The organism is Paracoccaceae bacterium Fryx2 (genome assembly GCA_032334235.1).
Lineage (GTDB): Bacteria > Pseudomonadota > Alphaproteobacteria > Rhodobacterales > Rhodobacteraceae > JAVSGI01.
The window spans coordinates 1-51,491 of record JAVSGI010000002.1 but is presented as its reverse complement, the minus strand read 5'-3'; the positions used below and the strand labels follow the sequence as shown (position 1 = coordinate 51,491).

The window sequence follows — 51,491 nt, the reverse complement described above, 5'->3', positions numbered from 1 at the left end:
GTCGCTGCCTGTTGATTCTGCCGTTCCTTGCTGCACCCGGATTCGCGCAGGTGCTGGATGACCGCCACCTGCCGGTCATACCGCGCACCGAGGCCGAGGTCGCCCGGGTGGCGGCCATTCTGGCACCCCCCACCGATTTTTCGGCCCCCGAGCCCTACGAGGCCGGGTCCGCCGGGGCCGCCACGGTGCGCGCCCGCAGCAATGCCGATGCGTTCAGCCAGTTTTCGGCCAACATGCCGTTCAAGGACGAAATGGCCTTCAAGCTGGGCAATGCGCTGTTTCGCAAGACCTGGGTGGCGGCGCCTGCCTCCACCCTAGCGTCAGACGGGCTGGGGCCGCTATACAACGCCCGCGGCTGTCAGGATTGCCACCTGAAGGACGGGCGCGGCCATCCGCCCGAGGGGGCGGCGGACGGGCGGGTTTCGATGTTCCTGCGGCTGTCGGTGCCGGGCGGGCCTTCGCCCGAAGGGATCGAGGACTGGCTGGCAACCCAGCCCGACCCGACCTATGGCGGCCAGTTGCAGGATATGGCCGCGCCGGGCCACACCGCCGAGGGCCGGATGGAGGTTGCCTATACCGAACAGCCGGTGACCCTTGCCGACGGGCTGGTGGTGTCGCTGCGTGCGCCGGCATATGCTTTTTCAAACCCCGGCCACGGCGCGCCGCACCCGGACCTGATGCTGTCGCCGCGCGTCGCGCCGCAGATGATCGGGCTTGGCCTGCTGGAGGCGATTCCGGCGGCCGACATCCTCGCCCGGCAAGACCCGGATGATGCGGACGGCGACGGCATCTCGGGTCGCGCGTCCATCGTGCCCTCGGTCGAGTTCGGCGTGCCGATGCTGGGCCGCTTTGGCTTCAAGGGCGGGGCGCCCACGGTCAGGGAACAGTCGGCCGGGGCCTTTGCGGGCGACATGGGGCTTTCCAGCCCGCTGCACCCCGACCCATGGGGCGATTGCACCGCAGCGCAGGCCGATTGCCGCAGCGCGCAGCATGGGCAGGAAGCCGATCTCCGCGACGGGCTGGAGGTTGACGGAGAAAGCCTTGATCTGGTGGCGTTCTATTCCCGCAACCTCGGCGTGCCGAAACGGCGCGGGGTCGATGACCCCCGGGTGCTGCGCGGCAAGGCGGTGTTTCACGACCTGAACTGCACCGGCTGCCACACGCCCAAGCACGTCACGCACCGGCTTGACGGCCAGCCCGAGCAAAGCTTCCAGCTGATCTGGCCCTATACCGACCTGTTGCTGCACGACATGGGCGAAGGGTTGGCCGACCACCGACCCGAAGGCCGCGCCACGGGCACGGAATGGAAGACTCCGCCGCTGTGGGGCATCGGGCTGACGCGGCAGGTTTCCGGCCACAGCCAGTTCCTGCACGACGGCCGCGCCCGCAGCCTGCTGGAGGCGATCCTGTGGCACGGCGGCGAGGCCGAGGCCGCCCGCGACGGCGTCACCGCCCTGCCCGCCGCCGACCGCAACGCGCTGATTGCCTTTCTGGAGAGCCTGTGATGCGCCTTGCCCTTCTGCTGATCGTGCTGGCCACCCCGGCCCGGGCCGATTTCACCGAGACCGTGCGCGACCATATCCTGCCGGGCCAGGCCGCTTTCGCGGCGGCCACGGCAGTGCTTGCCGAAACCACGGCGCAAGGCTGCGATCCGGCGGAGGTGCAGCCCGCGTTCCATGCGGCCTATGACGCCTGGATGGCGGTGCAGCACCTGCGGTTCGGCCCGGTGGAAACCGATGGCCGCAGCCTGGCGATTGCCTTCTGGCCCGACCCGAAGGCGATCGGGGAACGGGCGCAACGCGCGCTGTTGCTGGCAGATCCCGCCGTGCTGGAGCCTGCCGCCTTTGCCGAACAATCGGTTGCCGCACGCGGCTTGCCCGCGCTGGAGCGGCTGCTTTATCCCGCCGAGCCGCTGGCGGCAGACCCCTGCCCGCTGATTCGCGCCACCGCCGCCGATCTGGCCCGCATTGCCGCCGAAGTGAACGAAGGCTGGACCGGCGGCTTTGCCGATCTGCTGCTGACGGCGGGCGAGCCGGGCAACACCACCTACCTGACCCGCCCCGAGGCGCGGCAGGCGCTGTTCACCCAGCTTGCCGCGGGGCTGGAGTTTCTGGACGATCAGCGCCTTGGCCGGCCGCTGGGCAGCTTCACGACGCCGCGCCCCGAACGCGCCGAGGCCCGCGCCTCGGGCCGGTCGCTGCGCAACATCCTTCTGGCCTTGCAGGCGATGCGCGGCATGGTGGAAACCCTGACGCCAGACGCGCCGTTGACCATCGCCGCCTTCGACCATGCCATTGCCGTGGCAACCGGGCTGGATGATCCTGTCCTGGTCGGGGTGGCAGACCCCGAAGGGCGCCTGAAGGTCGAGATCCTGCAACAGGCGGTGGTCGCGCTGCGCGGGGTCATCCTGGCCGAACTGGCCCCCGAAATGGATGTGGGCATCGGCTTCAACGCCCAGGACGGAGATTGACATGACCAGCCGCCGCGCCTTTCTGGCCGGGTTCGCGGCGCTTGCCCTGCCCTTCCCGACCTGGGCCGATGCGGGCAGCCCCGCCTTCCTTGCCGCCGCCAGGGAGGGCGACGGCTATCGGCTGCACGGGCTTTCGGCTGCGGGCGAAAGCCTGTTTTCCCTGCCCCTGCCCGCGCGCGGCCATGCGGCGGCGGCCCACCCCGACCGGCCGCTGGCCGTGGCCTTTGCCCGCCGACCCGGCACCTTCGCGCTTGTGATCGACTGTGCCGGCGGCACTGCGGGCCACCGCCTGACCCCGCCCGAAGGGCGCCAGTTCAACGGGCACGGCGTGTTTTCGGCCGGGGGAGAGGTGCTTTACACCTCGGAAGTGGTGGCCGAAACCTCGCAGGGGCGCATCGGCCTGTGGGAAACCGCGGGGTTCACCCGGATCGGTGAATGGGCCTCGGGCGGAATCGGGCCGCATGATCTGAAGCGGCTGGCGGATGGCAGCCTGATCGTCGCCAATGGCGGCATCGCCACCGATCCGGGCGACCGCAGCAAGCTGAACCTGCCCGACATGCGCCCGAACCTGACCCGGCTTTCCGCGACCGGCACGGTGCTGGATCAGGCCGAGCTGCCGCCCGGGCTGCACCGGAACTCGATCCGCCATCTGGCACTCGGGCCCGATGGCCGCATTGCCTTCGCCATGCAATGGGAGGGCGACCCCGCAGAGCCGGTGCCGCTGCTGGGCCTGTGGACGCCGGGGCACCCTGCCCTGCTGTGCCCGGCACGCCCGGCCGAGGCGTTGCGGATGCGGGGCTATGCCGGTTCGGTCGCGATGACGCCTGCGGGAGAGATGGCGATCACCTCGCCGCGCGGCGGGGTGGTGATGCTGTTCGGCAGGGATGGCGCGCCCCTTGCCACCCACAGCCGCGCCGACATCTGCGGTGTCGCCGCCGATGCCTCCGGGCAGCTCGTCGCCAGTGACGGGCTCGGCTCGCTGTGGCGGGTCGGGACCGAAGGGCTGACCCTGCTGACCAGCCGGGCCAGCGCCTGGGACAACCATCTGGTGCCGGTCTTTGCCGGCAGCGCGTAGCGTCCTAGACCAGACCCTCGATCCGAGCCCCGTCGAAGCCTTGCAGCGCGGCCTCGATGGTGGCCCGGTCCGGCATCAGGCAGGCGGCGGTGGACAGCGCATCGGCCACCGCAGCCGTTGGCGCGGAAACCGAAACCTGCCGCCACGGGTTCGGCGCGGGCAGGCCGCTGTGCGGCTCCAGGATGTGGCCCACCCTGCCGGCCTGATCGAACACCGTGCCAAGCGTGGCCGAGGTCGCCAGCGCCCGGCCGGACAGCGCCAGCCTGCCGCCGGTGGTCAGCGTCACCGGCCAGCCGCCACCCGCCGGCATTCCGCCAAGCGCGCGCAATTCGCCGGTGTCGATCAGGATGTCGGTCAACCCTTCGGCTGCCAGCAGGTCGGCCACACGGTCTGCCACGAAGCCCTGCGCCACGCCGTTCAGCGTCAGCGCCATGCCGGGGCGCAGGCGCACGGCGTCGCTTGCAAGGCTGACATCCGGCCAGCCGACCAGCGCGCGGGCGGCGGCAATCTCGGCCGCGCCGGGCTGCGTGCCTTCACTGTATCGCCGGGCATGAAGCGCCCAGAGCGGCTGCACCGTCGGGTCGAACCGCCCCGCCGTGGCGGCATGGACCCGGCCGCAAAGCGCCAGACATTCCAGCAGCTCGAACGGCGGTGCCAGAAGTTCACCGCTTTCGTTCAGACGCGCCAGTGCGGAATCGGCGCGGTAAAGGCTGAAGATCGCCTCAAGGCGCGCCATCTCGGCCACGGCGCGGGCGGTGATCGCCGCCGCATCGGGGTGTGCCAGGTGGATCGAGGCCGCCGCCCCAAGCGCCACGCCGCGCCATGCGAAAAGATCGGCATGCGCGGGAAGGGCCGCGAGCCCCGCCGCCGCCGCCGAAATCGCGATGAACCGCCGCCGGGTCAGCGTTGCCATGTCAGCCTCCTGTCTGCTGGCCCAGCCGTCGCAGGCGGGCCCTGAAATCCTCGTCTTCGCCGCCAAGGTCCGCCACTGTCGGCACCACATCGGCGTGGGGAATGTCGTCAAGCGCCAGCACCCGGCCGCCATGCGCCCCGGCAAAGGCTGCGGCCTTGGCGCTGTCGCGGAACGGCACCAGCTCGGCCACCCCCATGCCGCCCATCCGGTCGCTGCCGACCACGAAGACCACATCGGCCAGCGGCGCCCAGTTGCCGGGCCCCGGGTCTTCCCAACTGGCGGCTGCCCCCATGTCGTTGACATAGACCGCCGTCACCGCATGGCTTTGCTCGGGCATTCGCAGGTAGGCCACCACGTCGCGCACCTGGCTGTAGAACAGCGGCGCGCCGGGCAGGCCGTCAAGATGCACCTGACCTTTCGGGCCGGGATGTTCCAGCAGGTTCATCTGGCAGTAATAGCCCACCGTTTCCGGTGTCAGGTCAACGGGTTGCGGAAGGGCGGCGGTTTCCTCGCGACAGGCGGCCAACAGAAGTATCAGGGCAAGCGCGCGTTTCATGGTGTCACCTTTCGGAATGCCGCGATGGCAAGGGCAAGGGCCACGGGCGGCCAGAGCAGGATCGAGGTCAGCGACTGCCAGACCGGAATCGCGTTGGCCGCGCCAGAGATGCCCGCCGCCGCGGCGGTGGCCTGCGATGCGGCCAGATTGTAAAGCCGGAAGGCATCGGCCGGGTTGGCCAGCAGGGCATAGGGGAACACGGTGGTGGTGAAGGTGCCGCCGTCATCGGCCACCACGGCGGCCAGCAGGCCCAGATCGTAAAGCACGATCATCACCAGCCACAGCCCGATCGCCAGCCCCGCCGCCCCGGAGGGCCTGCGCGACAGCGCCGAGATCGCATAGCCCACCCCCAGAAAGGTCGCGCCCAGCAGCATCGACGACCACATCAGCCGCCACAGCGCGGGCAGGCCGCTGGCCGCCTCGGGGTCCACCGCGATGGCGGCCCCGGCGGCCACGCCATAGCCCGCCGCCACCGCCAGCGTCAGAATCGCCAGATGCGCCAGCAGCTTGCCCAGCAAAACCTCGGCCCGCGATACCGGATAGGTCAGCAGCAACGGCAGCGTGCCGCGCTCCACCTCGCCCGCCACCGCGTCGAACGACATCAAGAGCGCCACCAGCGGCACGAGATAGACCGCAAGGCTGGTCAGGCTGGCGACCGTGACCGACAGCCGGTCTGCCCCCAGCGCGCCGGAAGGGGCCGAACCCGCCGCCGAAAGCACCAGGGAAAACAGCACCATCATCACGACGGCGATACTGACCCAGCGGTTGCGCACCGCGATGCGGGTTTCGGCGGCGGCGGTGGCGAGGATGCGCCTCATTGACCGTCCCTCCGGCTGAAATGGCTGTAGATGTCTTCGAGACTGGGGGGCAGCACGTCGAGATCGGCCACCAGACCGCCCAACGCCGTGATGCGGGTCAGCACGGCCAGCTTGGCGTCTTGCGCGCAGGTCAGGGTCAGCGCGCCGCCCTGCGCCATCGCCTCGGGCAGCGCGGCCTGCACAGCCGCCAGCGCGCCGTCGCGGGGCGTGACGTGCAGCGTTACCGGCAGGGCGGCGCTGCGGCGCAGGTCGGCCAGGGTGCCGCCGGCCACCAGCGCGCCCTGCGACAGGATCACGATGCGGTCGGTGCGCGCCTCCACTTCCGTCAGCGCGTGCGATGACAGCAGGATTGCAGCGCCGTCAGCCGCCAACCCGTCGAGCAGCGCATAGAAATCGCGGCGCGAAACCGGGTCGAGGCCCGAGGTCGGCTCGTCCAGCACCAGCAGTTTCGGCTTGCCGATCAGCGCCTGCGCCAGCCCGACCCGCTGGCGCATCCCCTTGGAATAGGTGCCGATCCGCCGCCCTGCCGCCGCGTGCAGGCCGACGCGTTCCAGCAGCGCAAGTGCCTCGCGCGGGCTTTCGCCGCGCAGAGACAGGTAGAAGCGCATCTGTTCCAGCCCGGTCAGCGAGGGGTGGAACGCCACGTTTTCCGGCAGATAGGCGGTGGCTCCGCGCGCCTCTGCCGACCCCGGTGCAGCGCCCGTCACCCTCACCTCGCCGCCGTCATGCGGGATCAGGCCGAGGATGATCTTCATCATCGTCGATTTCCCGGCACCGTTGTGACCCAGCAGCGCCACCCGTTCGCCGGGCGCCACCGTCAGCGACACGTCGGACAGCACCGCCACCCCGGCATAGGTCTTAGTGAGTTGTTTCAGCATCAAGCTCTGCATCGTCCGTCGTTTCTTTCAGCCAGCGGCCGGCCACGTCGGTTGCCATCGCGGCAATCCCGGGGGGCAGCGGCATTTCGGTGGGTGCCATCAGCGGATGGCTGTCGACCACCCCGCCGGGCAGCGTTGCGGGAAAGCTGGATTGCGACCAGCGGATCAGCTGCACGGCGGGCGAGCCCAGCAGCAGGCTGGCGGCGGGCTGCGACCACAGGATGCTGTCCATCAGATCATTGGGGCGGAAGGGGCTGTCGGCCAGCCCGTCGCCGTTCAGATCGAAGGCCGGGTGGTCGGACCAGAAGTTGCCCCGCCCCTCCAGGCTCCATTCGATGTTGCGGGTGCCGACGTATTTCACCTGCTCGCGGTTGCCGACAAAGGCGTTGCCGGTCATTGCGTTCTTTTCCGAACCGGCGGTGAAGTGGATGCCGATGTCGCAGCCCTCGAACCGGTTGCCGACGATCAGGTTGCGGTTGGCGTTGTAGATGAAGGTGCATTTCTCGGCCCCCCGAACGAGGTTGCCCGAAATGTCGGACTTGTTGGCGAAGTTCAGCATCACGCCGTGGCTGCGGTCGCCCAGGCTTTTGTTGCCCGTGACCGACACCCGGTCGGAAAACATGATGGCATAGCCCAGATGGTTGCCGATGCTGATGTTGCCTGTCACCTCGGAATCGTGGGTGTACATGTAGTGGACGGCAAAGCGCAGGTCGCGGAACAGGTTGCGGCGGAAGGTGCCGCGCTTCGAGGCATTGGTGAAGATGCCATCGCGGCCCCAGCGCACAGAGTTGTCCTCGATCACCGTGCCGGGGGCGTTCCAGACGTAAAAGCCGTTGCCGCGTTCGTTCATGTGCAGGTTTCGGCGGCCCTCGATGGTATTGCCGCGCACCATCGTGTCGATGCCGCCATGCACATCGACGCCGTGCATGTTGTCGGTCAGGCGATTGTCTTCCACCAGCGCGCGCCGCACGCCCCGGACGACCTTGATCCCCGAGTCGATGTCCTCGTTCCGGCTGCCGGAGTTCTGCACCGTCAGCCCGCGCAACGTCACGTCATCGGCGGTGATGGTGACCACCGTGCCTTTGCCGCCGCCGTCGATCACCGCCACGCCACGGCCGTCGATCACCAGCGGGCGATCGACCACCACCGGGCCGGTGTGGACACCAGCCGACAGCAGCAGCACATCGCCGGGGGCAGCCCCGGCGATGGCGCGTTGCAGGGCGCCCGCCCCGGACGGCACGGCAATATCGGCCGCCCGTGCCACCGGCGCCAGCAGCAGACAGGCCGCGATGATCCGAAGCAGGCGCATGGCTCAGGCCTCCTTCGGTTCGACGAACATCCGGCCGCGCATTTCCATGTGCAGGGCGTGGCAGAACCACTGGCAGTAATACCAGTAGACCCCCGGATTGGCCGCGACGAAGGTCACCGACGCGGTGGCCTGCGGCGAGATTTCCATCGCGACCCCGTGGTTGCCCATGGTGAAGCCGTGGGTCAGGTCGTCGATGTCGTCAAGGTTGGTGACGATCACCGTCACCTCGTCGCCCTCGGTCACGGTAAAGCTTTCCAGCGCAAAGGTCGGTGCCTGCGAGGTCATGTAGACCCGCACCTTGTTGCCGTCGCGGATCACCGTATCCTGCCAGTCGTCCAGGTCGATGCCGTCGGCCTCGGCCTGCTTGCGGGTTGCGGCCCACATGCGGTCCTGCCTGTCCCATATCGACAGCGGGTTGATCTTCGAGGCATGGACGGCAATCGCGTCATGCGGTTCGGCAAAGTTGGGGCCGTCATGCAGGAGCACCATCTTGTCGCCGGAAATGTCGATCAGCTGGTCGTTCTCGGGTTTCAGGGGGCCGACGTTCAGGAAGCGGTCTTTCGAGAACTTGCACAGGCAGACCAGCCACTTGCCCTCTGCCTCCAGCGTTTCGCCCATCAGGGTCTTCAGGTGGCCGGGCTGGTAATGCACGTCGATCTTGTCCCTGATCGGATCGACCGCTTCCCCCGCATAGGCGCGCACTGCGTCTTCGATGTTCCACTTCACCACCTGGCTGTCGAGGAACAGCGAGGTGTAGGCGTTGCCCGACCCGTCGAACGCCGTGTGCAGCGGCCCCAGACCCAGTTCGGGTTCGGCCACCACCACCGAGCGCGGATCGGCGTCGGTGGCAAAGATCGTGTCCAGCTTCGTCACGTCGATCACCGTCACCGTGGGCGACAGCTTGCCGCCGATGCACAGGTGCTTCTTGTCGGGCGCCATGTTGCAGCCGTGGGGGTTGTTGGCGATCGGGATGTAGCGGGTATAGTTCTTGTTCTGGCCCTTGCGGCCGTCGATGATCCTGACGCCGTTCAGTTCCTGGAAATCGCCCGCCGCGATGCCCTTCTCGATTTCGGCGATGTTGAACACCACCACGTGATCCATCTCGGCGGCAGTCATGTCGGCCAGCGTCATGCCCATTTCCGAGTTGTACGAGGTCGAGAACGCCCATTTGCCCTCGTAATCGGCATCGGTGTTGTCGAGGTTGCCCGACACGATCACCTGCCACGCCACCGTCATCTCGTCGGCGTTGATCGCGGTGAAGATGTTCACATAGGTCGAGGGGTCGGTCATGGTCGAGCCGTCGTTGACCAGCGGCGCCTCGTCCTCGCCGTTGGCGAAGATATAGTTGGTGCGCGGCCATTTCTGCGGGCGCATCCCGTGGATGGCCTTGGCGTTCGGCACTTCCAGGATCTTGTCGCATTTCATCACGTCGACGCGCACCCGGGCAACGCGGGTGTTGGCCTTGTCGTTCATGAACAGGAAGCGGCCGTCATACTTGCCCTCGGTCATCGACATGTGAAGGTGATGCAGGTCGCCGTTGTCGTGCATCTTCTTGCCGTTGGCGGCCAGATGGCGGCGGGTCTTTTCGGTCAGCCCCTCGTTGAGGATGGCCAGCGATTCATTGGTCTGGCCCCAGCCGGTGGCCGAGCAGCGGTTGAAGACCGGCACCCGCATCAGCTCGCGCATCGACGGAATGCCGAGGATCCGCATCTCGCCCGATTGGCCCGAGGACCAGAAGCCGTAGTACTCGTCCAGTTGGCCCGGGGCAACCGACCCTGCCGCATCGGATGCAGCCCGGGCCGCCCCCGACGTCAGCGCGGCGATGCCGGCCGCTCCGCCACCCAGCGCCAGACGGCCGCCAAAGGCCCCGGCCAGTGCGGCCCCGCCCGCCGTGGCGCCCAGCAGGCCCCGGCGGCTGATCCCTGTCTTGGTTTCGTCAGTCATTTCATGCACCCATTCTGTTGGTGGTGGAAGGAACGGCCCCGACCGGGCTGGCCGAAACGGCGTCACGCCGCTTCAGCTGCTTGATCACGACGGGGCAGATGGTTTTCGAGCGGTAAAGCACCTGGCAATTCAGGCAGTTCAGGCATTCGTTGGGGTTTATTTCCCCAGTCGGATGAATGGCTTGCACCATGCATTCGTTGGCGCAGGTCTGGCAGGGGTTGCCACATTCGCGATAGCGCTTCAGCCAGTCGAACATGCGCAGCCGCGCGGGGATCGCCAGTGCCGCCCCCAGCGGGCACAGGTAGCGGCAATAGAACCGCTCGACGAACAGCCCCGCCACCAGCAGCGCCACGACATAGGCCACGAAGGGCCAGGCGCGTATGAACTTCATCACGATGGCGGTCTTGAAGGGTTCGACCTCGGCCAGATGCTCGGCCTGTTCGATGGACGCCAGCGACACGCCGAACAGGCCAAGGAAGATCATGTATTTCAGCGGCCACAGCCGTTCGTGCAGGCCCCAGGGCAATGTCCATTGCGGGATGCGCAGGGCCTTGGCAATGCGGTTGGTCAGCTCCTGCAAGGCGCCGAAGGGGCACAGCCAGCCGCAATAGGCGCCGCGCCCCCAGAACAGCAGGGCGGCGGCCAGCGCGAACCACAGGATGAAGGTCAGCGGGTCCAGGAGGAACGCCTGCCAGCTGAACCCGCTGACCAGCGCGCCGAACAGCGCCATCAGGTTGACCACCGAAAGCTGCGCGTTTGCATACCAGCCAAGGAACACCAGCGTGACGGTCAGAAAGCCGATGCGGAACCAGAAGAACACGCGGGCATTGCGGGTGAAGTAGTTCTGGAAGAAGAACACCGCGGTCAGCACCAGCAGCATCGCGCCAAGGCCCGCGATCTGGAACCGCTTGTCCCACCAGATGCGCTGCCACAGCGCCTGCTGGGCGGCCGCCTCATCGGCCGAGACGACAGGACCGGGGCTGGTAACGGCGGAAACGATCTTGCGCAGGTAACGCTCCGGCAACTGGTAGCCGAGGTCGAAGGTGGTGTAGGCCCGTTCCGTCGCCGCCACCGCGCGCTGCACCAGCAGTTGCAGCCGGAACGGCCGGGTCGGGTCGAACCCCACATCGGCGGGAATGCGGAACAGGTCGACTTCGGTGAACGCGGGCGCGCCGCTGGTGGTCAGCGCGACCAGCCGCTTGTGCTGGCGGTCGTGAAAGCGCACCGAGATGTCGTCCTGCACCAGGACGATCCGGTCGAAGATACCGCCGCGCACATAGCCCGACCCCTTGAACGAATAGCTGCCGCGCCCGGCCACCAGAATGGCATGTTCGCCCGGCTTGAGGGTGGCGACGAGGTTGGCATATTCGGCCTCGCCCAGCACGGCCTTGCCGATGGCGGGCACCGAAACCAGCGCCAGCTGCATCTCGGAGAACAGGTCGGTAGGGGCGCCCGGTTCGGGCCGGGAGGCGGCGCGCGAGTCGGGGCCTGCGGCAAAGGCCGTGTTGACCTGCGCCACATCCAGCGCCAGCCGCCGCACCGTGCCATCGCCCGCCAGCCCGACCCAGTCGGTCGGGGCCTGTGCTTCCGGGTCAAGCTCGACCGTCGGGCCCACCACGACATCGGGCTTCAGCCCGCCCAGCCCCAGCGCCCGCGCCACTTTCAGGCCCGAGCGCACGATGGAATCGTCGATCACCATCACCGTGACCGTCGCGCCAGAGATGATGTTCAGATCGTGGCCAGAGCCGTTGACCGCGGCCTCTGCCACCAGATCAAGCCCGATGTAGCCTGCGACCATCGCCTTGACCTTGGCATCGGGGATGCCGATCAGGACGATCGGTTCCGAATGCTTGACCAGCTGCACGCCGATCACCCTGGCATCCGGCCCCAGCGCGACCATGGTGTGAATGGGCTTGCCCGAATAGCCGGTGGTCGAAACGAAATCCGAAGTGACGAAAGCCCAGCCGATGGTCTGGCCGCCCTGCAGCACCGGCGCGGCCGCCACATCGCCGCGGATCGCGCCGAAAGCGTCAGCCCCCGCCACCAGATCGGCCGTGGCAACCTCGCCCAGGAATTGTTCCAGCACGCTGCCCTGCGCATGGGCCAGCGTCGGGGCGGCGATCGCCAGCACCAGCGCAACAAGAAGTCGAAGAACAGTCGGCAAGAGCATGGGTCAGACCTTGATCGGGGGCGCGCGGGCGCATTGGCGGATCGCCAGGGGCCTGACGGGCGAAGGGGTGGCGCACGGCGGGGCAAGCCGCCGGGCAGAAGGTGCCGCACGCTGCGGCCCTGCCGGTGCTGCCGCATCCAGCAGCGGGGCAGACAGGCAGGCCGGGCATCGGGTGCAATCCGTCTTCGGCAACGCAGGAACCGGCACGCCATCCTGACCGATCACCACCGTCTGCGGCCCCTCGCCGCCACACAGCACCATCGTCATTCCGAGGCCGGTCTGCGCCATGGCCACGCCCGACGCAGCCTGCGCCGCCCCTGCCACCGCAAGGGTGCAGGCAAGAACAAGGCACAGAAGGGACCGCAGGATGCTTCGCATGATGCTGCACCTTTACCGGTGATTCCGACCCTCGCCTTGATAAAGATCAAATATAATATCTTTTTTAGCGCGGGGCCGCCCCTGCCGGAAATCCATGATGCGGATCAAGGACAGCGCCCGGCGCGCGCCATACCGCAGCATCATCGGCCGTCCTTGCCAGGAGATTCAGGCGTGCGCTTGACCAAATTCACCGACTATTCGCTGCGCATCCTGATCTATGTCGCGGCCAGGGGCGGCGAGCGCACCACCATCGAGGACGCGGCGCTGCATTTCGGAATCTCGATGGCGCACCTGAAGAAGGTGGTGCTGCACCTCAGCCGCGCGGGTTTCCTGCATGGCAACCGCGGACGAACCGGCGGGTTCGAACTGGCCCGCGCGCCCGATCTGATCAACATCGGGGCCGTCATCCGCAGCACCGAGCCCGATTTCGGCCTGTTCGAATGCTTTCTGGAGGGCAACACCTGCGCGATAACCCGGCCCTGCCGCCTGCCCACCATCGGCCACGAGGCGCTGCACGCCTTTCTCGGGGTTTTCGACCGCTACACGCTGGCCGACGTTCTGTTGCGCCCCGACCTTTTCGTTACCCCGTCCAGCGGCGCACTTCAGCCGGTGCGCCGCTTCCCATGATCGCGGCCCTGCCCCGCCGTCCAGTCGCCCCGGGTCAGCGACCTGACCGGGCGCCCGCCTGTTTCACCCTCGGCACCGCCGCAAGCGGGCTGGACAAGCGGGGCGTATTGCGGGCACCTCTGGGGAAAACGGGGGTGAACATGCAGCTTTTCGGATTGACCGGCCGGAACGCCCTGGTCAGCGGGGCCAGCCGGGGCCTTGGCCGGGGCATGGCGCTGGCGCTGGCAGAGGCGGGGGCCGATGTGGTGGTGACCGGGCGCGATGTCGCGGCGCTGGAGGATACCGCCGCCGCGATCCGCGCGCTTGGGCGGCGGGCGCTGCCGCTGGCGCTGGACATGCGCGCGCCGGAAGGGTTTCAGGCGGCCATCGACGCCGCCGAGGCCGGTTTCGGCCCGATCGGCGTGCTGGTGAACAATGCCGGGATGGAACAGGTCTGCCCCTCGGAAGACCTGACGCCCGCAACATGGGATGCGATTCTCGACACCAACCTGCGCGGGGCCTTCTTCCTGACGCAGGCCGTGGCGCGGCACATGCTGGCACGGCGGGCGGGGTCGGTGATCAACCTGTGTTCGCTGACCTCATACGTCGGGGTGCCGACGGCGGTGCCTTACGGCGCGTCGAAATCGGGCCTGCTGGGCATGACGCGGGCGCTTTCTGCGGAATGGGCGCGGCGCGGCGTTCGGGTCAACGCGCTGGCGCCCGGCTATTTCCGCACCGCGATGACCGAAGGCTTCTATGCCGATCAGGGCTGGGCAGCCGGGATGCTGGCCAGGATCCCGCAAGGGCGCTTTGGCCTGCCCGACGATCTGGCGGGGGCGGTGGTGTTCTTTGCCTCGGATGCCTCGGGTTACGTCACCGGGCAGTGCCTTGGCATCGACGGCGGCTATCTGGCCGCGATCTGACCGGCCGGGGAGGGGGCAGGGGGCGTGGCAAACCGCCCCTTCCGGGCCGATCAAGTCTATACATGACGAATCCGCCGCGTTACGCTTGCCGGTGGCTGGCGCAGGTCTGTTGCGGGCCGTCCCTCGCCCTTTGAAATGGCCTGACGCATGTCCTCTGCCCCTGCCGCCTTGCCCGCAACCGACCGCCCGGCCGTCTCGGTGCGCGGGGTCTGCATGGATTTCGGCGGTGGCGCGCTGGCGGTGGCCGATGCCGGCTTCGATCTGGCGAAGGGCCGGTTTCTGACGATCCTCGGGCCGTCGGGGTCGGGCAAGACCACGCTTCTGCGGATGATCGCGGGCTTCCAGACCCCCACGCGCGGCGAGATCTTCATCGGCGGAGAGCCGGTCAGCAAGGTCGCCCCCCACAAGCGCGCCATCGGCATGGTGTTCCAGAAGCTGGCGCTCTTTCCGCACCTGACTGCGGCGCAGAACGTGGCCTTCCCGCTGAAGATGCGGCGCTGGGATGCGCGCGAGATCGACGCCCGAGTGGCGCAGTTTCTGGAACTGGTGCGGCTCGGCGGGCTGGGAACGCGGCGGATTCACGAGTTGTCGGGCGGCCAGCAGCAGCGCGTCGCCATCGCCCGCGCGCTGGTATTCCAGCCCGACCTCTTGTTGCTCGACGAACCGCTGGCCGCCCTTGACCGCAAGCTGCGCGAGGAGATGCAGCTTGAGTTTCGCCGCATCCAGAAGGAACTCGGCGTGACCACGATCAACGTGACGCATGACCAGCGCGAGGCGCTGGTGGTCTCGGACGAGGTCATCGTGATGGACGGCGGGCGCATCCAGCAGAACGCCCGGCCGGTTGATCTTTACCGCGACCCGGCCAACCTTTTCGTGGCGGGCTTCATCGGCGTGACCAGCTTCCTGTCGGGGCAGGCCACGGCGAACGGGCTTTCCGTGGCGGGGGTCGATTGTGCCGCCATCCATCGCGGCGCGGTGTCAGCGGGTGCGCCGGTGCGCGGCGCCATCCGGGCCGAACAGATCCGCATCGCGCCCGATGCCGCGGGGCTGCCGGTGCTGGATACCGTTCTTGCGGGCCGGGTGCGCGACGTGATCTTCGAAGGCGAGCGCCAGCTTTACGAGGTGGCCCTTCCCGCGCTTGGCGATCAGGTGGTGCAGATCTACCATCACGACGCGGTGCATTTCGGGCTGATCGGGCCGGGCCAGACGGTCGCGATCGGATGGAACCGCGCCGACATGATCCTGTTTCCGGCCCAAACCCAAATCCAACAAACCGCAACAAGGAGAGTCCCATGACCCACACCCCACGCCCCCTGTCGCGCCGCGCCATCCTGCGCGGCGGTGCCGCTTTCGGCGGGGCTGCCCTGATCTCGTCGCTGTCGGGGGGCCGCGCGCTGGCCGCCGAGCCGGAAAAGCCCGCCGAACTGATCGTCCGCGCCTGGGGCGGATCGTGGGTCGAGGCGCTGAAGGCCGGGGTGTCCGACCCCTTCACCGCCGCGACCGGCATCACCATCCGCCACGACCTGACCGAAGACAACGAGATTCAGCCGAAAGTCTGGGCCGCCGCCGCACAGGGCCGCGTGCCGCCGATCCACATCAACTGGGACACCACGACCAACGCCACCAAATCGGCGCTGCGCGGCGTGGCCGAAGACCTGTCTGACCTCAGCAATCTGGCGGGCACCACCGATCTGGCCAAGCCGGTCGGGGTAGAGGGCTACCCGATCGTCAACACCTACGGCTATGTCTACGTGCTGGCCTACCGCCCCGAGGCTTTCCCCGACGGCGCGCCGAAATCCTGGACCGAGCTTCTGGACCCGAAGTTCAAGGGCCGGATCGCGCTCTATAACGACGGCATCGGCTTCCACTTCCCGGCGCAGGTCGCGGGCGGCGGCACACTGGAGGATATTCCGGGCAACATGGATGCCTGCTGGGCTTTCGTCGAGAAGATGAAGGCGCAGGAACCGCTGCTGGGCGAAGACCCCGACTTCACCACCTGGTTCCAGAATGGTGAGATCGACGCCGCCTGCACCATTTCCACCAACGCCCGCGAGGCGCGCAAGAACGGCGTCAACATCGCCTGGACGGTCCCGGTCGAGGGCGCCAAGTTCGACACCGACGGGCTGTGGATTCCGGTCGGCCTGCCCGAGAACGAGCTTTACTGGGCCAAGCAATACATCAACTTCGCCCTGACCAAGGAGGCGCAGCAGGTCTGGCTCGACGGGTTGGGCCTGCCCGGGGTGGTGCCCGGCTTGACCCCCCCGGCCGATCTGGTGGGCGATGCCTCCTACCCGACGCAGCCCGCCGACTTCGAAAGGCTGATCCGCGTTTCGGCGCAGGTTCAGGTGGAAAACGAAAGCGACTGGTTCGGCAAGTTCAAGGCGATCATGCAGGGCTGAGCCTGCCTTCCGGGCCGCCGCGAGGCGGCCCCCCTACCCTACGGAACCCCCATGCCCAAACCCCGCGCCGCCTATCCGCTGCACTGGCGGCTGATGGATTTCACCGAGTCCGTGGCCGACCGGCTGTTCCCCCGGTCGCTGTCGCGCTTCACCGGCTGGCTGATGATCGCCCCGGCGCTGCTGCTGGTGGGGATATTGCTGGTCGGGCTGGTGCAGATCGCAGACGCCTCGCTGCACACGCTGGACCGCAAGACCTTCCGCACCTCGGAGGCGTTCAGCCTCGACAATTACCGCACGGTGCTGTCGCAGGGCGTCTATCTGACGGTGCTGTGGCGCAGCGTGCTGGGCGCCGTGCTGGTGACGCTGTTCACGCTGATCCTGGCCTTTCCCTACGCCTACGTCATGGTCCGCACCCGCCACGCCAGCCTGCGCAAGCTGCTGCTGATCGCGCTGTTCCTGCCGTTCTTCATCGGGCAGGTGGTGCGGGCCTATGGCTGGCTGATCATCCTGGGCAACGAGGGCATGGTGAACGACGCGCTGGCGCTGGTGGGCGTGCCGGTGCAGCGGCTGCTTTACAACTATCAGGCAGTGATTTTCGGGCTGGTGCAATACATGCTGCCCTTTGCCGTCCTGATGCTGGCCCCGGCACTGACCGCGATTCCGCAGGAAACCGAGGCCGCCGCCGGGTCGCTGGGTGCCAACTGGGGCCGCACGATGTGGCATGTCGTGCTGCCGATGGCGCGGCCCGGCCTGATCGGCGCCGGGCTGGTGGTGGTGACGCTGACCCTGACAGATTTCGCGATGCCCGCCATCCTTGGCGGCGGGCGGCAGGATTTCGTGGCCAACACGATCTACGACCAGTTCTTCCGCACCTCGGATCAGGGGGTGGGGGCGGCGCTGACGCTGATGCTGGTGGCGCTGGGGTCGCTGGTGGTGGGGGTGATCTTCACCCTGTTCGGCGCGGGCACGCTGGCGATGGGGCGGGCGCGGCAATGAACGTAAGCCGGTCGCAGATTCTGGTGATGTGGGGGCTGGTGGCGCTGGCGCTGGTGATGCTGTCGGCGCCGACCGTGGTGGTGATCGGCGCGTCGTTCACCTCGGGGCGGATGATCGCCTTTCCGCCCGAGGGTTTCTCGCTGGAATGGTATGCCCGCATCGCCGCCGCTGCCGACCTGCGGCAGGCGTTCGTGCGCTCGCTTTATGTGGCCGCAATCTGCACGGCGGTGGCGCTGCCGGTCGGCACGCTGGCGGGGCTGGCGCTGACCAAATACCGGCTGCGGTTCGAGGGCGCGATCCAGATCTACCTGCTTCTGCCCTTCACCGTGCCGCTGATCGGGTCGGGCATCGGCATGATGCTGGCCTTCGGCAAGGCGGGGATGCTGGGCCAGCTGTGGCCGCTGGGGGTGGCCTGCGCGGTGATCAACCTGCCCTTCATGATCTGGGCGGTGACCGGCAGCGCCGCCGCCCTTGACCCCGACCTTGAACTGGCGGCGGCCAATTGCGGCGCAGGAAGGGTGCAGACCTTCGTTTCCGTCACCCTGCCCGCGGTGATGCCCGGCATCATCACCGGCTCGCTTCTGATGTTCATCCTTGCGATGAACGAGTTTCTCGTCAGCCTGCTGCTGGTCGATGCCCGCATCGTCACCCTGCCGGTGCAGATCTACAACTCGATCCGCTCGATCATCACGCCGGACCTTGCGGCGATCTCGGTGGTGTTCATCGTGATGGCGGCGCTGGTGATTGCCCTGCTCGACTGGCTGGTGGGGCTCGACATCTTCCTGAAATCCAAGTGACCGAGGGCACCCCGATGAAACCCGTGAATTTCCATGTTCTTGCCGACCTGACCGCCGCGCAGCGCGCCGCCCTGCTGAAACGGTCCGAGGCCGACCTTGCGACCTATCTGGAACGCGCCGCCCCGATCATCGAGGCGGTGCGGACCGAAGGCGACGCCGCCCTTGTGCGCTTCGGCCAGACGCTCGACGGCGCCGCCAGCCTGACGCGCGAGACGCTGCAGGTGACCCCCGCCGAATTCGACGAGGCGTTCACGCTGGTCTCGCCCGAAATCGTCGAAGCGATCCGGTTCGGCATCGACAACATCCGCAGCTTCCATCAGGAACAGGCGCCCGAGCCGATGTGGATGAAGGAAATCCGTCCCGGCGCCTTTGCCGGCGACCGCTTCACCCCGATCCGGTCCGTCGCGCTGTATGTGCCGCGCGGCAAGGGGTCGTTTCCCTCGGTCACCATGATGACCTCGGTTCCGGCCGTGGTGGCGGGGGTGCCGCGCATCGCGATCTTCACCCCGCCCGCGCCCGATGGCCGGGTCGATGCCGCAACGCTCGTCGCGGCGCGGCTGGCGGGGGTGGAAACCGTCTACAAGGCCGGGGGCGCGCAGGCGGTGGCGGCGGCGGCCTACGGCACCGAAACCGTGCGCCCGGCGCTGAAGATCGTGGGGCCGGGCAGCCCCTGGGTGGTGGCCGCCAAGCGCCTCTTGGCCGACATCATCAACCCCGGCCTGCCCGCCGGCCCCTCCGAGGCGATCATCTTTGCCGATGACACCGTCCATGGCGGGCTGGCGGCGCTCGATCTGCTGATCGAGGCCGAACACGGGCCCGACAGCTCGGCCTGGCTCGTGACCCATTCGCGCCGCGTGGCCGCACAGGCGTTGGAGGCCCTGCCCGGCCACTGGGCCGCGATGACGCCGCAGCGGGTCGCGTTTTCCAACGCGGTGCTGGGCGGGGCCTCTGGCGGGATCATCCTGACCGGGTCGGTTGAGGAAAGCTACGACTTCATCAACGACTATGCCCCCGAACATCTGGAGATCCTCTCGACCGAACCCTTCGAGCATCTGGGCCGGATCACCGAGGCCGCCGAGGTGCTGCTGGGCATCCACACCCCGGTGTCGATCGCCAATTTCGGGCTGGGGCCGAACGCGGTGCTGCCAACCTCGCGCGGGGCGCGCACCTGGGGGCCGCTGTCGGTCAGCGATTTCGTCAAGCGTTCGTCGATCGGCCATGTCACCGCCACCGCCTACCCGGCCTTTGCCGATCAGGCGGGGAAGCTGGCGCTGTATGAGGGCTTCTCGTCCCATGCCAACGCGGTATCCGCGATGCGCGCGCCTTACCTCAAGCGCGGCTGACCCGGTGTCGCGCACCGCCGAAATCCGCGCCCTTGCGGCGACCGACAGCGCCGCCGCCATCGCCGCGCTGACCGCGCTGCTGCGCGACCTGTTCGCGCTGGTGCCTATAAATCTGACGATCAACCACGACCAGTATTCGCTGAACTCGCTGAACGGATTTTTCGACGCGGGCGGCAAGGGCTACTTCTTCAAGTTCCATCAGGAGGAAGGCGAGGCCGAGATGCCGGGCGAATACTATCGCGCCGACATCCTGGCGCGGGCGGGCCTGCCGGTCGACCTGCCGCTGCTGGCCTCCACCCTGCCGGGCGAGCAGATCCTGGTCTATGCCCGCCGCAGCGACCCGCGCTTTTCCGACGTGCTGCGCGCGCTGGATCTGGCGCCCGATGCCGCCGCCGCCACCCGGGCGCTGGAGGCCGAGGCCGCGCTGAACGACCACCTGCTTTCCGTGGCGCAGGCCAGCCTGACCGCCATCACCCCCGCGCAATCGGCCGCCGAGCCGATTCACCGCCTGTTCCACCAGCGCCTGACCGACCCGGCAACCGGCCACTGGCCCGGCGGCAGGCTGGCGTCGTTCTATCTGGGCCGGACGGTCGATCTGCCGGGCGCAAGCCTGACGTGGGACGCCTTCGCCACCGCCCGCCCGGTGCTGAACGGCATCGAATACCGCGACAGCATCGCCACCCTGTTCGCCGCCGCCCACGCCCGGCTGAACCCCGCCCGGCTGGCCGATGCGGGCGGCATCGTGGCCCATGGCGACGCGCACAATGCCAACGTCTGGTATGAACGGCGCGGGCCCGGCGATGCGCTGGTGCTGTTCGACCCGGCCTTTGCCGGGGCACGGGTGCCCTCGCTCATGGCCGAGATCAAGGCGACCTTCCACAACGCGCTGGCGCATCCGTTCTGGCTGTATGACAGCCCGCTTGCGACCGACCGCTTCCACTCCACCGCCCGCCACGACGGCACGCACCTGCACATCGACACCGACTTTGCCCCCAGCCGATTGCGCGACGACCTGCTGGCAGTCAAGGCCGACCGCTACTGGCGGCCGTGGCTGGCGACGCTGGCGCGGGCGGGGATGCTGCCGCCAGACTGGGAAAGCGTGATGCGGCTGGCGCTGTTCCTCTGCCCGACGCTGGTGATGAACCTGCGCGCAGGCGGCGGGGCGCACAGCCCGACCTCCAGCGCGATCGGTTTTGCCGTGGCGCTGGCGGCCGGGTCGCCCCCGCTGGCCGGCCAGGACCGCATGACCCGCTTTTTCGACCGCCTCCGCTCGCCGGCATGACGCAGCACGACCGCATCCTGAACGATGTGCGCGCCAACATCCTCACGGGGGTCTGGCAACCCGGCTTCCGCATCCCGTTCGAGACCGAGCTTGCCAGCCACTACGGCGTGTCGCGGATGACGGTCAACAAGGTGCTGACCCAGCTGACCCGCGCGGGCCTGCTGCAACGGCGGCGCAAGTCGGGCACCGTGGTCTGCCTGCCCCGCGTGCAGTCGGCGGTGATGGAGATCACCGACATCGAACGTGACATCACCCGGCTTGGCCGCCGCTATTCCTACCGGCTGCTGTCGCGCGAGGTGCGGCCCGCCACCCCCGACGACGGCCTTGGCGAGGCCCGGCTGCTGGCGCTGACCTGCCTGCACTGCGCCGACTCCCTGCCCTACTGCCACGAGGACCGGCTGATCAACCTTGCCGCCGTGCCCGAGGCCGAGGGCCGGGATTTCACCGCCGAAGGGGCAGGCGGCTGGCTGCTGCGCACCACGCCATGGAGCGGCGCCGAACACCGCGTCAGCGCGATCGGCGCCGGCCGGGCGCTGGCCGGGGCGTTGCAGATCACGCCGGGAACCGCCTGCCTCGTGGTTGATCGGCGCACCGAGTTTTCCGGCACCGGCGTCACCCGGGTGCAACTCTGCTATCCGGGCAACCTGCATCAGATGGTGGCGCGGTTCTCGCCGCAGTCCGACTAGCCCCGGCCAGCACGGCCCCCAGCGCCCGCACCGCCATCGCGGTGGTGACAAGCCCGGCATGGTCGGCGTAAAGCGCCCCGGTCGCTCCGGCGGCATCGGTGCAGTCGGGGTCGGTCACGCGCAGGGTGCGGCTGGGCGGCCAGCGGCCGTCGCTGCCCTGACAGGCCAGCAGGCCCGCCACCAGATCCCCGGCAGCGTCGGCCTGCCAGTGCAGCGCAATCTCCAGCGCAAGCGCCAGGTCCATGGCGGTATGGATCGGATGGGCCAGGGGCCGGGCCGGCGGCGGCAGGTCAAGCCCGCACGACGCCCCCAGCCGCAGCCAGGCGGCGGTGGCATAGAACGGGCCGGGCCACCAATAGGCAGGCCAGAAGCCATCATCGCCGCGCATCCGCCGGGCATATGGCGCAATCCCGCCCGGCAAGGGCTGCCCGCAGGCCCTGAGCGCCAGCGCCGCGACGGGGGTCACGCAGGCGTGGCCGCGCCCCCAGCCCAGCGGCCCATGAAAGGTCGCAACCCCGCCATCCGGCCGGACATGGGCCGCCAGAAAGCCCGGATCGGCCGGATGGGGCGGCCTTCCGAGCGCCGCCGCCAGCAGCAGCCCGGTCGCCGTGCTGTCGGCATCGGCGGCCACGGCACGGTTGAAGCCCAGCCCCGCCGGGCGGCAACGGCCGCCGGTCAACGCCGACTCTGCGGCGGCGGCGGCGGGCCGGGCCGACGGCTCCACCGCCGCAACCCCGGCCAGACACAGCCCGACCAGCGCCGTGACCCATTCATCCGACACCCCCACCGGCAGGTCATAGTCGCGCCACAGCCCGCCCGGAGCCTGATGGCGGCACAGCGCCCCGGCCCCGGCCCGCAGCGCCGCGGCGATCAGGTCGCGGTCCGGCGTCATGGCGGGGGGGCGGGCTTGAAATACAGGTTGAGCCGGGTCTGCCCGTCCGCCCCCCGCCCGATCCCGACATAGGAAAGCCGCGCAAAGCCCGAAAGCCGCGCCACCGACGTGTCGGGCCAGTTTACCCCCAGCGCGGCCGCCGCGGCGCGGCTGCGGTGAAGCGCGACCGCCGGCGGCCAAAGCTCCGGCATCGCAAGGTCAAGCTTGGCATCGCCCAGCAGTCCGGTTTCCGCATCGAAAGCCGCTTCGATCACGAAGCCATGCAGGCTCAGCCCCGGCCCGCCCTGCATCAGCGCCGCCACCGCCGACAGCAGCCGGGAGTCGGCCAGCATCGGCAGGGCCGCGGCCAGCGCACCCTGCGGCGGCGCGGCGCGCAGGCGGCAATGCAGCTTCAGCCGGCGCTGCCCGCCCCGCACCTCGATCCCGACCGAGGATGGCACCGCCACATCCGCCAGCGCCGCCAGCGTCGGGCCGATCTCGCCTTCGGCAGCGGCGCAGGCGCGAAACGCCGTGGCGGCCCGCGCCCAGCCTTCGGCAGCGGGCCGGGCCGCGGCATCGACATAGATCGCCCGCCCCGGCCCGCCGATCTCGGCACCGACCCAGAACGCGCCGTGCGCGAAATCCGCTGCGGGCAGGGCGGCATCCGGCCCGCAGTCCGCCAGAAGCCGGTCAAACTCCGGCCAGGCCCCGGCCGCCCCCTGCGCCGCCAGATCGCGGGCCAGCGCGCGGCGGGCGCGGTCATGGCGCAGTTGCGCGGGGCCGGGCCCCAACGCCGGATCGAGGATCACCCGCCACCCCGCCCTGTCGGCCCGCAGGCCCAGGCAAAGCTGCAACGGCGACCCGTCGTGATTCAGGCCCGAGACGCCGCACCCGCCATCCAGGGCATAGCGCGCCAGCACCGGGCCAAGGTGGCGCGCCAGCCACGGGTCGGCCGCAGCCGCCGCCGCCGCCGCGAAGGCGCGCCCCAGCGCCGGGCCACCCTGCCCCGGTTCAGCGCGGCTGGATAAGGGCATGTCGCACCATTGCCGCGATGGTCCGGCCCAGCGTGATCAGCGCCACCCCTGCCGCCGCCACGACATCGACGATGACCACCGCAGCCTTCACCTCGGGGTCCGCCATGCCATAGCGGGCAAAGCCGATCCACTCCGGCGCGGTGCTGGTGACGTTGGAAGACACCTTGAACCCGATGTCGACCGCATCGCCGATCTTCTGCGCCTGGCTCTTGGTGGTGTCGTTCACCAGCGCGATCAGCTCCAGCACATAGAGCGCCACGAACATCGAGGCATGGATGATCCCCCAGACCCCGACAATCCCGTTCTGTGCCGTGTTCACATAGGCCGCAGCCCCCGGCGGCTTCTTCACCGCAAGGCCCAGATCGCCGGCATCCATCGCGAAGGGCAGCCATTGCAGCGACCAGATCGAAACCTCCAGCGCCGCCGCCGAATTCGGCGGATAGCTGTCATGGATCGGATAGGACGCCAGTTGCGCCACGAACTCTCCCACCACGATCGGGGTCATCGAAACGGTGGAAAAGCCCGGGTCCAGCACCGAAACATTGGTCGAATCCTTGAAGGCCACGCCGCCGAACCACACTGCGACCGACACCGAGAAGATGAAGCCCTGCGCATAGGCCAGCTTGTCCTTCCAGTCGGGATCGTCGGTGCCTTCCAGCGCCGCAAACGCCTCGGCGCGGCGCGGCGTCAGGCCAGACCGGATCGCGCTCGGCAGGTGGTAGAACCCGTAGTCCTGCCACGTCTGCGTCATGAACTTCGTCTCGAACGCCGCCGAGAACGGGGCGCTGCCCTGGAACAGCTTGTTCAGGATCGTCAGCGGCACCGCCCCCGCCAGCGCGAACAGGTTGAGAAAGCTCAGCTTCGACCCGTCGCCCGCGCAGATGAATTCCTCGTAGAACCAGGTGAGGAGCGGCACATCCAGCCGGGTGTCCACCATGTCGGTGACAAGCTGATACGACGCGATCAGCAGATCCAGCACCGCATCTGTCACCGCCTTGGCCACGTCTATCGCCATGTCGAGCGAGGATTTCAGCACGGTCAGCAGCGTCGCCATGATCTCGTTCATGAAATCGTCCGAGGCCGAGGCATAGGCGGTGATCGCGGTCTGGTTGTTGGTCCTCAGGGTCGCCACATCGGCGCCTGCCCCGCCGACGATCCCGGTCGCCGCGGTATCCAGCACCGCGGCCGAGGGCGCGTTGGTCACGTTGCCCGGGGCCTGCATGTTTGATTCGGCGACGTTCTGGTTGACGTAATCCGCCTGAACCGAGGGCGGCTGGTTCAGCGCCGCCCCCTCGCCCTGATCGGCCGCCGTGCTGGCGCCAAGCCGGGCAATCGCCTGATCGAAATAGGTGTCGACCGTGGTCCGGGCATCGTCGAACATCGCGTCGGCGCTGGTCTTCATGTCGTTGAGGCAGGCGAGCCCGAAGGTGCTGGTTTCCTGCATGAACCTGTAAAGCACCCGGTGGGTGCGCAGGATGTCGGCCGGGTTGAACAGTGCCGACAGGAAGTCGATCACCTTTTCCAGCGCCACCCCGATGGCGCGGAACATGCCGACCACGAATTCCGCCGCCTCGACGACCGTGGCCACCACGAAGTCGAAGAACTTCGTCACCCCGTCGGCCACGTAGGCAATGACCACCCGGACCCCTTCGACGATGCTCTGGCCGATCGAAACCACCCAGTCCACCACGTTCAGCACGCCCGCCACGAACTGGTCCCAAAGATCCGAGATGCCGTCCAGCCGTTCCTCCGTTGCGCCATCGGCACCAAGGGCCGTCAGCATGTGCGGCGAGGCCATCCGGGACATGATCGCCGCCCCAGCCTGCGCCTGCGTCAGCGGCGTGAAGCTGCGGCTCTGCACGTCGAACCGGAAATGCGGCACCGGCATGAAGGTCGGAATCACCACCCGCTCCACCGCCACATCCTGCGCCAGATAGTGGCAGCGCAAGAGATCGCTCTGCGGCATCAGCAGCGGGTTTTCCATCTCGACGGGCAGGTAGTTCTCGCGCTCGGGCGCGCCCGGCGCATCGGCCCGCAGCACCACCCGGCGCGAGGTCAGCGACCTGCGGCGAAGCGGCGTGCCCGGCGCGCGATACATCTCGTCGGCGGGTTGCATGTCGTGCTGCACTGCCGCCGCCATCACGTTGCTGACCGTCGCCGCCACCGCGTCGGCCTGTGCTGCGGTAAAGACCGCCGGGGCCAGCAGCGGATCGTCCACGTCCTGCAGGTCGGCCCCGCTGACCTGCGACAGGGTGAAATGGATCTGGCGATCCAGCGGCACCAGGATGCTTTCCCCGGCCTCCATGAAATCGGCATGAACCTTCAGCAGCGGCGCCACCAGGCTGTCATCCTCCAGAAACAGCGCGACATTCAACTGGTTCAGGCTGTTGGTCTGCAGGGTGACCGGCGTTGCGGGCCCGATGGCGACCGACCGGCCCTGCGTATGGATCGTGGTCGCGACATCGGTGCTCAGCGTCAGCGCCGCCGCCTGTCGCTGCCCGTCCGAGGCGCGCGGCGACAGCGCCACCCGCAGCGCCTTGACCTCGGTCGGCGGGGCCGACGGGTTGGCGGCATCAAGGTGGAAATCCTGCATCAGCCTGACCTGCACCGCCATGAAAGGCTGCCCCTCGGGCACGAAGTAGAAGGCCGGGTCGGTGAACAGCACCGGCCCCTGAAAGCTCAGCGTGTTGCCCTTGCCGGAGCTGTCGGCGCCGGTCTTGTCGTCAAAGCCGTATAGCGCCACCAGATTTTCGCGGTCGATGGTGACGACGTGGTAGATGTTCTGGTCGATCTTCCACGTCTGCAGCGCCACGTTCCACAGGCGGAACTCGTCGATCGAACCGGCAAAGAACTGCCGCCCGGTCTGCGCGCCGACCAGCGTCGTCGCCCCGATGGTCAAGGGCAGGTTGCCGCTGACGTTCAGCGGCGGCACCCCGTTGATCTCCAGTTGCAGCACCTGCGGCACCCCGTCGAACAGGATCATCATGTCGACCCCGACCCGCACTGCCGCGATGTGGTGCCAGCTTCCGTCAAAGGTCGCGGGCGCAACCTGCGTCGTGGCCGTGACGCTGGAGCCTGCGTTGAACGTCACCAGCTCCAGCCGCCCGTCGGGCAGCACGAACAGGCCCCAGCCCGCCCCGGTGTTGACATCCGATCCCATCTGCGTCGCCACCGGCCCGCCCCCGGTGGTCAGCACCCAGGCCTCGATGGTGAAATCGCCGGTGCCGAAATCATAGGCCGAAACCCCGGGCGCCTGGGCATAGGCCGAGGTTCCGTCGAATTGCGCCGCGTAGGCGGTGACATCAGTCATGTCCGATGCTCCGGTTTGTTGATCGAACGGGCGGCGCTCCGGCAGCCCTTCCGCAAGGAAAGTCAGGGGTTGACGACGGTCACGACGCCCTTGGCTCCGGGTGGTCCCGCAAGCCCGGCGGCCGCCCCCGCGCCCGCCATGCCCGAGGTGCCGGGCGGCGTTCCCGCGCCCCCTGCCCCGCCCGCGCCACCGGCACCGCCCGGGCCCCCGTTGCCTCCGGCGCCGCCCGCCATGCCCTTGCCGCCCCCGGCCCCCGCTGCGGCGCCCGCAACCCCGGCCCCGCCCGCGCCACCGTTGCCGCCATTGCCCCCCGCACCGCCGTTGCCCCCGGCCCCGCCGCTGACCTTCAGCGAGAACGCCCCCTGGATGTCACCGAACCGCAGCACCGCGTCCTGTGACGGCATCCCCGGACCGCCGTTGTTGCCGGGCGTGCCCTGTTGCCCCGGCTGGCCCCCGCCGGGCGGCACCGCATCCCTGGTGACATTGCCGCGCCAGTCCTTTTCCGCGGGTTTTCCGGGCGGTCCGTCCGGCCCCGCGACGCCCGCGGCCCCGGCCGCGCCAACGACCCCGTCGGTGCCGCCGATGGTGATGCTGTAGACATTGTTGGGTTGGGAGACCGACATCAAACGCTCCTTTTCCAGAAGATGTGCGTGAGGGTGCGGCGGGGGCTTACCCCCGCCCCGGCATCCGACGCCCTGTGCCGGTTCATGCGAAGGTGATGGTGCCTTTCGTCCCCGGCATCCCAGGTGCGCCCGGCGGTCCGGCGCTGCCGCTGGCCCCGGCCTGGTAGCCTGATGCCCCCCCGGCCCCGCCCGCGCCGCCAAGGCCGCCGACCCCGCCGACCGACTGGTTCGCCACACCCTGAATCGCCGTCGGCGTCGTCGTGTAGATCGTGATCGTGGCCCCGTTGCCGCCGTTGCCGCCGGCCCCCCCGGCGCCACCGTTGCCGCCCTGGCCGCCCGCCCCCTGGTGCTGGCCGCCGTTGGCATTGCCCCCGGTGCCGCCCGCACCCCCGGCGCCGCCATTGCCGCCCATCCCGCCGGCCCCGCCGCCGACCTGCAGCAGCAGCGTGCCCTGGATCTCGCCCAGATGCAGCGTGGTGTCATTGGCCCCCGACCCGTTGCCACCCGCAACGCCCGCCACCCCGGGCTGGCCGGTGCCGCCGGTGCCGCCCGGTTGCTGCGATCGGGTCTCCGACCCCTTCCAGTCCTTTTCCTGGCTCTGGCCGTTCGGGCCCTGCCCCCCGGCCCCGCCCGCCCCCGAGGGCGGCGAATCCGGGCCGGTGGCGCCGCCGATGTTCATCTGCCGTGGCGTGTCGCTGACCATGCCCGCCCCCTAGTTCACGATGACGGTCTGAACCGTCATCGACAGGTTGACGAAGGATTCGATGTTGGCCCCCGGCCCCTCGAAGATCAGCTGATCGGCGGTCACGACCTTGGGCGTCGAGCCTTCGAACACCAGCGTCTGACCCGGCGCGATCTTGATCACCGAAGCGGCCACCAGATGCACCTCGAACGGACCGAGGTGCTTTTCGATCGCGGGCAGCAGATGCGCCGCCGCCGCGCTGTCGCCAAAGACATACTGCCGCGCCGCCGCCGAAAGCTGGTCGGGATCGGTCGTGTCGGCGGCGATCCGGGCAAGGTCCGCCGCGGCCACCAGCTTCACGCCATGTTGCTGCACGGTCGCATCCGGGTTGCCGATCCAGGTCTTGATCTGGGCCAGCGACGGGCTGGAAACCGTGCGGACCGGGAAGGGCCAGGTGGCAGGGTCGTCACCGATCACGATGCGCGTGCCATCGGATCTTGCGGCAAGATCGGGGGTGTCGATTTCGGCAGGAAGGCCGAACGAAGCAAGAACACCGCCGACAAAGTCGGACGCGGATGCAGCCATCTTCTTGATCTCCCTTTGGTGGAATGCAGCGTCGGAAATGGAATCACTCAGCTTGCAATTGAGTGTGCCAGACAAAACCGCCTCTGCCAATCGGCAGAAACGTGCGGTAGCAACTACCTGTCAAGTCCTTTTCCGGCAAAGCTTTTCCGATAAGAACCATCGCCGGGGGCCTTCAACCTGCGGCATATCAGGCCCTACCGGACCCGCCGGTGCGCCGCGCCGCGTGGCGGATGTCAGCCCCCGAAAGCCTGCCCGGCGCGCACCGTCACGCTGCGGATCGTGGCATCCTGCGCCTGCACGGCCGCAAGCACCTGCGCCAGATGATGGGTGGTCACGAACACCGCATGGAACCGCGTCGGGGCCAGCAGGTCGAACACGCCGTCCGCCTGCCCCGCCTCGACCAGCGGGCGGAACCACGCGGTGAACAGCGCCGGGTTTTCCGCCATCAGCCGCCGCTGCGCCCGACCCCACAGCGTGTCGCCCGGCTCTGCGTCGGGGGCGGCACCGGCCGGGCGGAACGGCACGACATTGCCCGCCGGTTCCGCCGCGGCCTCGGGGGTCATGCGCGAAACGAAGTCCGGCCCGACGGCAGGCCAGTCGTCCTGCGTCGCCCGCAGGATCGCCGCGATGTCCAGCCCGTGCACCGCCACCCGGCCGCGCACCGCCGCGTGCCGCTGCACCAGCCACCCCAGCGACCGCAACCGCGCGACATCGCGCTTGACGGTGCGTTCGTCCACCGCCCACAGCCGGGCCATCTCGCGCTGGCCGACCGCGATTTCGTCGGTCTGCCAGTTGTAGCGCGCGACGATCAGGGTGATCAGGCGCAGCACCAGGCGCTGTCTGTGCTTGTCGCCCTGGCAGGCATGGGTGCCAAGCGCGGTCAGCAGGTCGTATTTCGCGGCAGAGGCCGCCCGCCCGACGGGTTTGCGCTGTTTCATCGCCGCTCCTCTCGCCGGGGCGGACCCGCGGCTTGCCTCTGGTGGACTCTGTCGGTCCGTCCGGTTCGGGCTGTCGGGTGGCTGCAACTCGACGTTCTTTCACCGATTGAGTGTATTTGCGTCCGCTTGTTCGATTCTGTCAAGCGCCGTCTGTTCCCAGGCCATCGGATGCTGCCTTTATCCCCCGCATCTTCCGATTGAAAATGGTTCACTGGTATTGGGGGCCATGCAGGGTGTCCCCGCAAAACGTCCGGATGTCACCCCATCATGCCGTGGGCCGGCCCAAGTGTCCCCCCAAGATGCTGCCCGCTCCCCTTAGCTTATCCGAATCACCTGCCCCGTGCCGGGGCGGGAAAAACCTGTTCGCGGCGCAGCTTGCGACACCCGCCTTTCCCCGCGGGGAAGCGACCGGGCAAAGGATAAATGAAATTGCTTCAGACGCAAATCCGGCGTAGTTTCGCAAAAGGCAGGAATTAACAACGAGGCGAGCATGTATTCCTACAAAGACCTGCAAGAGCTGCGCGACAGCTCGCTGAAGATGCAGGGTTGGATCCGCAAGCAGACCTTCTCGCCCGGGATGGAAAAGACCCTTCGCCGGTTTTCCTCCTGGGAGGTGTCGGAGCTGATCTTCAAGGTCAACCAGTCCACCTTCCGCGGCCGCCTTGCCGCCGACCCCGGTCTGCCCGACGGCGCGGTCGAGGAAGACGGCCGTCAACGCTGGTTCTCGCTGGAAGAGATCAACGAGATGCGGCGCAAGATGAAGGTCAACCGCAAGACCCTGCAACCCTACCGTCCGGCGGGCAAGCGGGCGATCCGGGTGGCGGTCGCCAATTTCAAGGGCGGGGCCGGCAAGTCCACCGTGGCGCTGCACTTCGCCCATGCTGCGGCGCTGGACGGCTACCGCGTGCTTTGCGTCGATTTCGACCCGCAGGCGACGCTGTCGCATTCGATGGGCCTCAGCGACGTGAACGAGGAACACACCGTCTGGGGCATCATGGCGCGCGACCTGATCCGCGAGACCGACCGGATGAACCGCTCGGCCCGCGGCGCGGAAAGCGGCGCCGCCCTGCCCCAGCGCCGCCTGCCCGCCTCGATCACCGACATCGGCCTTGGCGACCTTCGCGTGACCGACTTCATCAAGCCGACCTGCTGGTCGACCATCGACATCGTGCCAAGCTGCGCCAACGCGGCCTTCGTCGAATTCGCCAGCGCCCAGTACCGCCACGTCAACCCCGACTGGTCGTTCTTTGCCGCCGTGTCGCGCTATCTCGATGCCCTGCCCGATGACAGTTACGACATGATCATCTTCGACTGCCCGCCCGCCATCGGTTACCAGTCGATGAACGCGGTCTTCGCGGCGGATGTGCTCTATGTGCCCTCGGGCCCCGGCTACTGGGAATACGACAGCACCACCTCCTTCATCGGCCAGCTTGCCGAGGCGCTGGAGGATCTGTCGGCCTTTCAGGGCGCTTTCCCCGCGGGGAAGATTCCGCTGCCGAAGGAGTTTCTGGATGTGCGCTTCCTGCTGACCCGGTTCGAGCCGGGCAACGAATTGCACCGCGCCATGTTCGAGGCGTTCCGCAAGGTGTTCGGCGAAAGGGTCACGCTGAACCCGATCGAACACACCCGCGCCGTCGAGCAGTCGGGCCGCTTCCTCAGTTCGGTTTACGAGATCGACTACCGCGACATGACGCGCGAAACATGGCGGCGGGCGCGGGCGACGTTCGACAACGCCTATGCCGAATTCCGCACCAACGTCTGCGCCGCATGGGACAAGCTGGAGGACCGGGCATGACCAAGAAGCGCCGGATGTTCGATGTCGATCTGCCCGAAGACCCGATGCCCGAGCTTGAGACCAAGTCGATGGGCGGCTTTCGTCGCGGCCCGATGGCCACCGCGATCGGCGAGAATGCCGAGGCGCTGCGGCACCGGCAGGATCAGGAAGCGGGCATCCGCGCCGAGAACGACGCGCTGGCGCATGAATTCGTGCGGCTGAAAAAACTGGGGCTGGTGATCGACGCGCTTCCGCTGGATCAGGTGCATGTCGGCAAGCTGCTGCGCGACCGCAGCCGACGGAGCGGCGACGATCTGGAGGAGCTGAAAGCCTCGATCCGCGCCGTTGGCCTGTCGAACCCGATCCGGGTCGAGCAGGTCGGGCCCGAGAGGTACGAGCTGGTGCAGGGCTGGCGGCGGCTGTCGGCTTACCGCGAACTGCTGGCCGAAACCGGCGACGAAAGCTTTGCCCGCATCCCGGCCGGGCTGATGGCGCGGGGCGAGACACTCGACACGCTCTACCGCCGGATGGTCGACGAGAACATGGTGCGCAAGGACATCTCGTTTGCAGAGATGGCCAATCTGGCGCGGGCCTATGCCGACGACCCGGCGACCGATTGCCCCGATCTGGATACGGCGGTGAACCGGCTGTTTGCCTCGGCCGCGGCGCAGAAGCGCAGCTACATCCGCCGCTTTGCCGGGCTGATGCGCGCGCTGGAAAAGGTGCTGGAGCATCCCGAGGCGATACCGCGCGCGCTGGGACTGGCATTGGCGCAGCGGATCGAGGCCGAGCCGGGGCTGGCCGCTGCGGTGGCGCGGGCCTTGCAGGGCGCGGGGCGGCGGAGTGTCGAGGCGGAACTGGCGATCCTGCGCGGCTTTGCCGAAGGGCAGGGGGCAAAGGTGCCGTCGGCGGCTGCCCCGTCCCCGGCATCACGGCCGCGCAGCAAGACCACGCTGCGCCTGCCGCGCCCGGAAGGCGAGGCGCGCTGCACCGCCTCTTACGGCAAGGTCGAACTGCGGCTGGACCGAGATTTCTCGGCGCTGGACCGGGCGCGGCTGGAGGCTGCGCTGGAAGCGTTCTTTGCCGCGCTGGACCGCCCGCCGGGCTTTCCCCGCGGGGAAAGATGACGCTCTTTCGGCGCTCGGGGATGGTGGGGGGTAATGCCCGTTATGGCGATATTTCGAGCATATGAGCAGGCAGCGCGTTAAGTGGCTGGCGTTGGGCGCGCTTCCGGGCGAACGGCACGGAATGTCCGGCCGACAACGGCCGGATTTTGCTGCTGGCACAGACCGAAGGCCGCCCATGAAAACCCGGCCGGCCCGTTGCCGGGCCGGCGCGCGGCCCTGTGCCGGGATCAGCGCCGACCCCCGGCCGAACTGGCCGCGCGCGGGGTTGAATCGGCGTCGCCCTGTGGCCGGACGGCAGCGAAACCGCGTGACGGGGTGGACAATGCCAGCTTGCGGCTTGCGGGTTGCGGCCGCCTTGACGCATCGGCGGCGAGGCGAGGCGCAGCTTCCTCCGGGGCGGCGGCCTCGGTGCGGAAATAGGCCATGGTCTCCTGCAACTGGCGCGCCTGGGCGGAAAGCTCGGTGGCGCTGGCGGCCAGTTGGTCCGAGGCGGCGCCGTTCTGCTGGGTGACGGTATCAAGCTGCTGGATCGCGCTGCTGATCTGCGCCGCGCCGGTCGAAAGCTCCCGCGAGGCGAGAGAGATTTCCGAGACCAGCGCCGTGGTGCGCTCGATGTCCGGCAGCAGCCGTTGCAGCATGTCGCCCGCCGCCGAGGCGGTGCGGACGGTGGTGCCCGACAGGGCGGAAATCTCGGTGGCGGCAACCTGGCTGCGTTCGGCCAGCTTGCGCACCTCGGAGGCAACGACGGCAAAGCCACGGCCATGTTCGCCCGCCCGCGCCGCCTCGACGGCCGCGTTCAGCGCCAGAAGGTCGGTCTGCCGCGCGATTTCCTGCACGACCATGATCCGCTCGGCGATCTGCTGCATGGCCTGCACCGCCTCGGCCACTGCCCGGCCCGAGAGGCGCGCATCGTCGGCCGATTGCAGCGCCATGCGTTCGGTCTGCGCGGCATTGTCTGCCGACTGTTCGATGTTGGCGGCCATCTGCTCGATCGAGGCGGAAACCTGTTCGGTGGCCGAGGCCTGTTCGGTCGCGCCCTGGCTGAGCTGTTCCGACGTGGCGGCGATCTGCGTGCTGCCGTCGGCAACCTGGCGCACGGCGGCGGAAACGTCGCCCACCACGTCGCGCAGCTTCAGGACCATGGCGTTGGCGGCGGTCAGCATCACGGCAATCTCGTCCTGGCCGCGCACGTCCTCGACAGCGACCAGATCACCGCCGGCCACCCGCCGCGTCAGGTTGGTGGCGCGGTTCAAGCCCCGGCCGATGGCGGCCAGAATCCAGCCGGCGGCGAGGCTGCCAAGCAGAGCTGCGGCGCCCGACAGGATCAGCAGGGTCCGGATCGATTCGGCCAGCACCGCATCGGCACGCGCGGCGGCACGTTCGGTCTGGAGCGTGTAATGCGCGCGGAAGTCGGACAGCACGGCCGCAAGGTCGGTCATTGCCGGGTTCGAACCGGTGACGAGCAGCCGCGACGCCTCGGCGGTCTGCCCGGAATCGGCCAGCCGGAACACCTGATCGTTGATGCCCGCCGCGATCTTGCGCAATGCGCTGTAGGATTCCAGCTGGCGCAGACCCTCGGCGTCGGCGGCTTCGGTCAGCCTTGCGATGCTGTCGGTCATGGCGGCGCGCAGGTCCATGATGCGGTCTTTCTGGACCTTGCGCGCCTCGGGCGTTTCGGCGGTCACGTAGTCGCGCAGCGTGACGCTGAAGGTCAGTTGCTGCGCGTCGAGCCGTTCCGACAGGTGGGTGCGGTGAAACTGCACCTGCACCAGATCGTCCACCGCGCGGTTCGCAAGCCGCAGGTCATGTATCGCAAGGGCGATTGCCATGCCGGCGAGGCAGAAGATCAGCAGAAAGGTGGCTGCGAGTTTCAGTTTGATCGTCAGTTTCATGCACGCTCGCTTTCCTGAGGTGGTGGCCCGTGTCCGGAGGGAAGCCGGATGTCACCGGCCGGGAGGACGACCCGGTCACATGCCGCTGCCCGAGAGTGGCATCAGGGAAATGAACAGCCGGATAACGCCCGGGCGATTCGTTGCGATCAGGCTGCGATCGGGCGGCGTGTCCGATGCGGGATCAGCCGGCTTGCGGTGGATCGGCGGGCGGTCGCAAGATCCTGACGGGTGGCCACGGGGCAGCAAGGCGCAGGGCAGGTGCCACCCTTCGCCCTTCGCGCCCCCGGGGCCGACCGTGCATGGGGCTTGAGTGCTGACCGTTTCTGCGCGAAAACGGGCTTATGCGCAAAAGAACCCTGTATGCCAAAGACCCGGGCGACGACGACCTGTCGCGCCCCGGCCCCTATGACCCCGAGCCGGATGCGGATGATCCGTGGTTCGAGCCGGAGCCCCAGGACATCCCCCTGCCGCGCGCCGACCGCAGGCCGCTGATCGAGCCGCGCGCCTGGGCGGCGGCGCAGGCGGACCTCGCGGCAGAGCTTGCGGCGGTGGCGGTGCTGTTCGGGGCGCTGGACGAACGGCTGCGCGCCGGGCCGGATGGCTGGCGGCACCGGCTGGCGCTGCTGGAGGCGGCCGAGCTGAGCTGGTGGGCAGGCGACCGCGTGCCGCTGGACCGGCTGGCGCTGTGGGAGGGGCTGCGGCTGGCGAATGCGCTGGACGACAGCCAGGCGCTGACCCGCGCCGCCTGGGCGCTGCGCCGTCTGGCCGGCGGGCCGGGGCCGGAGGCGGGGATGGCGGCCTTCCTCGGCCGTCACGGGCCGCAGGGCGCCGTGCCTGACGGGCTGGAAGACCTGGACGAGCTTGCCACCGGGCTTGACCACCTGCACCCGGTCACCCGGTCGGCGGCGCTGTTTCACGGCTGGCGGATGCAGGGGCAGGGCGGCCCGGCCCGCGACATCGAGGCCGCCGTGCTGGCGGCGCGGGTGGCGGCGCGGATGGGGCGGGGCGGGGCGGTGTTCGTGCCGCTGGCCCATGCGGGTTTTGCCGGCGGGCGGGGCGGCGGGGCGGTGCTGGACAAGCTGGCGCTCTGGCTCGGCGGGGCGGAACGGTCGGTGCTGGCCGCCTTGCTGCATCTGGACCGGGTGGCCGACTGGGCCGGGCGGGCCGGGGTTGCGCTGGCCGATCTTCAGGGCCGCACCCCGGCGCTGCTGGTGACGCAGTTCGCGGCCTGGCCGATGGTCAGCGCCCCGCTGGCCGAACAAGCCACCGGGGCGGGGCGCGCCACGGTGCAGCGCAATCTGACGCTGATGCAGGGGCGCGGGCTGATCCGCGAGGTGACGGGGCAGGGCCGCTACCGGGTCTGGACCGCGAAGCTGTGAACGCCGCAACCTTGCCTGTGGCGGCGGCAGGGCCTATTGCGGAACCTGCAACCCGCAGGAGGTAACCGGCGTGCCCGACCGCGTCTCTCCGCTCGCGCCATTCCGGCACGCGACGTTCCGCAACCTGTGGCTGGCCACGCTGGCGTCGAATCTCGGCGGGCTGATCCAGACCGTCGGGGCGGGCTGGCTGATGACCACGCTGACCACCTCGCCCGGGATGATCGCGCTGGTTCAGGCCTCGACCACGCTGCCCCTGATGCTGTTCTCGCTGCCGTCGGGCGCGCTGGCCGACAGTTTCAACCGGCGCAAGATCATGCTGACGGCGCAGCTTTTCCTGCTTTCGGTTTCGGCCGGGCTGGCGGCCTGCGCATATCTTGGCGTGCTTACGCCGGTGCTGCTGCTGTGCTTCACCTTCCTGATCGGGGTCGGGGGGGCGCTGAACAACCCGTCCTGGCAGGCCTCGATGGGCGACATCGTCCCGCGCGACGACCTGCCGTCGGCGGTGGCGCTGAACAGCATGGGGTTCAACCTGATGCGCAGCGTCGGCCCGGCGCTGGGGGGGGCCATCGTGGCCTGGGCCGGGGCGGCGGTGGCCTTTGCCGCCAATGCGGTCAGCTACATTCCGTTCATCTGGGTGCTGTGGCGCTGGAAATCCGCGCCAGTGCCGCGCAGCCTGCCGCGCGAGCCGTTCGGCAGCGCGATGGTGGCGGGGCTGCGCTATGTCGCGATGTCGCCGCAACTTCTGCGGGTGATGACGCGCGGCTTCCTGTTCGGGCTCGCGGCGATTGCCGTGCTGGCGCTGCTGCCGCTGGTGGCGCGCGATCTGGTGCAGGGCGAGGCACTGACCTATGGCGTCCTGCTGGGCTGCTTCGGGTTCGGGGCGATCGGCGGGGCGCTGCTGAACCCACGCATCCGCGAGCGCATGGGCAACGAGGGGATCGTGCGCGGCGCCTTCCTCGCCTTTGCCGTCGGGGCGACGGGGCTGGCGTTCAGCGGCGACCTGTGGCTGAGCGGCGCGCTGCTCTTGCCCTGCGGGGCGGCCTGGGTGCTGGCGCTTTCGCTGTTCAACGTGTCGGTGCAACTGTCCACCCCGCGCTGGGTGGTGGGCCGGGCGATGGCGATGTATCAGACGGCGACCTTCGGCGGAATGGCGCTGGGGGCCGCGATCTGGGGGCAGGCGGCCGAACGCTTCGGCGTGTCGGTGGCGCTGATGCTGTCGGCGGCGGTGATGGTGCTGGGGGCGGCGCTGGGGCTGCGGCTGGCGCTGCCGGCCTTTGCCACGCAGAACCTCGACCCGCTGAACCGGTTTCGCGAACCCGCGGTCAGGATCGACATGCGCGCCCGCAGCGGGCCGATCCTGGTGATGGTCGACTACCGGATCGCGCAGGAAAACGTGGAGCCGTTTCTGGCCGCGATGGCCGACCGCCGCCGCATCCGCATCCGCGACGGGGCGCGGCAATGGGCCCTGCTGCGCGATGTCGAGACGCCCGAGCAATGGACCGAAAGCTACCACGTCGCCACCTGGGCCGAGTATCTGCGCCACCACCAGCGCCGCACCCAGGCCGATGGCGGGGTGACCGACCGGCTGCTGGCGCTGCACCGCGGCCCGGAACCGCCGCGGGTGCACCGCATGATCGAACGCCAGACCGTCTCGCTGCACGACGACACGCCGCTGAAGCCGTTTCCCGACGTATCCTGACGGATGGAGCGGCCCCGCGGCCTGCGCCGTCACCAAGGGGGCAGGCGTGGCATATCGCGGGCGACGGCCGATCCCTGCGCGCCGGGCCGCGCGACGTTCGGGCAGGATGATCGGTTATCACCGATAAGGGTGGTGTATTGCCTATGGTCTATATTATACAGAAATAGTGGATAGCCTATATTGCCAGATTATCTGCCAAACGCTATATCAGGCCGTGACCTGCCTTTAAGGGGCCCGCAACCATGGGTATCGACACGTTCCAGAGCATCAGAAGCCTGCGTCAGGCCGGGTCTGCGCTGCGCGGGCGCCGCAAGGCTAGGGGGCTGACGCAACGCGATCTGGCATACAGGGCGGGAATGCCGCAGTCTTCGGTCTCGGACATCGAAACCGGCGTCGTGTCGGCCGGCATCGACACCTATCTGCGGTTGCTGGAGGCCATGGGGGCCGAGCTTCGGATCCATGACCGCGAGACTGGCGACGGGGTTTTCTGATGGCCCGCGGACGGGTTGCCCGCAGGCCGCGCCGCGCCACCCGGACCGGAGTCTGGTTCCAGCAGCGGCGCGTCGGCACCCTGACGCGCCAGCCCGATGGCGGGATGGCCTTTTCCTATGATCCGGCGTGGATGGAAGACGAGCGGGCTTTCCCCGTCGCGTCCTCGCTGCCCCTGAGCGTCAGGACGTGGCGCGGGGATGCGGTTTTCTCGGCCTTCGACAACCTGTTGCCGGATGCGGAGGGCGACCTGCGGGACAGGATCGCCGCGCGTGTCGGCACCGACGGCAAGGATGTCCATTCGCTGCTGTCGGTGCTGGGGCGGGACTGCGTCGGCGCGTTGCAGTTCCTGCCTGCCGACACCGAGCCTGTCGATGCCGGGATGGAGTTCAGACCGGTCACCGACGCCGAGATTGCCGCCGATCTGGCAAACCTGGCCGCGGCGCCGCTTGCCCTGGGCGAGGATGAGGATTTCCGCATCTCGATTGCCGGGGCGCAGGAAAAGACCGCCTACCTGCGGGTCAAGGATCAATGGGCAAAGCCGCGCGGCATCACGCCAACCAGCCACATCTTCAAGACATCCATGGGCGTGCTGCCCGGCCCAGACGAAATCGACATGACCGACAGCGTGGACAACGAGCTTTACTGCATGACGCTGGCCGACGAGATGGGCTTGCCGGTGGCGCGCGTGCAGAAGCTTGCCTTCGACGGCACGCCGGTGCTTGTGGTCGAGCGGTTCGACCGGCGGTGGGACGGCGACACCCTGCGCCGCCTGCCGCAGGAAGACCTGTGCCAGTGCCTCGGGATTCCCTCTGCGCGGAAATACCAGCGACTCGGCGGTCCGGGCGTGGCCGATGTGATGGCCGTGTTGCGCGAAGCCGATGATCCCGCAGCCGATCGCGGGATGTTCTTTCGCGCACAGGTCTTTTTCTACCTGATCGGCGCCCCGGACGGGCATGGCAAGAACTTCAGCCTGCACATGGGCGCAAGGGGCCGTTTCCGGCTGGCGCCGCTTTACGACATCCTCAGCGTGGCGCCGGTGATGCGGTCGGGGCGCCTGCAGCGAAAACGCTACCGGCTGGCAATGGCGATTGCCGGTCACTACGGCATCGACGAGATCGTGCCGCGGCATTACGAGCAGGAAGCCCGCGCGGCCGGCCTGCCGGAAGGGCAGGGCGCGCGGATTCTGGCCGAGATGGCAAGCAGGATCCGTGCGGGCGTTGCCGCGACCGCACGCCGGGTTGAAGCGGCGACGCTGAACGGCGTGGGCCGCATCATCGGCGCAGAGGCGACGGCGCGGGCCGACATGGTGCTGGCCCTGCTGGATGATCCCCGCACACCCGGTTAGGCCCGGCCCCCGCGCGGCAGGTCGGGTGGCAGGTCGGGTGGCGCGGCCGACCGCCCCCTCCGGCCTGCCGACCGCCGCGCCTACTGGAACACGGCGCCCGGGTTGTCGAGGCTGTCGGAGCCTTCGAAGCTGATCCTGTCAAGGCCGAGGGCGGTGACGGCGCGCTCGATCGAGGCGGTTTGAGTCACCAGCGCATTGACCGCGCCCATGATCAGCGCCTCGCCTTCCTTGTTGCCCGCGGCCAGCATCTGGTCATAGGCCAGGCCGCCCTCTGCCGCCGTCCTGATCGCCTGCAGGGCGGTGACGGTGGCGTCAAGCTCTGCCTTCAGCTGGGTATCCACCGCCGGGGCGGCAGCGGCCACCAGATCCGACAGCGACGGGCCGGAAACCACGCTGCCGTCGGTGCGGGCATAGCTGCCGAGGTAGACGTTCCGGATGCCGATGCCATCGAAATAGTGGCTGTTGTGGGTGTTGTCGGAAAAGCAGTCATGCTCTTCCTCGGGGTCGTTCAGCATCAGGCCCAGCTTCATCCGCTCGCCCGCCTGTTCGCCGTAGGAAAGGCTGCCCATCCCGGTCAGCATCGCCAGCAGGCCCGCGACGGGGTCGGCGGTCACTGCGGCGCGGCCTTCGCCACCGTCAGCCCAGGCGGCGGCCATGAAATCCAGATCGGCAACCAGCAGGTCGGTTGCGGCCTGCAGATAGGCCGCGCGGCGGTCGCAGTTGCCGCCGGTGCAGGCATCGCCCGCCGCGAAATCGGTGAAGGGGCGGTTGCCCGCGCCCGGCCCGGTGCCGTTCACATCCTGCCCCCAGAGCAGGAACTCGATGGCGTGATAGCCCGAGGCGACATTGGCCTCGATGCCGTCGGCCTCGTGCAGGGTGTCGGCAATCAGGGCGGGCGTGATGGCGGTGGCGTCGATCCCGATTCCCGACAGGGTGAATGTCGGCGTGGCGATCACGTTCAGGGTGGACAGCGCGTTTTCCTCGTTCTGGCCGGAGCCTGCGGCGACATAGTCGATCAGCCCTTCGTCCAGCGGCCAGGCGTTCACCCGGCCTTCCCAGTCATCCACGATCGGGTTGCCGAAGCGGAAGGCCTCGGTCTGCTGGTAGGGAACGCGGGCGGCAAGCCAGGCCGCTTTCGCCGCTGCCAGGGTTTCGGCCGACGGCGTGGCGATCAGTGCCGCGACAGCCGATTGCAGGGCCCTGGCCGACGCCAGGCTGTCGCCATAGCCGGCGGCGGCAATGTCGGCGTAGGTGGTCACCACGGCCGCAGGGTCGGCGGCCATCAGGGGCGTGGCCGTCAGGGCGGTGGACAGCAGGGCGGCAGCCAGAAAGCGGGTCATGGGGTTTCCTTGGGCTATTTGGTCAGGATCAGTTTGCCCTGACGGGTGATCCGCAGGGCATAGACCTGTCCGTTCAGGTGGATGTTGGCGACGGCGCCCCCCGCGGTCAGCAGGGTCGCCTCGTGCATCGGTGCCGGTTCGGGGCAGGGGGGCGGCCCGGATCGCGGCCGGAGGGGGGGTCAAGGCGCTGCATGGCGGAATCCTCGGTCAAAGGTGGTTCCGGCTGGCCCTTGGCGCGGTGGCCGCAGGTTGGCATGGTCGATTCCTAATTCCGACAAAAGTGCTTTGTTGTAAAGCCGATTTTTTCGCTCAGGTAATCTGCTGCGCTGGGACGGTGCTGTTTCCGGTGTCGGCGGTGCGCAGCACCCCGGGGCAACATCGCGCCCAGTAGATGCTGCCCGGTAGATGTGGGTCTGCCCCGGCATCAGCCTGAAGACCCCCCGGCCCGGGTTCACTGTTTCTTGGGACCGGCGTGCCATCCTGCCGACGATTCCCCGGCTGCCAATGCAACCGACGCCGTGTTGCGGCGGGGGAACGGAAACGAAGGAGGGCACACCCCATGACCGCAACATCGGGCAACGACATCATTCGCGGAACGACCGGCGCGGACAGTCTGTCGGGCCTTGACGGCGATGATACCCTTGTCGGTGACAGCGGTCCTGACACGCTCGATGGCGGCAACGGGAACGACCTGATCGAGGGAGGGTCCGGTGACGACCGGCTGCTGGGGGGCGCGGGAAACGACTGCCTCGATACCGGCGCCGGATCCGATACCGTCTTTGCCGGCGACGGCAATGACACGATCTTTGGCGGTGGCGGCGGGAAAGTCGGCAACCTGCTTTATGGCGAGGGCGGAAACGATCTCATCTACAACGGCACCGACAACGACACGGTCTATGGCGGCGAGGGAAACGACACGATCTTTGCCGACCAGGGGTCGGATTACCTGGATGGCGGCGGCGGCGACGACCTGTTCATCGTGGAGACGGGGTTCGTCGCGTTTGGCAACGACACCATCATCGGCGGCGAGACCGGCGAGAGGGCGGGCGACATGCTCGAGTTTTCGAGGATGTCGTCGGGGCTGACGGTCAACATGACCGGAGCCGAGGCAGGCACCGCCAGCGACGGCTTCAGCAAGCTGGCGTTCTCGCAGATCGAGAAGCTGACGCTGGGAAGTGGTGCCGATACCGTCTTCGGCGGGGCTGGCAACGACTGGATCGACACCGGCGCCGGCGACGACCGGGTGTTTGCGGGCGCCGGGGCCGACAGCATCGCACTGGGCGACGGCAACGACACACTGGAAATGAGGAGCCCGGACAGGTTGGCCGACACCATCGACGGCGGGGCGGGCAACGACCGCATCAGCCTTGCTGGCGGTGGAAGCAACGATGTCGTCTTTGGCGGGGCGGGCAATGACACGCTGACGACCGCCTATGACCTCAGCGGCGGCAGCGACACGCTTTATGGCGGCGACGGGCGCGATGTCTTTGTTGCCGGTGCCGACGACAGCGTCGTCGGCGGCGAGGGCGGTGACGACTTCGACACCATCGACCTGACCACCATCCCCGTCGCGGCCACGGTCCTGCTGTCCGGCACGGGCGCCGGAACGATCACCTACGGCACCTACAGGCTGAACTTCACCGAGATGGAGGCGATCACCGGCACGGCCTTTGCCGACACCATCAAGGGCGGGGCCGACGGCGGCGGAATGACCTACGACACCGGGGCGGGCAACGATGTGGTCCACGGCGGCTCGGGCAGCGACCGAATCGACGCGGGCAGCGGCGACGACAGCGTCGATGGCGGCGCCGGGGCCGACACGATTTCGGGGGGTGCCGGGAACGACAATCTGTTGGGGGGCGACGGCAACGACCTGTTGAGGGGGGGCGACGGCGCCGACCATCTTTTCGGGAATGCCGGCTCGGATACGCTGGATGGCGGGGCAGGGGCCGACGTGCTTTCCGGCGGCGCGGGCGCCGACCTTTTCCTGGTCGATGCGGGCGGCGACCGGATCACCGATTTCGACGCCACCTCGGGCAGCGGCAACGCGGACGAAAGCGACAATGACGTGGTTGACCTTTCGGCCTTCTACAACCGCGAAACCCTTGCCGCCTGGAACGCCGCCAACCCGGGGCGGGCCTTTGCCAACCCGATGGGATGGCTGCGCGCCGATCAGGCCGATGGCGTCCTGAGGGCGGCGGGCGGCCTGACGCTCTACAGCCCCGACGGGCTCCCGGTCACCGGGGCAGACCTGAACGCCGAGAATACCCGCGTGATCTGCTTTGCCCGTGGCACCCGCATCCTTTCCCGCCAAGGCGAAACCGGGATTGAGACGCTGCAGCCGGGCGACGCGGTTCTTACCCGCGACAACGGCTTTCAGCCGGTCCGCTGGGTCGGGCACCGCGCGCTTTCGGGCGACGACCTCGCCGCCGCGCCGCAGCTCCGCCCGGTCCGCATCGCGAAAGGGGCGATGGGCCCGTCACTTCCGGCACGCGATCTCGTGGTTTCGCCACAACACCGCGTGCTGGTCTGCTCGGCCATCGCCAAGCGGATGCTGGGCGCGGCAGAGGTTCTGGTGGCGGCAAAGCATCTGGTCGGAATGCCCGGCATAACGGTGGACGACGGGCCGGCCGGGGTCGAATACTGGCACATCCTGCTTGCCCGGCACGAAGTCGTCTTTGCCGAGGGCACCCCATCCGAGACCCTTTACACCGGACCCGAGGCGCTCCGGTCGCTCGGGCCGCAGGCGCGCAAGGAGATATTCTCGCTGTTTCCGGAGTTGGCCGGGTTCGGCCATGACCACCTTCCCGAACCGGCGCGGCCCTTCGTCAGGGGCGGACCCGGGCGCAGGCTGGCCCGGCACCATGCCACGAACGGAAAGCCGCTTGTGATGGCCCCATCCGCCTGAGGGCGCAGCGTCATTGCGCGCCTGATGCGTGACCCCACCACCCCTGATAATGGCATCTTATCGCGGGTGGCGGGGGCGCAGGGCGGAACGGGCGGTGCTGCCCGTTTTGCCCCGGTATCGGGCAGCATGGTCGAGCGGGCCAGCCCTGTAGAGGCCGGAGCGGGTCGCGTCGGGCGATGGAATGCAGCGGGCCCCGCCACGTTTTAGATGCGGCGGATCTTGCGCAGAAGCCGCCGCCCCGTGACCCCGAAACGGAAACCGAACCGATGCCGCGTCTTGGCCCCGCCCCGAAACTGACCTTCACCTGCCGACCGGAAGATGATGGCGTGATCGCGCCGCCGCTCCGGCCTGGGTGCCGAACGGCAGAAGCACCGCGATTGCCGCCGGAGGGACGGATGTGAAAAGACGCATGACGGTTTTTTTGCTGGGTGCGGGGCAGCAGGCATCTGCTGCTTGTCCCGGCAACGCGCTGGCACCCGATCCATTCCGCAGGGAGGCCGCGTTTCGGCTGGTGGCCGATCAGATGGCCGGCGGCGACCCTGCCGCAAGGGGCTTGATCCAGATCAGACCATTCCCGTTGGCGGTGCGATAACGTGCATTCGTCAGGCATGTTTCAGCGCGCGGGAATACCCCGCCTGATCCCATGCACCCTGTCCTGATCGGAGCGCGCCGTGATACCCCCTTCCGACCCCGGCCTGCCGCTTCCGGTGATCCGTCGCGACGACGCGGATGCAGCCGCGCCGAAACGGCGCTTTCGGTTTCGCGCCCGCTATCTTCTGGTGCTGATGGTTCCCGCACTGATGTTTCTTGGTGCGGTGGTGGGCATGTATTTCCAGCCGCCCGGCCTGCAGAAGTTCTATGCGCTGACCGGGCTGCAACCCGGGGCCGGGTCGGCCTCGCCCATCGCCCTGCCGCCGGAAATCTCGCTGCCGAAGGAAATGCTCGACACCATGCAGGCCAGCGACGTTGTCGGGCTGGCGCGCCTGATGCCGCATGGCGACGTGTCGATCGTGGCGCCGCCTTTCGGCGCAGGCGATGCGCGGATCGCCGAGATTCTGGTGGCCATCGGTGACCGGGTGGAAAAGGGCGCCGTGGTGGCCCGGCTGGACAATCAGGGCCAGCTTGAAAGCGCGGTGCTGCTGGCCGAGGCCAACGTGGCCGTGCGGCAGGCGTCGCTGGTGCAGACCCGGGCGGCGGTGCAGAACTCGCTCGACGAGGCGCGCGCCGGGGTGGAACAGGCGCAATCTGCCGCCACCGAGGCCGACACCCAGCTGACCCGCATGACCGCGCTTTTCGCGCGGGGCGTGGCGACGCAGGCCGCGATGGAAGCCGCCGCCGCCACTGCGCGCCAGTCTGAACTGGCGGTGCAGAAGGCAAAGGCCACGCTGGCGCGCTTTGCCAGCGCCGAGGTCGACACCCAGCCCGACGTGATCGTGGCCACCCGCAATCTGGAGGCCGCCGAGGCCGATCTGACTCGCGCCAGCCGCGACCTGACACGGGCGGCGGTGCTGGCACCGATCAGCGGCGTGGTGCTGAACGTTCATGCCCGCGCGGGGGAACGCCCGCCCGCAGACGGCATCATGGAGATGGGCGACACCGATGCCATGATGGCCGAGGTCGAGGTCTATCAGGACCGCATCGCTGCGGTGGCGGTCGGGCAGCCGGTGGAGCTGGTGGCCGGGGCGCTGGGGCGGACGCTGCAGGGGCGGGTGCAGTCGATCGGGCTGACGGTCGGGCGGCAGGGGCTGGTGTCGGACGACACCGCCGCCAACACCGATGCGCGGGTGATCACGGTGATGGTCGAGCTTGACGCGGCCTCGTCGGAGGTGGCGGCCCGCTTCACCAATCTGGAGGTGGTCGCCCGCATCGACGCGCGGCCCGGGGCCGGGAAACCCGGGCCATGACCCGCCTGCTGCAATGGCTGTTCGGCCGCCTGCCGATCGGCTGGCTGCAACTGACCCACAGCCGCACCCGCTTTGCCGCAGCCCTGGCCGGGGTGGCCTTTGCCAACGTGCTGGTGTTCGTGCAGCTTGGCATCATGGGCTCGATGGCGACGGCAACCCTCAAGCCCTACGACTTCTTTCGGGCCGACATCATGATTTCCGCCTCGGATGCCAATTCGATGACCGAGGGCGGCAACGTCGCGCGGCAATGGCTGTTTCAGGCGCTGGCCGACCCCGACGTGACCGGCGGCACCGGGCTGTTCATCGGCAACGTGAGCTGGGCGCGCGGCGAAAGGACGCTGAGCCTGACGACCTACGGTGTCGACCCGGCGCTGCCCGGCTTCCTGTCCGACACGATGGCGCGCAAGGCATCCACCCTGCAATTGCAGAACGCGGGCATTCTCGACATGTTCAGCCGGGGCCTGCCACGGGCAGAGGCGGCGGCGATCCGCCCGCAAAGCCCCTTGTCGCTCGAGGTCTCGGGCAAGACCCTGACGCTTTTCGACACTTTTGCGGGCGGCGGCGGGTTTGGCGGCGACGGCTACATGATGGTGTCTGACCAGACCTTTCTGGCGCTGTTCCCGGCGCGCAAGTCTGCCGCCCCCGACCATATCCTGCTGCAGGTCCGCCCCGGCGCCGACCCGGACGCCGTGGCTGCCCGCCTGCGTGGACTGATTTCCGACAAGTCGCTGCGGATCCGCGCTTACGCGCAGGCCGCCGCCGACGACCTGAGCTATCAGCAGACCAAGCGCCCGACCGGGATCATCTTCGGCTTTGGCGTGATCATCGGGATTCTGGTGGGAATCGTGATCGTCTATCAGGTGCTGTCAACCGACGTGGCGAACCACCTTGGCGAATATGCCACCTTCAAGGCGATGGGGTATCGGCAAAGGTTTTTTCTGGGCATCGTGTTCGAGGAGGCGCTGGTTCTGGCCGTGCTGGGCTTCGTGCCGGGGTTCATCGTGGCCACCGGCCTGCTGGCCGCGATGAAGGCCGCCACGACGCTGCCGCTGGCGATGACGCCCGGCGTGGCCGCGATGGTGTTCGCGGGCACATTGGCGGCCTGTTCGCTGTCGGGGGCGATTGCCACCCGGCGGCTGGCCTCGGCCGACCCGGCCGACCTGTTCTGACGGGCGCGCGATGATCGACGATTTCCCCATCACCGTCAGCGGGCTGAACCATTCCTTCGGGCAGGGAGAGGCGCGCAAGCAGGCGATATTCGATGTCTCGATGCAGATCAGGCGCGGCAGCCTGACGGTGCTGATGGGGCCGTCCGGGTCGGGCAAGACCACGTTGCTGACGCTGATGGGCTGCCTGCGCGATGTGCAGGACGGCTCGGTCCGGCTGCTGGGGCACGAGTTGCACGGCGCGACGGCCAGCCTGTCGCAGGGCCTGCGCAAGCGGCTGGGGTTCATCTTTCAGGCGCACAACCTGCATGGCAGCCTGACGGCGCAGCAGAACGTGCTGATGGGGTTGCAGGTGCACGGGCCGGGCGACCCGGCGCTGTATGGGCAGGCCGCCCGCCACGTGCTGACGCTGCTGGGCCTTGGCGACCGGCTGGACTATCTGCCCGCCAACCTGTCGGGCGGGCAGAAGCAGCGGGTGGCCGTGGCGCGCGCGCTGGTCGGCAACCCCGAGGTGGTCTTTGCCGACGAGCCGACCGCCGCCCTTGACCGCGACAGCGGCATGACGGTGGTTTCGATGCTGAAACGGCTGGGGGCGGAGCGCGGCACGACCACGGTGATGGTCACCCATGACAACCGGATTCTGGAACGCGCCGACCGGATCATCACGCTGGAGGATGGCCGGATCGTCGCGGACCGCTGATCGCCCCGGCCTGCCCCCCCGCCTGCCCCCCCCCGCGTCAAGGTGCCTCGCTTGCAAAGCCCAAGCAAAACAGTAAGACAATTCGGGTGGCCCTGATGCCCATGGCCGCGCAAGGAGGACTGCACCCGCATGAACCCGCATTCCCTGCCACTGGCGCTGACGCCCACGGGCACAAAGGTTGCCGTCACCGCGCTGATCGGCGGGCGCGAGATGCAGCGGCGCATGACCGAGCTTGGCATCGTGGTCGGGCACGAGTTGCGGGTGATCCGCGGCGGAAATTGCGGGCCGCTGGTGGTGGCGGTGGGCGAAACCCGGCTGGCGCTGGGGCAGGAGCTTTCGCGCAAGATACTGGTGACGATCGCGCCATGAAAGGACCGGCGATGGGACTGAAACTCACGGATGTGGCGATCGGCGGCTTTGCGCGCGTCGCAGGCTATGCCCCGGGCGGGCAGGGCTACCGGCAGAAGCTTCTGTCGATGGGCCTGACCCCCGGCACAAGGCTGCGGCTGGTCGGCGTTGCCCCGCTGGGCGACCCGATCATGATCGAGGTTCGCGGCTTTCGGCTTTCGTTGCGCAAGGCCGAGGCGGAAGCCCTTGAAATCGAAGGATGCGCGGAATGACCGATGTCACCATCGCCCTGCTGGGCAACCCCAACTGCGGCAAGACCACCCTGTTCAACGCGCTGACCGGCACACGGCAGCAGGTCGGCAACTGGCCCGGCGTGACGGTGGAACGCAAGTCGGGCCGGTTTGCGGCGGGCACCAGCCGGGTCGAGGTGATCGACCTGCCCGGCACCTATTCGCTGGCCAGCACCCATGCCGTCTCGCCTGACGAACGGGTGGCGCGCGACTATGCGCTGTCGGGGGCGCCGCAGATCATCGTCAACATCGTCGATGCCTCGAACCTTGAGCGCAACCTCTATCTGACCATCCAGCTGATCGAGATGGGCCTGCCGGTTCTGGTGGCGCTGAACATGATGGATATCGCCAAGGCGCGCGGCATCGAGATCGACATCGCGGCCCTGTCGCGCGGTCTGGGCTGCCCGGTGCTGCCGATTGTCGCCGCGACCGGCAAGGGGGTCGAGGCGCTGAAGGACGAGATTGTCCGCGCCGCCTCGGTCGGTGTGCCGCCGGCCCTGCCGATCCACTATGGCCCGGAAATCGAGGCGGCGGTGGCGGACCTGATGCCGCTGGTTGCGCAGGCGGGGGCGGTGCGGGCGCCGCGCTGGCTGGCGCTGGAGCTGCTGGAAGGCGACGAATCGCTGCTGGCGCGGATGCCGGAGCTCGCAACCCATGTGCATGTGACAAGGGCGGCGCTGGCCGAAACGCTGGGCTATGATGTCGATACCGCCATCGCCAGCGGCCGCTATGACGCGGTGGCCGAAGTCACCGCGCCCAGCATCCGCCGCATTCTGGAACTGGACAGCACGCTGTCGGACAGCATCGACAAGGTGATCCTGAACCGCGCGCTCGGCATCCCGATCTTTCTGGCGGTGATGTATCTGATGTTCATGTTCACGATCAACGTGGGCTCGGCGTTCATCGACTTTTTCGACATCGCGGCCGGGACGATCTTTGTCGATGGCTTCGGGCATGTGCTGCAAACCCTTGGCAGCCCTGACTGGCTGACGACGCTGCTGGCCAGCGGGCTTGGCGGTGGGGTGCAGACGGTGGCGACCTTCATTCCGGTGATCGCCTGCCTGTTCCTCGTGCTGTCGGTGCTGGAGGATTCGGGGTACATGGCCCGCGCCGCCTTCGTGATGGACCGTGCGATGCGCGCCATCGGGCTGCCGGGCAAGGCGTTCGTGCCGCTGATCGTCGGTTTCGGCTGCAACGTGCCCGCGATCATGGCGACCCGCACGCTGGAGGATGCCCGCGACCGCACGATGACGGTGGCGATGGTGCCCTTCATGTCCTGCGGGGCGCGGCTGCCGGTCTATGCGCTGTTTGCCGCCGCGTTCTTCCCGACAGGCGGGCAGAACCTGGTGTTCGCGCTGTATCTGATCGGCATTGCCGCGGCGGTGCTGACCGGCTTCGTGCTGAAATCGACGCTGCTGCCCGGCGCCATCTCGCCCTTCGTGATGGAACTGCCGCCCTACCACCTGCCGACGCTGAAAGGCGTGCTGATCCGCACCTGGGACAGGCTGAAAGGCTTCGTGATCCGCGCAGGCCGCGTGCTGGTGCCGGTGATCATGGTGCTGGCCTTCCTCAATTCGTGGGGCCGCGACGGCAGCTTCGGCAACGAGGATACCGGCAACTCGATGCTGTCGGAAATCGGCCGCCAGATCGTGCCGGTGTTCGAGCCGATGGGGATCGAGGAAGACAACTGGCCCGCGGCGGTGGGGGTGTTCACCGGCATTCTGGCGAAAGAGGCGGTGGTGGGCACCCTGAACGCGCTTTACGCCGGGCAGAATGCAGAAGCGGATGGCGAGTTCGACCTTGGCGCGGGGCTGGCCGAAGCCTGGGGCAGCATCGGGGACAACCTGTCGGGCCTGGGCGACACGCTGGCAGACCCGCTGGGGCTTTCGGTCGGTGACGTTGCCACGACGGATGCGGCAGCGGCCGAGCTGGAGGTCGAGGCCAGCACCTTCGGCGCGATGCGGGCACAGTTCGACGGGCAGATCGGGGCCTTTGCCTATCTGCTGATGGTGCTGCTTTACATGCCCTGTTCGGCGGCCATCGCGGCGGTGTGGCGCGAGTCCGGCCCGCGCTGGACGGCCTTCGTCACCGGCTGGACGACGCTGATGGGCTGGGGATCGGCGGTGCTGATCTATCAGGCGGCGACCTTCGCGCGGCATCCCGGCAGTTCGGCTGCGTGGATCGCCACGATCCTGACGCTGTTCGCGCTGACCATCCTGACCCTGCGCATCCTTGGCCGGACGGCGCGGCGGTCCGGGCCGCTGCTGGCAGAGTGAGGGCAGGCGATGCTGATGGCGATCCGCAGCTATGTGCAGCAGCACGGCAGGGCAAGCCTGTCCGACATTGCGCTGCATGTCCGGCGCGACCCCGAGGCGGTGCGGGGCATGTTGGCCCATTGGGTCGGGAAGGGGATGATGCAGCGCCATGTCGGCGCCCCGGCCTGCGCCAAGGCATCCGGCTGCGGCGGCTGCGCGTGCGATCCGGCACAGTTCGAAAGCTACGAATGGACCGGATCGACCCCGTGAGAAAGGTCGCCCCGTGACGGGGCGGTTTTCCGATGAAAAGAATAAGCTTTACATGAAAGCGTTTTTGTCGGATTTATTCGGGCAAGATCGAAACCGGTCGGCAAGACTCGGGCGGAACCATCCTGACGATGCCTGAAACCGCGACGCCAGCCTTCAACAAGACCCCGCTCTCCAAAGGTCTGATCATGATCGTGTGCCACTGCCAGTCCATCACCGACCACGACATCCGCGCCGCGATCGACTGGATGCGGGCCTCCGATCCCGATACGCTCATCACTCCCGGCAAGATATACCACGCGCTTGGGCGCAGGGCGGACTGCGGGGGGTGCATGCCCTTGTTCCTTGACACCATGCGCAATTGTGACAGCCTCGCTGTAGCCAGGCGCGACGCGCCCAGCCAGACGATACCCAACTTGCACATCGTGAAAGGACTGTCCCATGAAAGGCGACGCCAAGGTTATTGAGTTTCTGAATGCGGCCCTGCGGTCTGAATTGACCGCCGTCAGCCAGTATTGGCTGCACTACCGGCTGCAGGATGATTGGGGCTATGGCCATCTGGCGGCCAAATCCCGCGCCGAAAGCATCGAGGAGATGGGCCACGCCGACAAGCTGATTGCGCGCATCATCTTTCTGGAAGGCCACCCGAACCTGCAAAAGCTCGACAGCCTGCGCATCGGCCAGACCCTGCGCGAGACGCTGGACTGTGACCTTGCTGCCGAAAATGACGCCAGGACGCTGTATATCGAGGCACGGCGGCATTGTGACGCAGTGGGTGACTATGTGACCCGGAGCCTGTTCGACGAACTGCTTGCCGACGAAGAGGGCCATATCGACTTTCTCGAAACCCAGATCGGCCTTTACGACCGTCTTGGCGAAGCGGCCTATGGCCAGTTGAACGCCAAGCCCGCCGACGCAGCCGAGTAAGCGCCGGCCAAGACCCGCAGCGACGCCCCGCATAATCCGATTGAAACAGTCGGAAATTATCGGCAGAAAGGTCGAAAAGGATCCTGCCATGC

General features: G+C 68.4%; 45 protein-coding genes and 1 pseudogene. 28 read left to right on the top strand and 18 right to left on the bottom strand.

Annotated features, from left to right (window positions below; genetic code table 11):
• Positions 1-8: 8 nt before the first annotated feature.
• The 3 genes from RNZ50_00885 to RNZ50_00875 are packed head-to-tail and all read left to right on the top strand — an operon-like array spanning position 9 to position 3,545.
• Positions 9-1,505: a di-heme oxidoredictase family protein gene (locus RNZ50_00885; protein MDT8853608.1), complete on the top strand. Its 1,497-nt coding sequence runs from the start codon at positions 9-11 to the stop codon at positions 1,503-1,505.
• A complete protein-coding gene (locus RNZ50_00880; protein MDT8853607.1) occupies positions 1,505-2,470 on the top strand; it encodes an imelysin family protein in 966 nt (321 codons plus the stop codon). The genes RNZ50_00885 and RNZ50_00880 overlap by 1 nt, the downstream gene beginning before the upstream one ends.
• A gap of 1 nt (position 2,471) precedes the next feature.
• On the top strand, positions 2,472-3,545 hold the full coding sequence (locus RNZ50_00875) for a DUF1513 domain-containing protein (protein MDT8853606.1): 1,074 nt from the start codon (positions 2,472-2,474) through the stop codon (positions 3,543-3,545).
• A gap of 4 nt (positions 3,546-3,549) precedes the next feature.
• Here RNZ50_00875 and RNZ50_00870 read toward each other — a convergent pair whose 3' ends face one another.
• The 8 genes from RNZ50_00870 to RNZ50_00835 are packed head-to-tail and all read right to left on the bottom strand — an operon-like array spanning position 3,550 to position 12,511.
• Positions 3,550-4,458: an FAD:protein FMN transferase gene (locus RNZ50_00870; GenBank protein MDT8853605.1), complete on the bottom strand. Its 909-nt coding sequence runs from the start codon at positions 4,456-4,458 to the stop codon at positions 3,550-3,552.
• Between the two features lies 1 nt (position 4,459).
• On the bottom strand, positions 4,460-5,014 hold the full coding sequence (locus tag RNZ50_00865) for a nitrous oxide reductase accessory protein NosL (GenBank protein MDT8853604.1): 555 nt from the start codon (positions 5,012-5,014) through the stop codon (positions 4,460-4,462).
• On the bottom strand, positions 5,011-5,832 hold the full coding sequence (locus RNZ50_00860) for an ABC transporter permease subunit (GenBank protein MDT8853603.1): 822 nt from the start codon (positions 5,830-5,832) through the stop codon (positions 5,011-5,013). The genes RNZ50_00865 and RNZ50_00860 overlap by 4 nt, the downstream gene beginning before the upstream one ends.
• Positions 5,829-6,710 (bottom strand): ABC transporter ATP-binding protein, encoded by an 882-nt coding sequence (locus tag RNZ50_00855; protein MDT8853602.1) that lies wholly within the window; start codon positions 6,708-6,710, stop codon positions 5,829-5,831. Before RNZ50_00855 ends, RNZ50_00860 begins: the two co-directional genes overlap by 4 nt.
• Entirely contained in the window at positions 6,691-8,019 is a 1,329-nt protein-coding gene (locus tag RNZ50_00850; GenBank protein ID MDT8853601.1) for a nitrous oxide reductase family maturation protein NosD, read from the bottom strand. The genes RNZ50_00855 and RNZ50_00850 overlap by 20 nt, the downstream gene beginning before the upstream one ends.
• A gap of 3 nt (positions 8,020-8,022) precedes the next feature.
• Positions 8,023-9,963 carry a TAT-dependent nitrous-oxide reductase gene (gene nosZ / locus RNZ50_00845; GenBank protein MDT8853600.1) on the bottom strand — a complete coding sequence of 647 codons (1,941 nt, stop codon included), beginning with the start codon at positions 9,961-9,963 and terminating at the stop codon, positions 8,023-8,025.
• A gap of 1 nt (position 9,964) precedes the next feature.
• Positions 9,965-12,133 carry a 4Fe-4S binding protein gene (locus RNZ50_00840; protein ID MDT8853599.1) on the bottom strand — a complete coding sequence of 723 codons (2,169 nt, stop codon included), beginning with the start codon at positions 12,131-12,133 and terminating at the stop codon, positions 9,965-9,967.
• Between the two features lie 3 nt (positions 12,134-12,136).
• On the bottom strand, positions 12,137-12,511 hold the full coding sequence (locus tag RNZ50_00835; protein ID MDT8853598.1) for a hypothetical protein: 375 nt from the start codon (positions 12,509-12,511) through the stop codon (positions 12,137-12,139).
• 171 nt (positions 12,512-12,682) lie between these two features.
• Here RNZ50_00835 and RNZ50_00830 point away from each other — a divergent pair, with 171 nt between their 5' ends.
• The 9 genes from RNZ50_00830 to RNZ50_00790 all read left to right on the top strand — a co-directional run bounded on the left by RNZ50_00830 (position 12,683) and on the right by RNZ50_00790 (position 21,543).
• Complete coding sequence (locus tag RNZ50_00830) at positions 12,683-13,138, top strand: Rrf2 family transcriptional regulator (GenBank protein ID MDT8853597.1); 456 nt, start codon at positions 12,683-12,685, stop codon at positions 13,136-13,138.
• Between the two features lie 140 nt (positions 13,139-13,278).
• Positions 13,279-14,040 carry a glucose 1-dehydrogenase gene (locus RNZ50_00825; GenBank protein MDT8853596.1) on the top strand — a complete coding sequence of 254 codons (762 nt, stop codon included), beginning with the start codon at positions 13,279-13,281 and terminating at the stop codon, positions 14,038-14,040.
• A 147-nt stretch (positions 14,041-14,187) separates the two neighbouring features.
• Positions 14,188-15,336 carry an ABC transporter ATP-binding protein gene (locus tag RNZ50_00820; protein ID MDT8853595.1) on the top strand — a complete coding sequence of 383 codons (1,149 nt, stop codon included), beginning with the start codon at positions 14,188-14,190 and terminating at the stop codon, positions 15,334-15,336.
• Positions 15,333-16,439 (top strand): PotD/PotF family extracellular solute-binding protein, encoded by a 1,107-nt coding sequence (locus tag RNZ50_00815; GenBank protein ID MDT8853594.1) that lies wholly within the window; start codon positions 15,333-15,335, stop codon positions 16,437-16,439. Before RNZ50_00820 ends, RNZ50_00815 begins: the two co-directional genes overlap by 4 nt.
• Positions 16,440-16,490: 51 nt before the next feature.
• Positions 16,491-17,435 (top strand): ABC transporter permease, encoded by a 945-nt coding sequence (locus RNZ50_00810; protein ID MDT8853593.1) that lies wholly within the window; start codon positions 16,491-16,493, stop codon positions 17,433-17,435.
• Positions 17,432-18,232 carry an ABC transporter permease gene (locus RNZ50_00805; GenBank protein MDT8853592.1) on the top strand — a complete coding sequence of 267 codons (801 nt, stop codon included), beginning with the start codon at positions 17,432-17,434 and terminating at the stop codon, positions 18,230-18,232. Before RNZ50_00810 ends, RNZ50_00805 begins: the two co-directional genes overlap by 4 nt.
• A 14-nt stretch (positions 18,233-18,246) precedes the next feature.
• Positions 18,247-19,575, top strand: coding sequence for a histidinol dehydrogenase (hisD, locus tag RNZ50_00800; protein MDT8853591.1), 1,329 nt, complete (start codon positions 18,247-18,249; stop codon positions 19,573-19,575).
• 4 nt (positions 19,576-19,579) lie between these two features.
• Positions 19,580-20,857 carry a hypothetical protein gene (locus RNZ50_00795; GenBank protein ID MDT8853590.1) on the top strand — a complete coding sequence of 426 codons (1,278 nt, stop codon included), beginning with the start codon at positions 19,580-19,582 and terminating at the stop codon, positions 20,855-20,857.
• Complete coding sequence (locus tag RNZ50_00790; GenBank protein MDT8853589.1) at positions 20,854-21,543, top strand: UTRA domain-containing protein; 690 nt, start codon at positions 20,854-20,856, stop codon at positions 21,541-21,543. The genes RNZ50_00795 and RNZ50_00790 overlap by 4 nt, the downstream gene beginning before the upstream one ends.
• Here RNZ50_00790 and RNZ50_00785 read toward each other — a convergent pair.
• From RNZ50_00785 to RNZ50_00755, 7 genes are all read right to left on the bottom strand, one after another.
• Positions 21,470-22,435 (bottom strand): hypothetical protein, encoded by a 966-nt coding sequence (locus tag RNZ50_00785; protein MDT8853588.1) that lies wholly within the window; start codon positions 22,433-22,435, stop codon positions 21,470-21,472. The genes RNZ50_00790 and RNZ50_00785 overlap by 74 nt on opposite strands.
• Positions 22,432-23,448, bottom strand: a complete 1,017-nt coding sequence (locus RNZ50_00780) for a hypothetical protein (protein MDT8853587.1) — start codon at positions 23,446-23,448, stop codon at positions 22,432-22,434. Before RNZ50_00780 ends, RNZ50_00785 begins: the two co-directional genes overlap by 4 nt.
• Positions 23,426-26,758 carry a LamG domain-containing protein gene (locus RNZ50_00775; protein ID MDT8853586.1) on the bottom strand — a complete coding sequence of 1,111 codons (3,333 nt, stop codon included), beginning with the start codon at positions 26,756-26,758 and terminating at the stop codon, positions 23,426-23,428. Before RNZ50_00775 ends, RNZ50_00780 begins: the two co-directional genes overlap by 23 nt.
• Positions 26,759-26,820: 62 nt before the next feature.
• A complete protein-coding gene (locus RNZ50_00770) occupies positions 26,821-27,381 on the bottom strand; it encodes a hypothetical protein (protein MDT8853585.1) in 561 nt (186 codons plus the stop codon).
• 82 nt (positions 27,382-27,463) lie between these two features.
• Entirely contained in the window at positions 27,464-28,084 is a 621-nt protein-coding gene (locus RNZ50_00765) for a hypothetical protein (protein MDT8853584.1), read from the bottom strand.
• Between the two features lie 9 nt (positions 28,085-28,093).
• On the bottom strand, positions 28,094-28,648 hold the full coding sequence (locus RNZ50_00760; protein MDT8853583.1) for a hypothetical protein: 555 nt from the start codon (positions 28,646-28,648) through the stop codon (positions 28,094-28,096).
• Between the two features lie 233 nt (positions 28,649-28,881).
• Positions 28,882-29,586, bottom strand: coding sequence for a hypothetical protein (locus RNZ50_00755; protein MDT8853582.1), 705 nt, complete (start codon positions 29,584-29,586; stop codon positions 28,882-28,884).
• A gap of 490 nt (positions 29,587-30,076) precedes the next feature.
• Here RNZ50_00755 and RNZ50_00750 point away from each other — a divergent pair, with 490 nt between their 5' ends.
• Positions 30,077-31,381, top strand: coding sequence for an AAA family ATPase (locus RNZ50_00750; GenBank protein MDT8853581.1), 1,305 nt, complete (start codon positions 30,077-30,079; stop codon positions 31,379-31,381).
• Positions 31,378-32,487, top strand: coding sequence for a ParB N-terminal domain-containing protein (locus tag RNZ50_00745; GenBank protein MDT8853580.1), 1,110 nt, complete (start codon positions 31,378-31,380; stop codon positions 32,485-32,487). Before RNZ50_00750 ends, RNZ50_00745 begins: the two co-directional genes overlap by 4 nt.
• Positions 32,488-32,714: 227 nt before the next feature.
• On the opposite strand, the gene RNZ50_00740 is transcribed toward RNZ50_00745, so the two are convergent.
• Positions 32,715-34,379 (bottom strand): methyl-accepting chemotaxis protein, encoded by a 1,665-nt coding sequence (locus tag RNZ50_00740; protein ID MDT8853579.1) that lies wholly within the window; start codon positions 34,377-34,379, stop codon positions 32,715-32,717.
• 341 nt (positions 34,380-34,720) lie between these two features.
• Between RNZ50_00740 and RNZ50_00735 the strand changes: the two genes are divergently transcribed.
• The 4 genes from RNZ50_00735 (at position 34,721) to RNZ50_00720 (ending at position 39,294) form a co-directional block, all read left to right on the top strand.
• Positions 34,721-35,758, top strand: coding sequence for a hypothetical protein (locus tag RNZ50_00735; GenBank protein ID MDT8853578.1), 1,038 nt, complete (start codon positions 34,721-34,723; stop codon positions 35,756-35,758).
• A 70-nt stretch (positions 35,759-35,828) separates the two neighbouring features.
• Positions 35,829-37,457 carry an MFS transporter gene (locus RNZ50_00730; protein MDT8853577.1) on the top strand — a complete coding sequence of 543 codons (1,629 nt, stop codon included), beginning with the start codon at positions 35,829-35,831 and terminating at the stop codon, positions 37,455-37,457.
• A 242-nt stretch (positions 37,458-37,699) separates the two neighbouring features.
• Positions 37,700-37,948, top strand: a complete 249-nt coding sequence (locus tag RNZ50_00725) for a helix-turn-helix domain-containing protein (GenBank protein ID MDT8853576.1) — start codon at positions 37,700-37,702, stop codon at positions 37,946-37,948.
• Positions 37,948-39,294: a type II toxin-antitoxin system HipA family toxin gene (locus tag RNZ50_00720; protein MDT8853575.1), complete on the top strand. Its 1,347-nt coding sequence runs from the start codon at positions 37,948-37,950 to the stop codon at positions 39,292-39,294. The genes RNZ50_00725 and RNZ50_00720 overlap by 1 nt, the downstream gene beginning before the upstream one ends.
• A gap of 80 nt (positions 39,295-39,374) precedes the next feature.
• Here the strand turns inward: RNZ50_00720 and RNZ50_00715 are convergent, their stop codons facing one another.
• Positions 39,375-40,634 carry an imelysin family protein gene (locus tag RNZ50_00715; protein ID MDT8853574.1) on the bottom strand — a complete coding sequence of 420 codons (1,260 nt, stop codon included), beginning with the start codon at positions 40,632-40,634 and terminating at the stop codon, positions 39,375-39,377.
• Positions 40,635-40,648: 14 nt separating this feature from the next.
• A pseudogene (hemP, locus tag RNZ50_00710) lies at positions 40,649-40,744 on the bottom strand (hemin uptake protein HemP).
• A 449-nt stretch (positions 40,745-41,193) separates the two neighbouring features.
• Here hemP and RNZ50_00705 point away from each other — a divergent pair.
• The 10 genes from RNZ50_00705 to bfr all read left to right on the top strand — a co-directional run bounded on the left by RNZ50_00705 (position 41,194) and on the right by bfr (position 51,399).
• A complete protein-coding gene (locus tag RNZ50_00705; protein MDT8853573.1) occupies positions 41,194-43,542 on the top strand; it encodes a Hint domain-containing protein in 2,349 nt (782 codons plus the stop codon).
• A 671-nt stretch (positions 43,543-44,213) separates the two neighbouring features.
• Entirely contained in the window at positions 44,214-45,446 is a 1,233-nt protein-coding gene (locus tag RNZ50_00700; GenBank protein MDT8853572.1) for an HlyD family efflux transporter periplasmic adaptor subunit, read from the top strand.
• Positions 45,443-46,615, top strand: coding sequence for an FtsX-like permease family protein (locus tag RNZ50_00695; GenBank protein MDT8853571.1), 1,173 nt, complete (start codon positions 45,443-45,445; stop codon positions 46,613-46,615). The genes RNZ50_00700 and RNZ50_00695 overlap by 4 nt, the downstream gene beginning before the upstream one ends.
• 10 nt (positions 46,616-46,625) lie before the next feature.
• Positions 46,626-47,312 carry an ATP-binding cassette domain-containing protein gene (locus RNZ50_00690; protein ID MDT8853570.1) on the top strand — a complete coding sequence of 229 codons (687 nt, stop codon included), beginning with the start codon at positions 46,626-46,628 and terminating at the stop codon, positions 47,310-47,312.
• A gap of 129 nt (positions 47,313-47,441) precedes the next feature.
• Positions 47,442-47,681, top strand: a complete 240-nt coding sequence (locus tag RNZ50_00685) for a FeoA family protein (GenBank protein MDT8853569.1) — start codon at positions 47,442-47,444, stop codon at positions 47,679-47,681.
• A gap of 11 nt (positions 47,682-47,692) precedes the next feature.
• Entirely contained in the window at positions 47,693-47,932 is a 240-nt protein-coding gene (locus tag RNZ50_00680; protein MDT8853568.1) for a FeoA family protein, read from the top strand.
• On the top strand, positions 47,929-50,226 hold the full coding sequence (feoB, locus tag RNZ50_00675; protein MDT8853567.1) for a Fe(2+) transporter permease subunit FeoB: 2,298 nt from the start codon (positions 47,929-47,931) through the stop codon (positions 50,224-50,226). The genes RNZ50_00680 and feoB overlap by 4 nt, the downstream gene beginning before the upstream one ends.
• A 9-nt stretch (positions 50,227-50,235) precedes the next feature.
• A complete protein-coding gene (locus RNZ50_00670) occupies positions 50,236-50,475 on the top strand; it encodes a FeoC-like transcriptional regulator (GenBank protein MDT8853566.1) in 240 nt (79 codons plus the stop codon).
• 185 nt (positions 50,476-50,660) lie between these two features.
• On the top strand, positions 50,661-50,939 hold the full coding sequence (locus tag RNZ50_00665; protein MDT8853565.1) for a (2Fe-2S)-binding protein: 279 nt from the start codon (positions 50,661-50,663) through the stop codon (positions 50,937-50,939).
• Positions 50,914-51,399, top strand: coding sequence for a bacterioferritin (gene bfr / locus RNZ50_00660; GenBank protein ID MDT8853564.1), 486 nt, complete (start codon positions 50,914-50,916; stop codon positions 51,397-51,399). The genes RNZ50_00665 and bfr overlap by 26 nt, the downstream gene beginning before the upstream one ends.
• The last annotated feature ends 92 nt before the right edge of the window (positions 51,400-51,491 follow it).

Coding starts and splice junctions, on each gene's coding strand:
- RNZ50_00880 (MDT8853607.1), top strand. CDS start 1,505: ATGCGCCTTGCCCTTCTGCTGATCGTGCTGGCCACCCCGGCCCGGGCC.
- RNZ50_00875 (MDT8853606.1), top strand. CDS start 2,472: ATGACCAGCCGCCGCGCCTTTCTGGCCGGGTTCGCGGCGCTTGCCCTG.
- RNZ50_00870 (MDT8853605.1), bottom strand. CDS start 4,458: ATGGCAACGCTGACCCGGCGGCGGTTCATCGCGATTTCGGCGGCGGCG.
- RNZ50_00865 (MDT8853604.1), bottom strand. CDS start 5,014: ATGAAACGCGCGCTTGCCCTGATACTTCTGTTGGCCGCCTGTCGCGAG.
- RNZ50_00860 (MDT8853603.1), bottom strand. CDS start 5,832: ATGAGGCGCATCCTCGCCACCGCCGCCGCCGAAACCCGCATCGCGGTG.
- RNZ50_00855 (MDT8853602.1), bottom strand. CDS start 6,710: ATGCTGAAACAACTCACTAAGACCTATGCCGGGGTGGCGGTGCTGTCC.
- RNZ50_00850 (MDT8853601.1), bottom strand. CDS start 8,019: ATGCGCCTGCTTCGGATCATCGCGGCCTGTCTGCTGCTGGCGCCGGTG.
- nosZ (MDT8853600.1), bottom strand. CDS start 9,963: ATGACTGACGAAACCAAGACAGGGATCAGCCGCCGGGGCCTGCTGGGC.
- RNZ50_00840 (MDT8853599.1), bottom strand. CDS start 12,133: ATGCTCTTGCCGACTGTTCTTCGACTTCTTGTTGCGCTGGTGCTGGCG.
- RNZ50_00835 (MDT8853598.1), bottom strand. CDS start 12,511: ATGCGAAGCATCCTGCGGTCCCTTCTGTGCCTTGTTCTTGCCTGCACC.
- RNZ50_00825 (MDT8853596.1), top strand. CDS start 13,279: ATGCAGCTTTTCGGATTGACCGGCCGGAACGCCCTGGTCAGCGGGGCC.
- RNZ50_00820 (MDT8853595.1), top strand. CDS start 14,188: ATGTCCTCTGCCCCTGCCGCCTTGCCCGCAACCGACCGCCCGGCCGTC.
- RNZ50_00815 (MDT8853594.1), top strand. CDS start 15,333: ATGACCCACACCCCACGCCCCCTGTCGCGCCGCGCCATCCTGCGCGGC.
- RNZ50_00810 (MDT8853593.1), top strand. CDS start 16,491: ATGCCCAAACCCCGCGCCGCCTATCCGCTGCACTGGCGGCTGATGGAT.
- RNZ50_00805 (MDT8853592.1), top strand. CDS start 17,432: ATGAACGTAAGCCGGTCGCAGATTCTGGTGATGTGGGGGCTGGTGGCG.
- hisD (MDT8853591.1), top strand. CDS start 18,247: ATGAAACCCGTGAATTTCCATGTTCTTGCCGACCTGACCGCCGCGCAG.
- RNZ50_00790 (MDT8853589.1), top strand. CDS start 20,854: ATGACGCAGCACGACCGCATCCTGAACGATGTGCGCGCCAACATCCTC.
- RNZ50_00785 (MDT8853588.1), bottom strand. CDS start 22,435: ATGACGCCGGACCGCGACCTGATCGCCGCGGCGCTGCGGGCCGGGGCC.
- RNZ50_00780 (MDT8853587.1), bottom strand. CDS start 23,448: ATGCCCTTATCCAGCCGCGCTGAACCGGGGCAGGGTGGCCCGGCGCTG.
- RNZ50_00775 (MDT8853586.1), bottom strand. CDS start 26,758: ATGACTGATGTCACCGCCTACGCGGCGCAATTCGACGGAACCTCGGCC.
- RNZ50_00770 (MDT8853585.1), bottom strand. CDS start 27,381: ATGTCGGTCTCCCAACCCAACAATGTCTACAGCATCACCATCGGCGGC.
- RNZ50_00765 (MDT8853584.1), bottom strand. CDS start 28,084: ATGGTCAGCGACACGCCACGGCAGATGAACATCGGCGGCGCCACCGGC.
- RNZ50_00760 (MDT8853583.1), bottom strand. CDS start 28,648: ATGGCTGCATCCGCGTCCGACTTTGTCGGCGGTGTTCTTGCTTCGTTC.
- RNZ50_00755 (MDT8853582.1), bottom strand. CDS start 29,586: ATGAAACAGCGCAAACCCGTCGGGCGGGCGGCCTCTGCCGCGAAATAC.
- RNZ50_00750 (MDT8853581.1), top strand. CDS start 30,077: ATGTATTCCTACAAAGACCTGCAAGAGCTGCGCGACAGCTCGCTGAAG.
- RNZ50_00745 (MDT8853580.1), top strand. CDS start 31,378: ATGACCAAGAAGCGCCGGATGTTCGATGTCGATCTGCCCGAAGACCCG.
- RNZ50_00740 (MDT8853579.1), bottom strand. CDS start 34,379: ATGAAACTGACGATCAAACTGAAACTCGCAGCCACCTTTCTGCTGATC.
- RNZ50_00735 (MDT8853578.1), top strand. CDS start 34,721: ATGCGCAAAAGAACCCTGTATGCCAAAGACCCGGGCGACGACGACCTG.
- RNZ50_00725 (MDT8853576.1), top strand. CDS start 37,700: ATGGGTATCGACACGTTCCAGAGCATCAGAAGCCTGCGTCAGGCCGGG.
- RNZ50_00720 (MDT8853575.1), top strand. CDS start 37,948: ATGGCCCGCGGACGGGTTGCCCGCAGGCCGCGCCGCGCCACCCGGACC.
- RNZ50_00715 (MDT8853574.1), bottom strand. CDS start 40,634: ATGACCCGCTTTCTGGCTGCCGCCCTGCTGTCCACCGCCCTGACGGCC.
- RNZ50_00705 (MDT8853573.1), top strand. CDS start 41,194: ATGACCGCAACATCGGGCAACGACATCATTCGCGGAACGACCGGCGCG.
- RNZ50_00695 (MDT8853571.1), top strand. CDS start 45,443: ATGACCCGCCTGCTGCAATGGCTGTTCGGCCGCCTGCCGATCGGCTGG.
- RNZ50_00690 (MDT8853570.1), top strand. CDS start 46,626: ATGATCGACGATTTCCCCATCACCGTCAGCGGGCTGAACCATTCCTTC.
- RNZ50_00685 (MDT8853569.1), top strand. CDS start 47,442: ATGAACCCGCATTCCCTGCCACTGGCGCTGACGCCCACGGGCACAAAG.
- RNZ50_00680 (MDT8853568.1), top strand. CDS start 47,693: ATGGGACTGAAACTCACGGATGTGGCGATCGGCGGCTTTGCGCGCGTC.
- feoB (MDT8853567.1), top strand. CDS start 47,929: ATGACCGATGTCACCATCGCCCTGCTGGGCAACCCCAACTGCGGCAAG.
- RNZ50_00670 (MDT8853566.1), top strand. CDS start 50,236: ATGCTGATGGCGATCCGCAGCTATGTGCAGCAGCACGGCAGGGCAAGC.
- RNZ50_00665 (MDT8853565.1), top strand. CDS start 50,661: ATGATCGTGTGCCACTGCCAGTCCATCACCGACCACGACATCCGCGCC.
- bfr (MDT8853564.1), top strand. CDS start 50,914: ATGAAAGGCGACGCCAAGGTTATTGAGTTTCTGAATGCGGCCCTGCGG.